The following is a 57,671-nucleotide window of genomic DNA, read 5'->3' on the forward strand; positions in this document are numbered from 1 at the left end:
TGTGCTCATGGTAAGACAAAGATATTACATACGTTGCAAATAATCTTCTTTATTTTTGAGAATTTACAAAGAAAAGTAGCTCTTTTATTGGGCTTTTTTAATAAAAGGACTGTTGAAGCGATTTAGCACAGTTATTTAATTGATTCCTGACGTTGGATGTTCAAAACTAATCGTTCTGATTTGTCGTTATATCTTTACCTTTGCGCTCACAAAAATGTTGGCTGGCCCTCATTTCATCATTTGCTCATAGAAGGTTTCATATAGAAGATAAGCATCATGTCAAGACAAAGAAGATTGGTTTTATTATCACTTTTTACGGGAATAGGTTTGATGATTGTGAAGTTTTTTGCCTACTTTTTAACGGACTCCAGTGCAATCTTTACAGATGCGGCAGAGAGTATCGTTAATGTGATTGCTTCGGGTTTTGCATTTTATAGTATTTATCTTTCGGCGCAGCCTAAGGATGAGAATCATCCTTACGGGCATGGTAAAGTGGAGTTCTTTTCGGTGTTTTTGGAAGGTGGACTTATTTTTATCGCCGGCGCCATTATCTTAGCCAAGGCTTGTTACAATCTTTTCTTTCCTGCAGCGTTAACACACCTTGAACAAGGGATTTATCTGATCGGTATTACATCTGTGATAAATTTTGCAGTAGGATTCTATATCATGAAGCGTGGACGTGCATTGGGCTCCATTACCTTGGTGGCGGACGGAAAACATCTGCAGGTAGATGCCTATAGTACGGTCGGATTGATACTGGGTTTATTATTGATGAGACTGACAGGTTTCCAATGGATCGATGTGGTCATTTCAATTGTACTGGGGCTTTTTATCCTCTTCAATGGTTATAAGCTACTTCGCCAATCGATCGGTGGATTGATGGATGAATCGGATACAGCGCTCGTACAGGATGTCGTCGAAATCTTGGAGCGCAATCGGAAAGATGAATGGATTGATGTTCATAATCTTCGTGTACAGCGCTATGGGAACGAACTCCATGTGGATTGCCATCTCACACTACCCCGTTACCTTGACCTGATCCAGGTGCATGATGAAATTTCTGCTGTGGATAAGATTGTCAATAAGGAGATGTCGGTACGGACCGAATTTTTTGTTCATGCGGATCCTTGTCTTCCACAGTGCTGCCAATATTGTCAGGTCGATAATTGCCCAATTCGTTCGGAGCAATTTCGGGGACGAATTTCTTGGGACACAGACAATGTTACACGAAATCAGAAGCATTTTTTATATGCTATTGCTGAATAGCGAATGCAGTTTCTTTCGTTCTTAATAGGAATAGTGTCTGGTCTGATTTCTTCGCGTATAGTAAACTAAAAAAAAGCTAGTTTATATAAATATATATAAAAAAAGGTATCTTTGCCTTTTAGCAAAAGAGTTTAAAAATCCTATATGAAGCACATTCGTAATTTCTGTATTATTGCGCATATTGACCATGGCAAAAGTACTTTGGCAGACCGCCTTTTAGAGTATACCAATACCATCAGTCAGCGTGAGGCACAGGCACAATTACTTGATAATATGGATTTGGAACGTGAACGTGGTATTACGATCAAGAGTCACGCCATCCAAATGAATTATAAAAGAGATGGTCAGGAATATATCTTGAACCTGATTGATACCCCGGGGCACGTAGATTTTTCTTATGAGGTGTCGCGTTCAATTGCTGCCTGCGAGGGCGCTTTACTGATCGTTGATGCATCTCAAGGTATACAGGCGCAAACGATTTCAAATTTATATCTAGCGTTGGAACATGATTTGGAAATTATCCCGATCCTCAACAAAATGGATCTTCCTGGTGCTATGCCGGAAGAAGTAAAAGATCAGATTGTGGATTTGATCGGTGGTGACCGTGATGCGATTATTCCTGCATCTGGTAAAACAGGTCTTGGTGTTCCGGATATTTTGGAAGCTATTGTGGACCGTATTCCGCATCCAGTGGGTAATTCTGATGGACCTTTGCAAGCCTTGATTTTTGACTCTGTTTTCAACTCATTCCGTGGTATCATGGCTTATTTTAAAGTTGAAAATGGTGAAATCCGTAAAGGTGATCGCGTGAAATTTGTTGCTACTGGGAAAGAATATTTTGCCGATGAAATTGGTACGTTGAAGTTGAATCAAGTACCCAAAGAAGTTATTAAGACCGGTGATGTAGGTTATATTATCTCTGGTATCAAGGAGGCACGTGAAGTGAAAGTAGGGGATACCATTACGCATAAGGATCGTCCTTGTTCTGAGGCTATCCAAGGTTTTGAAGAGGTGAAACCGATGGTCTTTGCGGGTATTTATCCTGTAGATACGGAGGATTACGAAGAGCTGCGTGAATCGATGCACCGTTTGCAGCTGAACGATGCTTCTTTGGTGTTTGAACCAGAGTCGTCGGCAGCCTTGGGCTTCGGTTTCCGTTGTGGTTTCTTGGGTATGCTTCACATGGAGATTATTCAAGAGCGCCTAGAGCGCGAGTTTGATATGACGGTTATCACGACAGTTCCCAACGTATCCTATAAGGCCTATATGACCAAAGATAAAGAGGAAGTGATCGTACATAATCCTTCTGATCTACCAGATCCAAGTAAATTGGATTCAATCGAAGAGCCATATATCAAAGCTAATATTATTACGAAATCGGATTTCGTAGGACCAATTATGTCGCTTTGTATCCAGAAACGCGGTACGATCATGAACCAGCATTATTTGACTTCGGATCGTGTTGAATTGGTTTTTGAAATGCCAATGGGAGAAATTGTATTTGACTTTTATGATAAGTTGAAAACAATCTCTAAAGGTTATGCTTCATTTGATTACCACCAGATTGGTTATCGCAAGTCAGATTTGGTAAAATTGGATATTCGATTGAACGATGAACCAGTAGATGCCTTATCATCGTTGATACATCGGAGCAACGCGTATGATTTTGGTAAAAAGATCTGTGAAAAACTAAAAGAACTGTTACCACGTCAACAATTTGAAATTCGTATCCAAGCGTCAATCGGTGCAAAGATCATTGCCCGGGAGACGATCTCAGCTTTGCGTAAAGATGTTACGGCAAAATGTTATGGTGGTGATATCTCACGGAAGCGTAAGCTTTTGGAAAAACAAAAGAAAGGTAAGAAACGCATGCGTCAGGTTGGGAACGTAGAGATTCCGCAATCTGCATTTATGGCGGTATTGAAATTAGATTAATCAAAATAACACAATAATAAAGGAGCTCTTGGGCTCCTTTTAAATACAATAAAATCTCCTAAACATGAATCTATTAGATGGTAAACTAGTTTCCGAAAAAATTAAAGAGCAAATTGCGTTAGATGCGGCTGAATTTACTACACAGACTGGCCGTAAGCCTCATCTGGTTGCTATCCTTGTGGGGAATGATGGTGGTAGCGAAACCTATGTAGCCAGCAAAATGCGCAACTGTCAACTGGTCGGCTTTGAATCAACAAACATTCGTTATGATGAAAACATAACAGAGGATGAATTGATCGCTAAGGTCAAAGAAATCAATCAGGATGAGTCTATCGATGGTTTGATTGTTCAGTTGCCTTTACCAAAACATATTGATCCGGATAAAGTTACCGAAGCAATTGATTACCGCAAAGATGTGGATGGTTTCCATCCGATCAACCTCGGACGTATGCAACGTAATCTTCCTTGTTTTATTCCAGCTACGCCATATGGTATTATGTTGATGTTGGATTATTATAAGATCGATACAGCAGGCAAGCACGCCGTAGTGGTTGGAAGAAGCAACATCGTAGGATCGCCAATGAGTATCTTACTGGCTCGTAATTCCAATCCAGGTAATTGTACTGTGACATTAACACATAGTCGCACAAAAGACCTTAAAACAGAGGTTTTGCGGGGTGATATCGTTGTTGCAGCAATCGGGAAGAAAAATTTTGTTACAGCAGACATGGTTAAAGATGGGGCGGTAGTAATTGATGTCGGTATTAATAGAGAAACTTCTACAGCAACGAAATCTGGTTTTAAGCTATATGGGGATGTTGATTTTGAAAATGTTGCTCCTAAAGCATCCTGGATTACACCTGTACCGGGAGGGGTTGGTTTAATGACGATCGTCGGTTTGTTGAAAAATACATTGGAAGCTGCGAAAGGAACGATCTATCCGAAGCAATAATTTTGTCTATTTGGCATAGAAGTTGTAAATTGATGTATGCGTGCTCTGATGGGCCGTTGAAAACTACACTCATAAATCAATTTATAATGAAGAAAATTGCACTTTTAGCAGTCGTAGCAGGAGCATTGGTAATGTCTTCTTGCAACAATTCGGAGAAAAAAGACACTACAGCGACAGATTCGGCAAAAACAGTCGGTGAGCATGTAGATGCCGCAATCGCAGATTTAAAAAATGCGGAAGAAAATGCTCGTTTAAAAGCAGAACAAGCGAAAAAGGATTTGGATGAAGCTATCGCAAAAGGTGATAAAGCCGCTGAAGAAAAAGCTCGCGTTGCCTCTGAAGAAGCCAATACTGCCTGGGAAAAAACGAAAGATGCATTGCGTAATGCCGGGGAGGATGTAAAAGAGGGATTGAAAGATGCAAAAGATGCGACTGTGGATGCGACAAACACGGCTGTTGATAAAACAAAAGATGCCGCAAAAAATGTCGCTGAAGGTACGAAGAAAGTTGCAAATGATGTTGCTACTGGAACCAAAGAGGCTGCTAAAGATGTAAAAGATGCTTCCAAAAAAGTAGGTGACGATATTAGTCGGAAAGCTAAAAATGTAGGTGAAGCGTTGAAAAATTAGTTGACGTATTTCATTTGAACTATAGGGAAGGGGAGCACTTTTTTGAGTGCCCCCCTTTTTTTTATATAACATATTTATAACATTGACTTAAATAGGCTTATTGGTAATAATCCCATAACAATTTGGAAAGCTTACGGGTAAGTACCTCCGCTTCATTTGTTTTTCCCCAGCTTTTATCTGTATTGTTCTTGGTGAAAATACTGAAAACGTAATCTCCCTTCGGCGCATTGACCAAAATGACCTCATTGCGTACGTCATCTAAAGAACCTGTTTTTGAAGCTGTTTTGACAGTGGATGGGATTTGCGATAACCCTCTTTCATCATAGAACATGTTGCCCATAAAACGATACATCTGATCGGAAGATTTTGGGGATAAAACTTTGCCTTGTCGGATTAGTGTGACCAAGTCGGCCATCTCTTTCGGTGTAGTCTGGCCCCAACCATATCTTTCCCAATCTGGTTTCCGTCCCTCTGTCTGTGAGTTGACACGTGTGTGGGCCAGTTGAAGATCGCTCATTAATTTATTGATCGCGACACCTCCTCCTGCAAGCTTTTGATTCCAAATGCTGGTTACATTATCACTATAAGAGAGCATAAGTGCAACCAAGGTTTTCAAGTCAACTTGTGTACTGTCCTTAAAAAACTGCATCAGCCCTGAGCCGCCATATTGTTGACTAGCACGGTAGAGCAGTTGCTGATCAAGTTGTAGTTCACCTTTTTCAATTTTATCAAAGATACCGACTAAAATGGGGATTTTGACAATGCTTGCTGTAGGGAAAATACTGTCGCCCTGGATGTTGACTTCTTTGTTTTTTTTGAGATGGTGTACATAAATGCCAACATCGCCTTGAAAACCCTGAATAAGCTGTTTTATCTGTGATTCGAGTTTTCTATCGGTAGCGGCTTTTTGCCCAAAGGACAGTAATGATAAGAATAGTAACGTAAATGATAGAAATATTTTGTGCATTGTGAAGATATAATATATGTTAAATGTGGTGGATAATAGTTATTTTTATTTTTTACAGGGCTTAAGTTATGAAATATCCATGATTCGTACGCACAGACATCGATGAAAAATAAACTGGATATTCTAGCAAGGACATTGAAAGACTGATTTTTGACTATGAAATTATTTATGATTTTGATCGGTTGTAAGCCGAAAAATAGACGGACAGAACAGCATGACATTTTCTTTGGTATTGGTAATGAGCTCAAGGACTTTGTCGATCCCATTAAAGATTTTTGGCCCGAGGCTGATGGTAAAATTCACATTGATGCGTACCGTGTTGTCCATAAGATTGGGGAATATGAAATTAAGGTTACTGAAAGGGGGAATGAACAGGCTATTGATTCGGAATTGAAGTTGTTTTTTGTCAATTTAGGTGGCTACAAACCGAATGAATTTGACGAGTTCCATTACAAAGAACTTATTGTTGCATCCAGTTTGGCCAAGGCGACTGAAAAGGCAAAACGTACTGTTTTTTGGAAGCATCACAGTTCGGCGCATATCGATGATAAGTATGGTTTGGATGTTGATGATATTTATGAGATAGAAGATTTGCTATTACCTCATGATAAAGAGCAGTATAGTATTCAAATTACGCCAAAGATCGGTCTAGAAGAGGATACCATTGCGAATGGATATTTTAAACTGAGTGCGCTATAATAAGAATGTGCTATTGGATTTCTTAACCATAAAAAAGGCTTCTTTATAAAGAAGCCTTTTTTATGGTTAACCAACCTTTTTTATGTTTAACCAACCTTTTGTTGGTTCTGATGTTGTTTTCTAATGACACTATGTTTTTTACCATATACAAAGTAAATCAATAAGCCTATAGCAAGCCAGACGGCTAAACGCTCCCAGCTTTCAATTGGCAATGAAGCCATCATTAAAATACAGACCAAGATACCCATTATTGGAACGAAAGGAACCAATGGTGTTTTAAATGGGCGCTCCAAATTAGGGTCTGTTTTACGTAGTACTAAAATACCTACACATACAAGGGTGAAGGCAAATAGGGTGCCAATACTTACCATATGGCCAAGGTCAGAAACTGGAACGAAACCTGCGAATATACTTACGAATATCATGAAAATAGCATTTGTTTTCCAAGGAGTCTGTCTTTTGGATAGGTCCGAAAATATCTTTGGAAGCAAACCATCTTTACTCATCGAATAAAATACGCGGCTCTGACCAAGTAACATCACGAGAATAACTGAAGTGTATCCTGCAATAATCGTAATAATCAACGCTGTATTTAAGAAATGATATCCAGTTTTTGCAAAAGCTGTCGCAACAGGTTTTGCGTCACCTTTGAACATCGTATAATTTTCGATACCTGTCATTACATACGAGAACAAAACATACAAAACTGTACAGATTATTAATGAACCGATGATACCTATTGGCATACCCTTTTTCGGGTTTTTTGCTTCTTGGGCAGCTGTACTTACCGCATCAAAACCGATGAATGCAAAAAAGACAACCCCTGCAGCGCGCAATACACCACTGATACCAAAGTGACCGAAGTCATCACTCTTTAAAAATGACCAAAAGCTTTGTTGTCCACTTTTTACAAGCTCTTCACCTGCATTTACAGGGATAAATGGATCGTGGTTTGCAGGATTGATAAAGCTCCATCCCAAGGCGATAAAAATCAATACAACACTGACTTTTAGGATAACCAATATATTGTTTACACGGGATGATTCCTGTGTGCCACGCATCAGCAATAGCGATAGTAAACAAACAATAATGATAGCAGGTAAGTTGACCACTCCACCTTCCCAAGGGCCTTTGAGTAGGGTGTCAGGGAGCTGGATATGGAATATCATCAGAAGCTGGTTGAAATATTGGGACCAGCTAACGGCTACTGTAGCTCCTGCTAGTGCATATTCTAGGACGAGATCCCAGCCGATAATCCAGGCAACAAATTCACCCATTGTGGCGTAGGAATATGTATAAGCACTTCCTGCAACAGGGATCATAGAGGCAAATTCGGCATAACAAAGACCTGCGAAGCCACAGCCTACTGCTGCGATAATGAAAGATAGGATAACAGCTGGCCCTGCATTTTCAGCAGCGGCAATCCCTGTTAGGGAGAAAAGTCCTGCTCCAATGATGGCCCCAACACCGAGGGCGATAAGGCCCGAGCTGGACAGTGTCCTCTTTAGCGTGTGTTCACCATTTTCATTTGCTTCAGCAATGAGTTGAGGAATCGATTTTTTAAATAGCATAGGATTAATTCTTTACGATTATTTAGCTTTTTAATTGTTTAATTAATGTCAAATATAAATGATCTCAATGAAAAAAGGGAAGATTGCTCCTCCCTTTTGTAATAAAATCTGAATCAAATGCTTGTTTGGGTACTAATACGCCGCTGTAAAGCGTTTATTGAGGAATTGTTCGTTCTCAATTTCGTCTACTATTGCTACAGCAAGATCCTCTACTGATAATCTAGAACGACCTTCTTGATCAAATACAGGAGCATCAAGACCTGTACGGTATTTTCCTGTACGGGTTCCTCCTGCATGGGAATTCATTTCTATAGCAGGACTAAACATGGTCCAGGTAAGTTGATCTTCTTTCTGGATGGTATTCAGATAATCTGCTGCAGCTAATGCCCCAGCTTTAATTTCTTTGGGAAAATCCGGTGAATCGACCAGTCTATTTCCATCAATCAATAAACTTCCTGCACCACCAATAACGATGAAACGATTGATACCGGCATCTTTAACAGCTTGTTGGATTGCCAATGCACCCTTTGTAAAATCCTCATAAAGATTAGGGTTTGTCCATCCGGCATTGAAAGCCGAAACAACAACATCAACACCTTTTAGAGCAGAAACCAATTGATTATTATCATTGATATCTACTTGGAGCTTGGTTACTTTTTCACTCGATGGAATATTTTCGAGGTGGCGGGCGATGGCGACTACGTCATAGTTACGGTCTACCAATTCTTTTACGAGATGAGATCCTACATATCCTGTGGATCCAATTACTGCTACTTTCATGCTTCCTTTAATTAAATGTTTTGCTAAAATCAGCTAAGGTTATCTTTTCCAAACGCTGTACAATATCAGTGTCGACTTCCTGATACAGATCCTGGAGTTTGGAGTTGATATTTTTGCCAACAACACAGGCTGGATTGGGACTGTTAAATTTCCCGCCGAAATCGGTTTGCTTGGTGCTGATATAAATATCAGCCAAGGTAATCGTTGGATTCTCGGGATTTATGCGAATACCGCCGCCCTTACCTTCTTTACTCGTTAGTAAAGATGCTGTTTTAAGAGATGCAATTTCTTTGCGAACCACACTTGCATTGACCTGGATGCTTGACGCAATATATTCAGAAGAAAGCCATTGATTTGACTCTTCTAGCTGTGCCAGAACCATAATGTGTAATGCTGTTGCGAACCTCAAGTTGTGTAACATCCTCTGCTGATTTTTCTAAATTATAACACAAAGTAACAGAAAAGGTTTTAAACTGAAATAAAAATTATTACAGTTTAAAACCTTCTGACAATCACGTGATAAAAGTGTTTGTTTTTTATTTTTTCTCGTTAAATTTTTTATAGCTATCCATGATATAGACCTTCAGAGTTTCTTGGCTGCTGTTTTGAATAAATTTATAGGAAGGTCTAAATCTTTCCTTAAACAGGGCTAGATCCGAACCATTGAGCGGAGTCAATTCTTTGATCAGATTTTCAGTGAATTTTCGATCAACTGCTCTTTTCTCGCGTTCTGCGATCAGAAGTTTGTAATTTGAACGGGCTTGTTTTCCCTCTTTGCTAAATATGCGGCTTGGAGAAATCCGTACTCCGCCGCGGTTTTGACTCGCGTCAGAATACTTTCCTAAAGTCTTCTCGCGTTGGATTTCAGCAGCAAGTCTGCTGTCTGTCATCCGTTCTACGACAACTTCACTGAGTTCGATAACATTATTCATTCTGTTCAAATAGACTCTGCGTAAGCTGGTATCATAAATGAAGACAGTATCTTGTTCATATCCCACAGCCTTGATTAACAAGAGGTCGTTAATATTGGCGTCAATTGCAAAGGAGCCATCTCTATTGGTCTGTACTTCAGCCTTGGTTCTTAAATTTTGAATTTGTGCAGCCTCAATTTTCTCACCGCTGACAAGTTCCATAATAATCCCCTTGGTTTTTTCCTGTGCAACCAGATGTCCACTCATTAGCGTAATAAGTAAGCAGCTTAGAATCGTTTGTAAGATTTTCATGTGAATAAATATAGTTATGTATTTTCAATCTATGAATGAACAGGGTATTTGCCGTTTTGTTTACGCCGTACCTTCATGATTGTTCTCTAGCCAAAAATAACGAATAGATTTTGAAAATCTGCTAATTTGCTTTCCACGAATTATTGTCTGGGTTCTTGTCCGGCATGACCATGTCCGGATCTAACTGTACAGATTGCAGTGGCTCTGTGGTCGGTATTTTAAATTGCCATACGTCGTTTCTTTCCCAGATTTCCACTGGTAGTTTTTTTCGAATCTTCTTGCCCGATACGGTTGTAGCTTCAACAATAACTGGCATCGGTAATTTTTCAAGGTTTTCTACGGTGACAAGTGCGCCAAATTTTGGCTCGTTGTTGACATAGGATACCGATTTTATACCTTGGTCCATTTGCCAGTTGTTGACAAACCACCCGCGCCAGAACCAGTTTAGGTTTTCTCCAGCACCATTTTCAATAGCTTTGAAGAAATCCTCCGGAGTAGGGTGTTTGTAAGCCCATTCTTGGATATACTTTTTAAAGGCGTAATCGAAGCGCTCAGGACCGATGATTTCGTTTCGCAATAATTTCAGTCCATAAGCGGGCTTATAGTAGACCAAAGCACCAATATTACGCTCTTTCATGTTTTGCGGTGTACTCATGATCGGTTCAAGATTACGTGCAGTAAAGATGTAGGATCTGCTCGCCTGATTACGATAATATTCGCCATTGTTGAATTCCTTTGTTGCGAGTTCGTTAATAAATGTATTGAACCCTTCATCCATCCATCCATGTTCACGTTCGTTGGATGCGACAATCATTGGGAACCAATTGTGACCAAACTCGTGGTTGGTAACACCCCAAAGTGAGCCTGCTTTGGCCTGATTGCCACAGAACGACAAGGCTGGATATTCCATTCCACCGACATTGGAGGCTACATTCACTGCTACAGGGTAAGGATATTCAAACCAGCTTTTTGAATAGATTTCAATTGCAGCTTTCGTATATTCTGTCGAGCGTTCCCAGGCATTGTTACTGTTACTTTCAATTGGATAGGCTGACAAAGCGAGGGATTTTTTTCCACTCGGTAGATTGATCTTCGCGCCATCTAATATAAATGCCGTAGAGGACGCCCAGGCAATGTCTTGCGCATTATTAAGTTGATATTTCCAGGTTAAGGTTTTCTTGTCAGGCCTGGAGTTTTTTGCGTTAACTTCTTCGGCGGAGCGGATGATCACGGTTTCGTCGCTGCGCTGTGCCTGTTGATATCGCTTGAGTTGTTCAGCTGTAAATACTTCTTGTGGGTTTAACAATTCGCCACCCAATACAACCATGTGGTTTGCCGGGGTAGTGATCTCAACCTGATAATTTCCGAATTCACGATAGAACTCTCCCGGTCCTGTATAGGGAAGCGTATTCCAACCTCTAATGTCGTCATAGACACACAGTCTTGGGAACCATTGTGCAATGGCATAGATTTTTCCGTTTTTTGTGTCAAGTATACCTGTACGGTCCGCACCGTATTTAGGAACGGTGTATTGGTATTTAATCTTAAAAGTTATTTTTCCGCCCTTGCTCTTTAACGCCGCAGGAAGTCGAAGCTGCATGCGGGTATCGTCAATAATATGTTCGATCGTATTTCCGTTTACATCCGTAACAGATTGTATCTGATATCCACCATCAAAAGTTGAGTTGCCATCACCGTAACGGCTGTTGGTTAAGGGGGAGATCAATTGACCGCGGCCATGTTGTGAAAACATATTTTGATCTAATTGTAACCACAGATAGTTCATATTGTCTGGACTATTGTTGCTATAGGTAATCTCGACAGATCCTGTAATTTGATCATTTTGATCGTTCAGGGAAGCCTGAATTTTATAGTCGGCTGCATTTTGCCAGTAGGCAGGGCCCGGTTTTCCCGCTGCGGAACGATATTCATTGCCATTATTTTTAAAAAACAAGGGTGCAAAGGCCTCTGTATAGCTGTAATTGGATGTTTTCTCCTGTGCAAAGGCCGGATAAGCATAGCTCAACGCAACAAGGCTTAAAGAAGCCAGTGCAATTCTTTTCATCATACGTCTACTTAAATTATGTTTATTTGCTCCAATATACAATGAAAAGTACATTGAGCCAAAAAAAACGCAAACGACGTTTCATAATATAAGGGATAAAAAGGGGCCTTAAAGGTTTATTTAAGATAATTGGAGGCTTTTTAGAACCTCCATTCCGGGAAGCTTTGTGGAACTATTTTAAATTTGTTACGTACTCTGCTTCATTAAAACCGAGTAATATACCTTTGTTGTATTCAATAACAGGACGTTTAATCATGCTTGTATTTTCCTGAAGTACTTTATTGGCACTATCACTGTCAATGACTTGCTCTTGAGTTTCTGGAGATAACTTTTTCCATGTGGTTCCCTTTTTATTCACTAGAGCCTGCCAGTCTACCTGTGTTTCCCATTCTTTTAATTTATCTACACTGACGCCTTCTTTTTTGAAGTCATGAAATTGAAAGGGAACATTATTGTCTTCCAACCATGTAAGTGCTTTTTTTACTGTGTTACAATTTTTGATACCGTATACCTGTAGCATAATAGTGACAATTTGGTGAATCCAAATTTAATCAATCCCGATACAATTTTTAAAATAATTCATATTTCTGAATATTTCTATGGTGTCTTTTCTGTGATTTAAGGACAATTGTGGATATTTTGTTATCAATGCCATTGAAAAAGGAGTAATCGGAAAGTTCCTATTCAATTGAACAGTCGGGGTTTTATGATTTGTTAAAATTCTATATCCCATGTGAAATGATAGTGTATTTAGTACACTGTAAAAATTAGGAAGTAATAATAATTTTTAATAATTTAGTAGCTTCAAGTTTAATGAAAGATTAAAATAAATCAATAACAGAAATATGAGCCTAAAAGATTTTAAAGGTGTATTGACAGGAGATCAAGTACAAGAGTTGTTTGAGGTTGCGAAGAAACATAAGTTTGCTTTGCCTGCGGTAAACATTATCGGAACAAACTCTATCAATGCGGTTATGGAAACTGCGAAAGCAGTAAATTCTCCTGTAATTATTCAATTGTCAAATGGTGGAGCGCAATTCTACGCTGGTAAAACCTTAAACAACGATAATTTACAAGCTTGCGTATTGGGAGCGGTATCTGCAGCACAACATGTTCATTTATTAGCTGAGCATTATGGTGTAGCAGTTATTCTGCATACAGATCACGCAGCTAAGAAACTTTTACCTTGGATCGACGGTTTGTTGGACGCTGGCGAGAAATTCTTTGCGCAACACGGAAAACCATTGTTCTCTTCTCACATGTTGGATTTATCGGAAGAGCCAATTGAAGAAAATATTGAAATTTCAGCTAAATACTTAGCGCGTATGAAACCACTTGGTATGACTGTGGAGATCGAGCTGGGTGTTACAGGTGGTGAAGAAGACGGTGTTGACAACTCGGATGTAGATAGTTCAAAACTGTATACCCAACCGGAAGAAGTTGCCTATGCTTTTGAAGAATTGTCTAAAGTATCTGACAAATTTACAGTGGCAGCTGCATTTGGTAATGTTCATGGTGTTTACAAACCAGGTAATGTGAAATTGCAACCAGTTATATTACATAATTCACAAGAATATATTCGTGAGAAATATAATCTTACTGCTGAAAAGCCAGTAAACTTCGTATTCCACGGTGGTTCTGGTTCTTCTCCGGAAGAAATTGCAGAAGCGATTTCATATGGCGCGATCAAAATGAACATTGATACGGATATGCAATGGGCGTTCTGGGATGGTGTAAGAGCTTATGAAGCGAAAAACCATGATTATTTGCAAGGTCAAATCGGTAACCCAGAAGGAACTGATTCTCCAAATAAAAAATATTACGATCCACGCGTTTGGTTACGTAAAGGTGAAGAAACATTTGTTGCTCGTCTGAAAGAAGCGTTCGCTGATTTGAATGCAGTAGACGTTAATAGCAAACTATAAGCATAGGCTGAAAAAATAGATCATAAAGGCGCCCTTAGATAGGGCGCCTTTTTTATGTCAAAATAGGTTAAAAATATTGTTCTTAATAGGAATTGGCTTATTTTTTGACGAACAACAATAAAAAGTCAAGTAAATATGAAATTTTTAGGAGTCAGTGTAATTCTTTTATTAATTGCCCAAATGGGGTTTGGGCAGGTGAAGCAAAATGTTGGCGATTTTTCTTCGGTTGTAGCGACGGACAAGATTCAGGTGGAGTTGATTAAGTCGGACGAGTCCTTAGTGACGTTTGAAGGACAGAATCACGAGAATGTTAAGGTGGTCAACACAAATGGATCCTTGGTTTTGAAAATGAATACGTTGAATATGCTGCAGGGGGGGGATATCTCTGTGAAGGTATATTACAAGAGTTTAAACAATGTGGAAGCAAAAAAAGGAGCTAAGGTATTTGCAACTACAAATAATCCAGTTGCTGTTGACCACTTAAAAGTATATGCTTCAGAAGGCGGTCTGGTCGATCTCTATACAGCGGTAAAAACAGCTGAAATAAAAGTGACCTCAGGTGCCACAATCGCTTTGTATGGAAAAGCAAATAGACAGGAGATCATTTCGAATTTTGGTGGAAAATATGAAGGTAAAGACTTTAAGACAGCCACAACGGTAGTTACTGTCAATGGCGGGGGAAAAGCGGATGTTTTTGCAACTGATTCCATCGAAACCAAAACACGTGGTGGCGGTGTGATTGATGTTTATGGAAAACCAGAACAACGTGTAGAAAAGAAAATGGCCGGTGGAACAGTCAACTTTAAATAAGCAAACTGTCTTGGATTTGTCAATTTTCTCGTGCTGAGATTTTAGTTGATTAAAGCGAAAAAGAGTGAAATTTAGGGTAATAGATGCAATAAAAAGGGTTTAGCTTAATTAGGGTAATGATTGTTGTTTAACCTTTTTATTAAAAAGGTCAGTTATTTTGTTTTTCTCATCACAAACCTTCTTCATTTGTGCTTAAAATACTTATTTTTGTGAGGGAATAATAAAAATAGTATTATGGCAAAGCGTAATTATGTTTCAAATTCTACGGAATCTACGCGCATGTTCAACAATGACTTTTTAGAGTCTTTGACGAAAGTGCATTGGAGTGTACCTTTGATTTTCTATGTACCCGTGGTTGTTTTCTTTTCGTATAAAGCGCTAGTTTGGGGAGAGATTTCCTTTTTAACATACATTGGGTATTTTATTTTTGGTTTAGCTTTTTGGACTGCTTTTGAATATGCATTACATCGTTGGGTATTTCATTTTCACCCGACAACGGAATGGGGAAAGCGCATTGCTTTTATTTTCCATGGTGTGCATCATGATTACCCAAGAGACCGTATGCGTTTGGTGATGCCGTTGTCAGCGAGTATTCCACTAGCTCTGTTGGTGTATCTTGGTTTTACATTGTTTTTTTCGAATGAGTTTATCTTAGCCTGTTTTTTCTCAGGTTTTATGGTGGGGTATTTGATCTATGACGAATGTCATTACGCGATGCACCATGCTAATTTTAAAAGCGGTATTTTCAAACGGATCAAGCAGCACCATATGTTGCACCATTATTCTGATCCAGAAAAAGGTTTTGGAGTAAGTTCTTCCTTATGGGATGAAATTTTACGCTCAGGTTTCGAAGAAAAGGAACCCAAAAAAGATTCTACTTCCTTAAAAGAAGAAAAAGCATAAATTGAATCACATCAACTAAAAAAGCCCTGGAAGTTTTCAAGGGCTTTTTTTATGGAATAATTTTTCTTTTTATTTAACAATGCCATCAAGTAGGCTTTGTAGGCTAACTTTAGATCAATGGTTTCTTGTTGGGGTTGGCGTGCAGGTATTCCAGTTTGAACTGAAACATTTGTGCCATTTTCTGCGCACGCCATTTGGCTTCTTCAGCCTTTTGTCCACTGTATAGGCCATCTACTGTTGCTTCGAATAATTTGAGCCATTGACCAAAATGTTGTGCATCAATGGGTAAATTAATATGAGGTGGAAAGGGGCTGCCAAAATAACGATGTTCATCCGTTAGGATAGTCTGCCAGAAACTATACATCTTTTCAAGATGGATCGCCCAATTGTCTTGGATTCTTTCTTTAAAAATAGGTCCGAGCAAAGTATCGTTACGTATCGTCGTATAAAATTGATCTACTAATACTTTAATGTCATCGAGTGTTTGAATATCTTGTTTCATCGGCGTATGATCTAAGCTCATGAATAAAGACCTATAGCTGGATCAAAAGCTTCTTCATGATGTTTATCTAGATTAAATGTAGTGACATTTATAGAGAATCGCATCACTTGGATGTAAAGATGTCTCGTTGAAATATTGTAATTCTCTTTTATTGTCAGTAAATTGACTCAATACTAAGGGAAAAACATATGGGAAAATACGTTCTTTTAATCCTATTATCGATGGGATTTTATGCTGCTGAGGCGCAGGTTACAACAATTTCGATCAATAAGGAAAATTTTCAATCTTCTGGTTTTCCATTTAAAGGGAAGCGTGTGTTGCAAGTGGAACGCATTCAAACTCCAAAAGAAGATAATTATATTGTGTTTTCAAAAGAGGAACGGGGTGCCGACCCCGACAAACTTTATGTACAACAATTTCAGCAGATCGATGGAATGTGGCAGCTTGTGGCTGATGAATTGATATCCGAAGAAGGGATCGTTACGTCGGTTTGGGAATCTCGGAAGGCATTTTTTGATGCCGATAGGGACGGTAAATTGGATGCATTATTTATCTATTCAAGGCATCCAAAGGATGACCTAAAAAAGCAGCTTAGCTGTATTGGTTTAGTTCTTTATAAGAATAAGTTTTATCGTCTCCGCGCGGAGGAAGCAGATGGTTATAGTCAAACAACGTTTTCAGACAATTATGCGTCCCTACCGGTTGAGGTAAAAGAAAATGTGGAACGTTATTGGAACAATCTGGATAAAAGATAATTTACCGTACTGGGCTGGAATCTACCGAAAGATCGATCATACGACCTTTCGGTAAACTTGTTATTGTCTATTTTATCAGATAGAAATCATTCCCATGTTTTTTGTTGACATTAATTGATTTTACCTATCAAAGGCTCGTTCATAGGTTGACTCAATGCATGGATAGGATATCGATCAAATCAATGTTACTGGAGTGCAGCGAGCAATTGCTTTTCTTCTTCGATTTGCGTTTTACTGATCACATAGCGTGCAATATGCTGGTCCTTCAATTGATCTATCGTATGAATAACATCTTTTGTGCGCGCTTCTTTGCTAGGCTTGATCAATACAATCATGTCCTTTGTATTGGGTATGGTGCTTATCTTAGCTTTTAACTGTGCAATAACGGCTGAGAGCCCTTTCTCGATATCTACCGGTACTTTTGAAGAGCTGATCGGTTTTTTGAAATCCCCATGATACCACATGAATTTTCCTTCGCCAAGAATGAGGGTCGCCGTGCGGTTTTCATCAATAAGAACCGAACTTTCTACATCTGATTTAATTTTGTCTGGCATGGCGATATCCATTGCAGATGGTTTATTTAATGTTGTGGTCAACATAAAGAATGTAATGAGAAGAAATGCGAGGTCTACCATGGCTGTTAAATCTACTTTAGGAGCCATTTTTCTGCTTCTTATTTTTTTCTTTCCCGTTTCTTGCGTTTTTTGGTTTAATTCTGCCATGATCGTCATCTTTAGGTTAACACGTTGTTGTTACTCACTATTATGATGTCAGAGAAGAACGGATTCCACAGTATTTTTTTTAAAAACTGGGGTTTTTCTCAAGTACTTTCTGTGTTTTTTTCTTAATTGTTGATAATCAGTTTTTTTATGCTATGTTTTAGTTTGTTCGTTGTTGATCCGATTTGACCAATTCTCTTGTCATTTTGTCCTTTCAATCAATTTAGGGCGCTTGCTAGGCTGTCGAAATTTTTCTAGTGTTTTGCAAAAAAGCCCTTCTATGCTGAAAGGCTTTTCTTGCGGAGTGGTGGGTAAGTTACTTAGCAACCGCCTTGGTTAGGGATGCGTTTATAAATTATTTTGTTATCTCTTTGTACATAGTCGCCCGCTACTATTGGATACGAATACTTAGGCGCGTACATGACACTACGACCCCTTATCGTTATTTTGTCGTTTACTTTCAGACTTTTCAATTGTTGAAATTCATTAGAATTTTCCAGACCAAAACTTAGAATATAGTCTTCACGATTAATCCTAACCATCACTCCAAAACCTAACTGTGCACCAAGAGGAAGATAAAGAGAAGTTACAACCGCCTCTATGTTGGCAGAATTCTTTATTTCATTCTTTATTTTCGCAGCATTGTCAAGTACTTTTGTACCTTCGGGAGATTCTTTCCATTTTTTGAACTTTATACCATTGGGGCTCGCTTCCCATTTATTCCTTTCGGCGGTCATTTCGGTAGGAGTGCGTGAATTCGGCGCCGTTTTGTTTAAGGTTTCATTTTTGATTTCGCGATTGGCAAAGGCTAAGCCGCTTCCTATAGCGAGCGGTAAAACCAATACGTAGATAATTTTTTTCATATTTTTAAAAGTTTAATGAACATTAGATTTATCCCAGTAAATTAGATCCGTTCAAACTTTTTTTCTCGCATCTGTTTTAGAGTGATGTAACAAAATTACTTTGATGATACTTATATAGAGGGATTTAGATTGTAAATAGTGATGTAATCTTTGTAAATAAATTGTAAATCGTATGTCTGAAAGCCGAAATATTTTCTCAGGGAACCGCAAGTACTTGTATGGCGGCATAATGCTCTTGTTTATTGTGATGGCCTTTGTTGCTTTTGATATGACTGGCACAGACGATTTTGATAGCGCTAGGAGGGAAGTTTTGCTTAGGAGGATAGGAGATGAACTGCTTACGCAGTCTGGAGACAGTAGATCAAGGTTACTTCCGATAGAAAAGATTCAAGAAAATGAATATCAGATCAGGTTTGAGAATGAAATCACCTTTAAACCAGACTCACTGGTGAGTGCTATTCAGCGCCTGTTGGTCAATGATCCTCTTGCCCGTGATTATGTCGTTAACGTTCTCAACTGTGGCAATTCGAGTGTAGCTTATGGATATGCTATTTCCCATAATAAAAAAGATGATATTATTGCTTGTAGAGGTAGAGTGCAACCTAAAGGTTGTTACATGATCAATATTAAATTTAAACCTAGCGGGATAAATACAGCAGCGAATAGCTATTTTCTTGGTATCCTGTTGTTTTTAGCATTTGCTGGATTCTTTTTTTTGAAATCGGATCGGAGGCGAAGCACTGTGTTAGACGATCAAAATAACAGTATTTTAACCTTTGGGGCCGTTTTGTTTAATCCGCAGGAGCGAGAAATGGTCATTAATGAAAACACCATAGGTCTCACTGGAACGGAAACTCGTTTGTTACATATTTTCGCCTTGTCTCCTAACCAAACGATAGCGCGAACACGGCTGCAAAAAGAAATTTGGGAAGATGAGGGAATTATTGTTGGACGCAGTTTAGATATGTTTATATCAAAACTTAGAAAAAAATTGGAGTTTGATCCGAATATCAAAATAACGGTTATACGTGGTAAAGGATATAAACTTGAGGTAAGTTCTTAAGAAGAGTAAGGGGATAAATTGGGCTAAAATGCAAAAAGCCTTTCATTTCTGAAAGGCTTTTTCTGCGGAGAGTGAGGGATTCGAACCCCCGAACCTGTGACAGTTAACGGTTTTCAAGACCGCCGCATTCGACCACTCTGCCAACTCTCCGCGACAAAAGTAGAAATTTTGGGTAGAATTACAAAACTTATTTTACATTTTTCTTTGTTTAAAAGCAGTTTTAGCACTCTTAAATAGAAATGTAGCTGAATACCAGTTGGTTATTTTTAGTGGTTGACCACCTTCCGATGTCATATTGGAGATAGCGGACTCTGCTTTGGACGATATGTCCGCTTTTAGATGGGATCATAATCTTGTTTTAAGGTTATTTATTGCAATTAAAAATGTAATCATGAATGTATTTTTTAGGAGCAAATATCATCCGATTTTTCAATTCCCGAACTGTCGTTCTAACTCCTGTAATTCAAAAATAACTTCGTTGATTGATCGATCAATTTTAGCGAGTTGTCTTTTGCCTAGATAAAAGTAGGAAAATAGAATCCAGCTATAGGTTGGAAGGTAAGTCAATAAATAATAGTGGAAACTAGCTCCCGCTAGGATTTCCCGAAAATAGATCGAGATCGCTATACCGAGAAGTAGATGATAAATCGGCATATTCCAATGAATTCTTTTCTTTCGAAAGGAGTCAAACTCTTGCCACTGTTGTAAATGCTCGGTAGGTAAAGCTACTTCGTTGATCTGTTTGACTTTACGTGCAGTAGTCAACATTAAGTATGCCTGTATAAAACAAAGGAAGGATACGATAAACATCGATGTGTACAATGCGAGCGTTTTATGCCTAAAATCAAGAAAATATGCCAGAGCAAGAATAATTAAACCTGTTACAAGCAATAAAACAGCACCGGCTATTTCTTTCCTTATTAATTCTTGACGAAAGTTTTTGACCTTATTCAGGTGTTTTGGGGGCAAGATATTTTGTTTGCTATCCTGTTTCCAAAGATGTTGTAAATCGTTAAAGTCTTGCATATTTATGGAAAATTTCGGTTAATTCTTTTTTAATTCTATGGATTTTTACACGGAGATTATTCTCTGTAATTCCCGTAATTTCTGCTATTTGCTCATAAGGTTTTTCATCTAATACCAATGTGATCAGTACTCTATCAGCTTCTTTCAGCTTGCTGATACATTTGTACAGCAGATCAATCTGCTGTATTTTTTCATTCGATGAATCCTCTGGTATATCGATGCAGCTTGTGTCGGTCATTTTTTTAAAATGCTGATGTTTTTTTCGCATACTCGTCAAGCAATTATTGATCGCTATTCTGTAGATCCAAGTGCTTAATTTGGCATCGTTGCGAAAACTGTCGAGTTTTTTCCATACAGTAATGAAGGTCTCTTGGATTAAATCTTCTGCATTATCTCGGTCTCCGGTATAACTGAGGCATAACTTGCGGATGGCCGGCGCATATTCTTTGTAAATAATCTCAAAGTTTTCTTTGTTGGTCATCGGGTTATTTTAAAAATGTGTCTAGTTCTTTAAAAAACCATATTGGCTGATCATACATAATAAAATGCTTACTGTTCGTGTTGTGTAAAGTTAGCTTTTTTACATACTTATATTGCTCGGAAAGAATCTGCTGTGATTTTTCTAGCGTTTCGTACTTACTACCCAGTACCAAAACGGGTATGGTAATTTTAGCAAGATCCTGGCGGATATCCGTCGTCATCATTTCATAAAAAGCAGACGCTAATGTAACTCTATCGCTCTGTACTTGCCATTCGGCTATTGTTTTGGCTTTTATAGAATCAGTTACCAGCTGTCGTGCTATATTTTCAGCATACACACTAAGTTGTTGGTCTCCCATCGAAGTAAACTGTGCGATAAGTGCATCTTTATCGACAAACTTTTTCACTTCCTCTACACTTGTATTTGGGTTCTGCATGCCCGGGTAGAACGGTACTCCGTCCACAACGATAACTTTTTGAAATAGCGAAGGTGCGGTGCTTGCGATCCAGAGGCTCAAAAAACCTCCTAAACTATGGCCTAGAAGAATCGGATTTTGCAATTTTTTTGCCTCTGTATATGCTATGATTTCATTGCGTATAGTCTCAAGCAATGCTTCTTTAATAGCTGCTTGTCCTGCGAAGCCAGGAAGTGTAAGCACGTGACATTCGTATTTATCTTTTAAGTGATTTACAGTTTCTGTCCATACGGTTCCACTACAACTATATCCTGGAATAAGAATGATCGGTGTTCCTGTTCCATAGATACTGACCTGAAAATCATATTTTTTTTGTGCAAATGCCGATCCGTAAATCATAAGTAAAAGTATTGAAATACCGACTTTGGTGGAATGGCAAAAATAGTTCGGTAGATCTTTATTGATACGAAGAACAATCGTTTTCATAAGAATTGAATTTAAAATTAGTAATTATGGTTTTCTAAAATATTCTGCCTATTAGATGTTATGAATTACAGATTATTACATAAAAGAATGAAAAAAGTGAAAAAGAGTGCATGTGGCCAGGAAGAGTTGTGTGAAATGTTGTTTTCTTGTAGGTAACGCTCTGATAATTCGAATGGAATGGTACTATAAGAAAATTGATCTTTTGATGGGGGAGAATAAAGGGGCAAAAGCAAAAAGCCTTTCATTTCTGAAAGGCTTTTTCTGCGGAGAGTGAGGGATTCGAACCCCCGAACCTGTGACAGTTAACGGTTTTCAAGACCGCCGCATTCGACCACTCTGCCAACTCTCCGCGACAAAAGTAGAAATTTCGAATAGATTTACAAAACTTATTTTCTATAGCTAGTCTTAGCGTTTGAAAATGAGCTAGATTGTTTTTAAAAAAGTCTATGCAGGGATAATCTCATGGCAGTGTTTCCTGATGTTGGCCGCAATTTTGTCGATCGGTAAATCGTCCTGGTCGATACCAAATGGCTCTTCAATGGACTCACCAATTAATTCAAGAGATGCTAAAACATATAAGATGAATGGTACAGCAATCACAACAAAGTAACCGATGGAAAAAACGTAACCTACTGGAAGGGTCATGGTATAGAAGATAATGAACTTCTTGATAAATGCACTATATGCTAATGGTATTGGGGTATTTTTAATACGCTCACAAGCTCCACAAACATGTGTCATGGTAATAATTTCCTCATTAAGGATAATAAGCTGATCGCCGCTTATCGTTTTAGTCTTATAAAGATCGTTGATTTTTTGGAAGATCATATTGGACACTTGGTTTGGTCCATGTTTTTTATTATCCAAAGCCTTTAACTCAGGGTGTTCGTTTTCGTCGAGCATAAACTTGGTGTAATCCGATCTTAAAAAATCGTATAGTGTTTCTGCAAATAGGGGGATTGCCTTTCTGAAAAAACTACGATTCACTTTGTCATCTACATCCAGCATGGCATTTAGTTTGTACGAAAAGGCTCTACTAACATTAGTCAATGTACCCCATTGTTTTCTGGCTTCCCACCAGCGGTCATAGGCCGTGTTTGTTCGGAATACCAGTAAAAGCGATATAACAAAACCGAGTAGGTTGTGGACAATGGTAATGTTTTTGACCCAGCTCTTTTCATTTAGTTTGAGGTATTCCAATTCTAGAAAGGCAATCATCCAGGAATAAAACGCTATCAAAACAAGAAATGGCAGTAACTTTTTGAAGGTATCTGATTTATGCAACTTGAAAGTTGCCGAAAGCCAGTCTTTGGGGTTGTATACGATCATACACAAAAATATAAATTGTTGCGAAAATTTTGCGAGTTAATTGCTATTGCCGTAACTTCATCGTGCTATGGCACAACAGCGATCAAAAAGAAAGAAAACAAGTACAAAAGGAAGTCAGGTTCGTGGAACAAAGTGGATTTGGATGATAGCAGGAATGCTGGTGTTTTTCCTCTGTCTTGTTGTGTGGCATTATCGGGCTGGAATTATATACTATTTTCGCGTGGCTACCTCCAAAAACAAGTCTCTGACGAAGGAAGCTAAATATGATATTCGTAATATTGAGATTATGAGCAAGCACGATGATAAGGTGTTTGGCATAGACGTGTCTACCTATCAGGAAGAAATAGATTGGCAAAAGGTAAGCACAATCAATGATCATTTTCCGATAGATTTTGTGTTTATCAGGGCGACAATGGGTGAAAAAGGAATTGATGATAAGTTTAGTCGAAATTGGAGTAAAACGGAAAATAGGGCAGTTTTGAGAGGCGCCTACCATTATTTTAGACCCAATGAGAACTCGGTCAAGCAAGCGAAGAATTTTATTCGGAAGGTTAAACTACAGTCTGGCGATCTTCCACCGGTCTTGGATATTGAGGAGCATCCAAAACAACAATCGATGGATAGCTTGAAAGTCGGGCTAAAACGTTGGCTTGAAGAAGTCGAAGCCCACTACAAAGTAAAACCCATTCTTTACTCCGGAGATAAGTTTTATAGTGACTTTTTGGAAAAGGAATTTGCAGCTTATACCTTGTGGATTGCAAATTATAACTTTTGGGTTGAGAACCCCAAAGAGCATTGGGCTTTTTGGCAATTTTCTGAAAAAGGTACTGTTAGAGGGATTCAGGGCAATGTGGACTTAAATATATACAATGGTAAAATTGAGGAATTGGAAAAGCTGCTTATTCCTTTTAAATAGTAAAATATATGCATAGAGTTTTTATCACATTATGTGGGGTTTGTTTAGCACTGTTTAATGGTCAAATGCAATTACATGCGGAATCGAAGAGTCATCAGGTCGAGATGTCGCAACCCGCTTCAGATTTACCACGATTAACATTGAAAGAATTTAAAAAATTGCGTCGTGAAACAGCTATCCAAGTTCTTGATACGCGACCTGGCGATATATTCCTACAAGGATTTGTACCTAAATCTATAAATATAGGCTTTAAAGGTCCTTTTGATCACTTTTTGACGCAAGTGTTTCCCAATAAAGCCCAAAAGCTTTTATTGATTACAGACGGAGATAGTCAAGATACGGTTTATCATCATTTATTAAAGCTGGGTTATACCCATGTTATTGGGGGGTTGGAAGGCGGCATTGAAACTTGGAAAGCTAGCGAAGATGTAGTCTCGTTGCGTAATATCAGTGCAGGAGAATTCAGGAAAAGATCAGATCAAGGTCATATTGTGGATGTAAGAACAGATAAAGAATTTGGTAATGGACATATTGACAATGCAATGAATATTCCATTAACAGATTTCGTTAATTTTGGTTCTACGCTTAAAAAAGGCAATCAACAGCTGTATGTACACTGTCAATCAGGTTATAGGAGTGCAGTTGCTGTATCTATTTTGAGTGCTAAAGGATTTAAACATATATGCAATATCCAAGGTGGGTATAAGGCATTGCAAGAAGAAGTAAAGGAGAATCAATAATGGCTACTTTTGACCAGATTATTCAATCAAATTCGCTGGTTTTGGTGGATTTTTTTGCGACGTGGTGCGGTCCCTGCCAGACTATGGCGCCGATTTTACAGGATGTAAAGGAATTTTATCAAGATGATTTGTCTATCATTAAGATTGACGTGGATAAGAATCCAAAAATTGCTTCGATTTATAAGGTAAGTGGCGTGCCTACTTTCGTGTTGTTCAAAAATGGCCAACAGGTATGGCGACAAAGCGGCATGATTCCCAAGATGGAATTACATAAATTGATCGATCAAGTAAAGTAAAAAATCAAGTAAAGTAAAAAATAAGGCGTTCAATTTGATTGAACGCCTTATTTTTTAATGATACTCTGGTGTTTTAATAGGTAGTGTTATATCGCACTAAAATATTAAAATTCATCGTCATCATCGAAGTCATCCAATCCTCCAATCGAGTCGATTTCAGGTAAATCGAAATCATCATCGAAATCATCATCATCGTCATCAGGACCGTTGAAAGATGCGAATTTTACTTCTTCAAGATCTTCGTTAGCTAAAGTTGCCGTGTTCATAAAATAATACTTTATTGTTTCTTATTCAATGTTGTAAAATTAGAGAAGAAAACTATTTTTTAAAACTTTTTTTTAAAAAAATATTAAGCTTTATTTTTCTGTTAATCAGTATGTTGAATTGTATTTTGAAAATAAAAATTTATTTTATTTTATTTATTCATTTGTTTCGCCAATCGCATTGTCCTCGGTAACGATGTCTTTCAACTGAGGGAGATCTCTCACACCATTGATTCCGAAGTGATCCATGAACTGCTGGCTTGTTGCATAAAGTAATGGTTTTCCGATACTATCTGCTTTTCCTGCAATTTTGATCAACTTCTTTTCCAGTAACCGTTGAATAGAGTAATCACAGCTTACACCTCTAATCTGCTCCACTTCTAATTTTGTTATCGGTTGTCTGTAGGCAATGATTGCGAGTGTTTCTAGTGCTGATTGACTTAGTTTTCGCTTGTTATTGTGATTTTGGAGCTGTTGTATCGATTCATGATAAACAGCTTTTGTCAAAAACTGATATGCGTTGTTGATATAGCGTAATTCGAGTACATAGTCTTCATCCTGGTACTTCGTTTCAATTTTTTTAATCAAGTCACGTAGCTCTTCCCTGGATACTTCGATGGCTAAGGCTTCCTGCAAAATCTGTTTGATATCGGCAAGATCTATTCCTTCCGCAGAAGCAAATATAATTGCTTCAATATTTCTTATGACGTCTTTCAATGTATCGTATTAATAGTTAATGACCTGTTCGACCATATGGGCTGGTAGTTCGCGGAACTCATACTTTTGAGTTCGTAGTTGCGGGCTGAATCCAGCTTCCAAAATAGCTTCCTGTATAGATTTTGACGTAAATCGATGTGGTGCACCAGCTGCCGAAACGACATTTTCTTCGATCATAATTGAGCCGAAGTCGTTTGCTCCAGCGTGCAGACATAATTGCGCTGTGCGCTTTCCGACGGTGAGCCAGGAAGCTTGTATATTTTTAATATTAGGAAGCATAATGCGGCTTAAGGCAATCATGCGAATATATTCTTCGCTCGTTACATTATTGGTAATACCGCGCAGTCTTTTCAATAAGGTACCATCATCTTGGAAAGGCCAAGGGATAAACGCTATAAATCCATGGGATTCCTGAGGTTTTTCATCCTGTACTTCGCGAATCCATACCAAATGTTCAAAACGTTCTTCTATCGTTTCGATATGACCAAACATCATGGTGGCAGAAGTTGGTAAATTAATTTTATGGGCTGCCCGCATAACATCTAGCCATTCTTTACCACCGCATTTTCCTTTTGATATAAGACGTCTCACACGATCATTGAGAATTTCAGCTCCCGCTCCAGGTAGCGAGTCTAGTCCTGCTTCTTTCAATTGCGTCAAAACTTCAATATGACTCATGTTCTCCAATTTGGAAATATGCGCAATTTCAGGCGGACCGAGAGAATGTAGTTTTAGCGTAGGATAAAGTTCCTTTAATTGCTTGTAAAGGTTTTTGTAAAACTCAATACCCAAATCCGGGTGATGGCCACCTTGCAGCAGCAGTTGATCTCCACCGTATTTAAAAGTTTCCTCTATCTTTTGTTTGTAGCTTTCAATATCGGTAATGTAGCTATCTTCATGACCAGGGCGACGGAAAAAATTGCAAAATTTGCAATTTGCAATACACACATTGGTGGTATTGACATTTCTGTCGATCTGCCAGGTTACTTTACCATGTGGCACTTGTATCTTACGCAATTCATTGGCTACGAAAGTCAAATCAGCTGTAGGTGCGTTTTGATATAAAAAAACACCCTCTTCCTTGGATAGGAACTCAAATCGGAGCGCCCGTTCTAATAAATTACTTACATTCATCAACAACAAATATAAGGAGCTTTTAACTTATTTGGACCTATTTGCGGAATATTTGACAATGGACATTGAATTTTGGGAAACGTTCCGGATATAAAAAACAAAAGGATGTGCTTGTGTAACAATAGTATTGCATCGTAACTTAGTGTATAAAATACAATAACTTGATTTATAGCGCTTTGTGAATTAATTAAGATTTTTCTTTTTTTTTTACATTTATTATTCTTTACATTTATTTAACAGATTTTAACATTTCTGGAAAAATAACCAAATTAGAAAAAAATGAATAACCAAGGGGCCTGAATCTGCCAATAATATAGCATTGTTGTCGTCAGACCTAAAAAAATGACCAAAAACTTAAATAATAACCAATATCAACTAAAACAACTAAAGCATAAACATAAATTTTTTTAAACCACCTATTTAGTAAAATTATGATGAAAAAAACGGACAAAAATTGCTGTTTTGATCTCATATTGGGCCAAAAGTTCAATAAGAGGTTTCTGATTATGAGTTCTCTTCTCATTGGGGGAGGAATGACCACTCATGGATTTGCCAGTGGATTAACTAGCCATGGCAAAGTTGAAGTCGTTTCATTAATCAAAACAAGGAGCATACAACAGACACCTATCAAGGGGGTCGTGAAGGATGCTGCTACAGGTCAAGGTATTACTGGTGTATCTGTGAAAGTCAAGGGGAGCAGTAACGGGACGTCAACCGGCGAGAATGGTGCATTTACCATTCAAGCAAAAGTGGGTGATGTGTTGATTATCAGTTATATTGGGTACAAAAGTACTGAAGTTGCTGTTTCTTCGAAAGCTGATCTTGCAATTCCCTTAAGCGGTTCAGAAGATGCCTTGGAAGAGGTTGTTGTCACAGGTTATTCGGCACAGCGTAAAAAAGATTTAACTGGTGCTGTTGCCGTTGTCAATGTGAAGGAATTGAAAACTACCCCGGCTGCGAGTGCTGTTGAGGCGTTGCAAGGGCGGGCAACAGGTGTTCAGATCGTAGTCGATGGTGCCCCTGGTTCTACACCACAGATCAAAATTCGTGGTTACAGTACGATCAACAACAACGAGCCGCTTTACATTATTGATGGAGTGCCTTATGAAGGAAAGTTAAGCTGGTTGAATCAAAATGATATTGAGACGATGCAGGTCTTAAAAGATGCATCAGCAGCTTCAATTTACGGTTCACGTGCAAATAATGGTGTTGTCATCATTACCACAAAAATCGGTAAAAGTGGAAAACCTCAATTTAGCCTTGACTCTTATTATGGTGTGCAGGTTCCAAACAGTGGGCGTTTTCCAAAAATGTTATCTCCACAACAAACATTGGATATTGAAAACAGATTGGACGGTACAAACAATGTGATGCCAGATTACCTTATTGCTGGACCTAAAGTGGGCGGGAAAGATGTGATTACAGCCGCAGACGTGGATATGTCAAAATATAAGTACGATGCGAGTAGCCGAAGCGATTTTTATCAAATTACCAAAGCAAATAAGGCCGGAACCAACTGGTTTGATGCTTTATCCCAAAATGCGCCTACTCAGTCGCACCAACTTAGCGTTTTAGGAGGTGGTGAAGATGCTTCCTATGCGATTTCGGGCGGTTATCTGAAACAAAAAGGAACGATTATTCATACCGGTTTTGAAAAATATAATCTTCGTTCAAACACACGCTTCTCTGCCTTTAATAATAAACTACGTTTCGGCGAAAATATGCAATATAGTTTTACGGAAGGATTTGGTATGGGGGTAAATACCAATACTGCCGGGGACTATATCGGTGAAGGTAGTGCTTTAGGTTTTGCGTATCGTATTCATAATATCATTCCTGTATATGATGAGGGCGGAAATTTTGCAGGATCTGTTGGCGGACAGTATGGTAATGGAGAAAATCCTGTTGCTATCGCCTATCGTGCCAAGGATAATAAAAATAAGAGCAATATGTTTTTCGGGAATGTCTTTGGAGAATTTGATATTGTCTCAGGATTAACCTTCCGTAGCAGTTTTGGTATGAAGTATGAAAACTACAATGGTGTATCTTATACCTATCCAAACCCTGAGTTTACAGAAGGAAGTTTTAACAACGGAATTAATGAATTTTTTGGACTGAATAAAGAATGGACTTGGACAAATACTTTAAATTATAAAAAAACATTTAATGAGGCGCATACGTTGAGCATTCTCGCTGGTACGGAAGCTATTCAGAATAGAAATAGGCAGATAAGGGGGAAAGGAAATGGCTTTTTTACAATGTCATCGCTTGATTACCTTTACTTGGATGCCGCTTCAACTGGTCGCGTCAGTGAAGGTAGCGGTTCTGTAGGTTCCTTGTTTTCGGTGTTTGGAAAGGTGGATTATTCCTACAAAGATCGGTATATCTTAAGTGCAACAGTGCGTCGTGACGGTTCTTCTAATTTTGGGCCGAACAATAAATATGGAACATTCCCTGGAGCGAGTGCTGCCTGGCGCTTGTCGGAGGAAGAATTCATGAAAGGTGTTTCATGGATCTCGGACCTAAAAATCAGAGCTGGTTATGGTGTGACGGGGAACCAACGTATTCCAGCCAATCAATATCTGAATCGCTATCAGGTCGCTATTAATTCATCTTCATATCCTATTGACGGAAGCTTGACTTCCGGTATGTGGCACAATGCCTATAGTAATCCGGACGTGAAATGGGAACAAGTATCTGCATTAAATATTGGGGTGGATTTTACCCTCGCACAAGGTGATTTTGATGGATCTTTCGATTGGTACAATAAAAAGACGAAAGACATGCTGTACCTGTTGCCTTTACCTGCTGTTGCCGCAGGCCGGGCCGGATCGCCTTATGTAAATATTGGTGATATGCAAAATAAAGGTATCGAATTTTCATTGAATTATCATTACGGTAGACGTCAAGAAAGTGCATTTAAATTGGATCTGTCCGCTACTATTTCACGTAACGTGAACAAGATTGTTTCTTTGGCACCATCAGTAACCCAACAAGTGTACGGTAGTTTTAGAAGTATGGAAACCTCCATCTTAAAACCTGGAGAACCTCTTGGTGCTTTCTATGGCTATAAAGTAATTGGTATTTATTCGGAAGCGGATATCAACAATGCGAGTGTCGCTAAATATGAGGATGGAAAGTCGAGAGCTGGTGGACTTAAATTTGAGGATGTCAATGGTGATGGCAAAATTGATGCAAGTGACCGTACCGTTATAGGTAGCCCACATCCTGATTTTGTGTATTCATTCAATATCAATGCGGCTTATAAAAACTTTGATTTTATGGCCTACTTCTATGGCTCAAAGGGTAATCAAAACTATGAAGCTACGCGGTATTTTACAGATTTTGGTGTGTTTAGAGGTCAAAAAAGTACGCGCGTATTGGATGAATGGAGTCCAACGAATAGCGGTAGCATGATCCCTTCCCAAGTGAGAAATGCTTCACCCTATGAGTATGCTTCTTCGAGCTATTATGTACAGGATGCAAGTTTCTTGAAATTGAAAAATCTTCAAGTTGGCTATAACTTCGATACCAGTCGTGTTTTTGGTAATAATACCGGTATCAAGAAACTCCGTGCTTATGTGGGGGTAACAAATCTGTTTACGATTACTAAATATGAAGGGCTTGATCCAGAAGTTACGGCTACTCCGTCGACTTACCCAGCCTTGGGTGTAGACTTTGGTGTGTATCCACAGGCTCGTCAATATATGTTGGGTGTTAGTCTAGGATTTTAAGGGTTTAGTGATTTAAGTTAAAATTTGATTGAAATGAAAAAAAGAAATATAATTACAGTTTTAGGTATATCATTGACTTTATTAGCCTCTTGTGGAAAATCTTTTTTGGAGCGTGATCCGCAAGCTGAATTGCCTGAGTCTCAGATTGTAAATTCAAAAGGTATAGAGGCCTCTCTTATCGGGACGTATGGTATATTAAACGGCAATGTCAACGGTACCTGGGGGAATTACTCTTCGGCGCCTAGTCAATGGTTGTTTGGTGAAGTTGCTGGAGATAATGCACATAAAGGATCTGAGGCAACCGATCAACCGAACATGAATATGATCGAATTTCATACGCCAAATAGTTCGAACGACAACCTGAGTCAAATGTGGGAAGTTTATTATGAGGGCGTATTAAGGGCAAATAATACGTTGCGTATTCTGAAGGCTGACCAAGCAGGTGGAAAAACGGTAACGGCTGCACGTGCGAAGGAAATAGAAGGTGAAGCCCGAGTGTTGCGAGCACACTATTATTTTTATTTATGGCGTGTTTTCAAAAATCTAGCGTATGTTGATGAGAATACAACAGATGATGAGGCTAAAACGAAACCGAATAAGGATGATGTACTTCCGAAGATTATTGACGATTTAAAAGCTGGAATAGCTAATTTGCCAGCGACAAAAATCAATAGCCAGGCCGGACGTATGGATCAGAATATCGCGAAAGCTTATCTGGGTAAAGTTTACCTCTATCAGAAAAAATATGCGGATGCGTTAGTTTTGTTTAAGGAAGTTATAGGTGCAAAGGATCTACGTACGATGCCGTACCAAAATAACTTTGATGTACTTACAAAAGACGGCCCAGAAGCATTACTGGTATCGAAGCATGTGATTAATCCAGATGGATCTGGTGATAATGCCAATGTTGGTGATATGTTGTCTGGATTAAATGGAAGTAATCCTGTAGGTTGCTGTGGTTTCTATCAACCGACCATTGATTTGGTTAATGCGTATAAAGTCGATGCAAATGGATTACCATTGTTAGATGGTTCTTATCGAAATAACCCATATAAATCAGATTTCGGTTTGTCCGATGACGCAAAGAAAACATATAAACTTGATGTTACGCTTCGTTTTGACCCACGTTTAGATTATACGGTTGGCCGTAGAGGTGTGAATTTCTATGATTATGGTGTTATGCCAGGTGATGCATGGATTCGTGAGGTGAGCTCGGGTGGACCATTTGTTGGTATAAAAACAATGATTCCGAAGAGTTTGCATGCAACACATACTGCGTCAGGAGCGGCATATATTACTGACTTGGATGTTAATATTATTCGTTTAGCTGATGTTGTTTTAATGGCAGCTGAATGTCAGGTTGAATTAGGCGATTTAGGTGCAGCAATGAATCTGGTAAATGCAGTTCGTGAGCGTGCCGCAAAATTACCTCCTAAAACGACTGGCGATAATGTAGCAGCGGCAGTATATGTTGTTAAACCTTATACTTCTTTCCCAGACCAAAATTATGCGCGCAAAGCTGTTCGTTTTGAACGTCGTTTAGAATTAGCGATGGAAGGACATCGTTTCTATGACCTTGTGCGTTGGGGTGAGGCGAAAACTGTACTGGAAAGCTACGCTACGTTTGAAGGTGGTTTTATGGCCCGCTATAAAGGCTTAAACTATAAACCACAAAATGATTACTTCCCAATTCCACAATCGCAGATTGACAGAAGTGGTGGAGCTCTGACACAAAATACAGGATATTAATTTTTGATAGTTTTAAAAAGGAAAGGGGGAGGCAATGTCTTCCCCTTTCCTTTTTAAAGGATTTGTATCTGAATTTTGGCAATAGACGAAAGGGAGTTCTTGCAGTTTTTTGTATGTTTGAACTGATGAAAAAAATTTTAAGTGCATTGTTGCTGCTTTGGTTTGTGCCGGCGGCTACTTTTGTAGCGAAGGCTCAGAGCTTTGAGGATGTTTATCAGCTATTTCAAGAATCTAAAATATTAAATGATCATTTTGTTGGTTTTTCTTTGTATGACCTAAATGCCAATAAATATGTGATGGACATAAACGGCAATAAGCATTTTACACCGGCTTCCAATACAAAAATGTATACCACCTATGCTGCTCTAGCACTGTTGGGGGATTCAATACCAGGTTTGGAGTATGTGGAACGCGGAGACTCGCTGCTTATCTGGGGGACAGGTGATCCGACGTTTCTGCATAATCGGTTAGATACCCGGGTGGTGTATAACTTTTTGAAAAATACGAATAAACGCATTTTTGTTGTACCAGGGACAATGAAGAATAAGTTCTTTGCACATGGTTGGGCGATGGAAGATTTTGAAGCTTATTATCAGCCTGAAATCAGTACATTTCCTATTTATGGCAATGTGGTCACTTTTCGACAAAAAGGTTATAATTATTTATCGACCTCTCCAGCTAGTTTTCAAAATTCACTGGATTTTTTGCCGGAACCTAAGGTAGGTGATTTTGAACTTTCCCGCTCATTTCGTGCAAATTCCTTTTGGATGTCCAAACGTCCCGTTCCGAACGGTTATGTCAATGAAGTTCCATTTATCTATTCTGATAGCTTATTTGTTAAGTTACTGTCGGATAGTCTCGGTAAATCCGTGACCTTATTGTCTTACCAAAAACCAAGCAATACCAAGATACTCTATTCCGGCAGTACCAAAAATTTAATCCGTGAAATGATGTTGCCAAGTGATAATTTTATTGCTGAACAGTTTTTAATGATGTGTTCGTGGAAACAATTCGGCCAATTTGATACTTACTTGGTGCGGGATTGGATGAAGAATAACGTTTATAAATACTTTTCAGCTGAGGTTGCCATTTTTGATGGATCGGGCTTGTCGTCCTATAACAAGGTGACTCCACAAAATAATGTCGATCTATTGGTCGTCTTGAAAAATAAGTTGCCGGATGAGAAGGAACGTTTTCGTCTTTTTCCGGCTGGAGGCGTAGATGGTACCTTGAAACGTACCTATAGCAAAGATCTCGGAGAACCGTTTGTTTTTGCTAAAACGGGAACGATTACATCTGTCTACAATCAAAGTGGTTATTTGATCACACGGACAGGAAGGCGCTTGGCATTTTCTTTTATGAACAATAATTATATAGATGATCGAGCAAGTGCAATTCGTAAAGAAATGGCTAAAATAATTACTTATATTCGTCAAACTTATTAAGCCAATTTAAATGGAAGCAATTGTAAAAAACAATAAAAAATTGATTCGTTCTTGGGCCATGTTCGATTGGGCCAATTCTGCTTACAACCTTGTTATTACTTCCACGATATTCCCTGTTTACTATACCGCAATTACTACAACAAAAGAGCATGGTGATGTTGTTAGTTTCTTTGGGATTGAAGTTGTCAATACCGCACTTTCCAATTTTTCTTTGGCCTTTGCCTATCTGTTGATGTCTTTTTCTTTGCCCTTTATTTCTTCGTACGCTGATGCAAAAGGAAAAAAGAAACAGATTATGAAATTCTTCACTTATGTTGGAGCAGTTGCATGTATGTGCTTATTTTTCTTCAAGCTTGAAACTTTGGAAATTGGTATCATCTGTTTTGTGCTTGCAGCGATGGGGTATATTGGCGGTGTTTTGTTTAATAATTCCTATTTGCCGCTTTTGGCGACAGTCGATCAACAAGATAAGGTGAGTGCGCAAGGTTTTGCTTATGGTTATATTGGATGTGTTACTTTACAGATTCTTTGTTTTATAGTGGTGCTTAAACCTGAATGGTTTGGTATTACAGATGCTTCACTACCGGCTCGTATATCGTTTCTAATGGTCGGATTGTGGTGGCTTGGGTTTTCAATGATTCCTTTTAAATACCTGCCTAAAATCGATGCAACCGAGAATAACACAGGTAAGAGTTTCGTTCAGAATGTACGGGATGAATTCGGCCATGTTATCCAAAAAATCAAAGGTATTCCTGAAATAAAGCAGTTTTTGCCGGCTTTTTTCTTCTATGCAATTGGTGTTCAGACTTTGATGATTGTAGCCTCCTCTTTTGGGGAGAAAATTTTGCATTTAGGCGCAGAAAGGTTGATTGCTACAATTCTTCTCATTCAGCTCGTAGCTATCTTAGGTGCATTTTTAATGTCTTATTTATCTACGCTTTTTGGGAATATTAAGGTGTTGATCGTTGTGGTGATGATCTGGATCGGCATCTGTATTTCGGCCTTTTATTTATCTACTCCACTTCAGTTTTATATTATTGCTGCACTGGTCGGTTTAGTTATGGGCGGGATTCAATCCTTATCGCGTTCAACCTATTCTAAATTAATTCCGACGGATATCAAAGATACGACTGCTTTCTTCTCTTTTTATGACGTCACAGAAAAAGTTGCTATAGTTATAGGATTATTCTCATTCGGGTTTATAGAACAGGTTACACATAATATACGATATTCGGCATTGGTTCTTTCTTTATTTTTTGTAATTGGATTGTTACTTTTGATCCGGATATTAGTATCCAATAAATCTTAATTTTATTGATTGAATTGCATATGAAAGTAGAACTTTTTGTTCCTTGTTTTATAGATCAGCTTTACCCTGAGACCGCTTTTAATACGGTTCGTTTATTAGAAAAGGTCGGCTGCGAGGTTGTCTATAATCCTGAGCAGACATGCTGTGGCCAGCCTGCCTATAATGCTGGATTTTGGGATGATGCAAAACAGGTCGGACGGAAGTTTTTAGGTGATTTCTCAGGAGATCATGTGATTATTTCTCCTTCGGCGTCTTGTACTGGTATGGTACGACATGCTTATAATGATTTATTCGCAAATTCGGCAGATTCCCATCAATGCCATAAAATACAGCAACAGGTTATGGAAATCTCTGATTTTTTAGTAAACGTGCTAAAAAAAGAGTATTTTGGAGCTGAGCTTGAGGGTGTTGCGGTGTACCACGATTCTTGTTCGGCTTTGCGAGAGTGCAAGATTAAAGAGGAACCACGGAAATTATTGAGTAAGGTCTTAGGTTTGGAGATGGTGGAGGTGAAAGATAGCGAGACATGTTGTGGGTTTGGGGGTAGTTTTGCCGTTAAATTCGAAGGAATATCTGCAGCAATGGCTGAGCAAAAAGTGCGCAATGCACTTGATCTGAATGCGGATTATATTATTTCCACTGATTCATCTTGTTTGCTACAGCTTCAATCTTATATCGATAAACATAAATTACCCATTCAGACGATGCACCTCGTTGATGTGTTGACTACTGGCTGGGGAAATATTTAAATAACACATTAAATCTAAACACATGAATTCAAGAAGAGATTTTCTTAAAAACCTTGCGCTAGCATCTGCTGGTATAGCATTAGCTCCCTCTTTGGAGAGTTTTGCGGCAGCAAAGAAAGATTGGTTTGACATTTCCTTGGCTGAATGGTCATTGCATAAATCCTTGTTCAAGGGAGATTTGAACAATTTGGATTTTCCGGTATTAGCTGCCAAAAAATACGGTATCTACGGGGTGGAATATGTGAATCAGTTTTTTAAGGATAAGGCTAATGATAATAACTACCTTACTGAGCTAAATATGCGTGCAAAAGATAATGGTGTACGTAATGTACTCATTATGATTGATGGTGAGGGAAATCTCGGTGATGAAGATGAAACAAAACGAAAACAAGCCGTGCAAAACCATTATAAGTGGATTTCTGCAGCTAATTTCTTAGGTTGTCATGCAATCCGTGTCAATGCGGCTGGAAAAGGGACTCCTGAGGAAGTGAGTAAACGTGTTGTTGAAAGTTTAACAACGCTATCTGATATTGGTAAAAAAGCGGGGATTAGCATTATTGTAGAAAACCATGGTGGTATCTCTTCACATGGTGACTGGTTGGCCAATACATTAAAAGCAGTGGGTAGTAAGTATTGTGGAAGTTTACCTGATCTTGGTAATTTCTATGAGTATGATCGTTATCAAGGTGTAACAGATCTAATGCCTTATGCGCATGGTGTGAGTGCCAAAACACATGATTTTGATGCCAATGGAAATGAAACGCAAATTGACTATGAGCGTATGTTGAAGATTGTTAAAAAAGCAAAATTCAAAGGTTATGTGGGGATTGAATATGAGGGAAGTAAGTTGAGCGAAGAAGAGGGTATTTTTGCTACTAAAAAATTACTGGAACGTTTGCGCCCTTTGATCTAATATTTAACTAGTCGAGTTCTTTTCAGGAAATGGAAGGAACTCGGCTAGTTAAATAGGTTTTAATTGAAGTGTTGCTCGGATGCAACAACGAAAAAAACTGCAGTCCATTCGTTAGAAACCTATTAAAATCTTCACTATCTTGCTTGAGTATATGAAGACGAGTGAACAACCTCTTTCTTTGTGTAGAGGATCATCGGATTTTTCCGTTTACCGATGGTATATTTTATAAATGGAAATCGCACTACCTTATTTTGAAAAATAACGACTAAAAAAAACATGAATTTTGAAAAAAATGCTGTTCTTGAAACCCATTTGCAAAAAGTAGGGGCGGAACATGTATTGGTACAAGGGCATCCTGCCGGCTTGTTTGTATTATTCTTCACAGAGATGTGGGAGCGTTTTAGCTATTATGGTATGCGGGCGCTGTTGGTAAATTTTCTGGTTTCTACCATTGCCCAACAAGGATGGGGTTGGACCAACTCCGAGGCCATGAAGCTTTATGGTTTGTACACCGGGATGGTGTTTTTAACGCCACTGTTCGGCGGGATTATAGCCGATCGCCTAACAGGATATAAAAAATCCATTATGGTCGGAGCTATAATTATGACGCTGGGACATATCGCTATGGCTTTAGAGGGATTTAATAAAAGCTTCTTTTTGGCGGGTTTGGTGCTGATTGTTTTGGGAAATGGTTTGTTCAAACCCAATATTTCTTCGATGGTAGGGAAATTATATCCGGATAAAGGAGGTAAAAAGGATGCGGGTTATACCATCTTTTATATGGGAATCAACGGGGGAGCGTTTTTAGGAATGATGCTGTGCGGTTATATTGGTGAGAAAATCGGCTGGCATTATGGTTTTGGGCTTGCCGGAGTATTTATGTTTTTGGGAATGTTGCAGTTCTATTTTGCGCAGCCCATCTTCGGAAAAATTGGAAATACACCCCAGAAACAAGAAGAGTTAACCGATATTGCAGCCGGTCAAGAAGAAAATCCAAAGCATATTGTTCGTGATCGTTTGCTGGTAATAGCCATTTTTATGTTGTCAAGTATTGTTTTCCATTTAGCTTTTGAGCAAGCAGGTGGTTCGATGACGATCTTTGCAAAAAATTATACACAACGGGTATTGAGTGGTGAAGTGGCGGTTTTATTTAAATGGTTGGACGCTGCATTGACGGTTTTGCCGATTGTGGTAATTACTGGCGTACTGTTTGTTTTAGCGAAGAAAATCATACGAAAATACCCTATGATTATACTTTTTTCGAGTATTTCTTTTGTGATCATTTGGTCTTTGTGTCTTTGGAAAGTTTATCGGGAATATTATGGTATGAATTCAGAAGTTACTGTATCCTGGTTTCCGATGTTAAATTCTTTCTTTATCATTACCCTGGCCACATCATTTAGTAAGATATGGGAGAAAGTGTGGAATCCTTCTGGTCCAATTAAGTTTGCAATGGGGCTGACATTGGTTGGAGTCGGTTTTGCAGCTTTATCTATTGGAAGCTCTGAGATTCCTACCGGTGCAAAGACGGCCTCTGTTAGTATGATCTGGCTGGTATTGGCGTACTTTTTTCATACAGTGGGCGAATTATGTATTGGTCCGGTCGGACTTTCTTATGTCAGTAAACTATCGCCAAAAAAATTCCTGGGGTTATTGTTTGGTTTTTGGTTTTGTGCCAATGCCATAGCTAATTTTATAGGGGGCTTTATTGGGTCATATATTGATAAGATTACAGAATCTCATTCCATGTCATATTTCTTTGCTGTATTTACAGTAATTCCTATGGTGGCTGCTGTATTTCTTATTCTGGCCAACAAAAAAATAAAAAAGATGATGCATGGGATTGATTAATTCATAGAAAAATAGTGTATCTTCAAGCGATTTTTATCAAAATAAAAACAAAACCTGAGTTATAAAACAATTATTGAAATTATATGAATCAAGAAAAAGATCAAGTTCTTGTAGCACATCTTGCTAAGCAGGGGATCGATGACAAGATGGTAAATGGGCATCCTGCCGGATTATTTGTGCTATTCTTTACAGAGATGTGGGAGCGGTTTAGTTACTACGGTATGCGGGCATTGTTGACCTTATTTTTAATAAGTTCCCTTGCTGATGGGGGATGGGAATGGAGTAACGAACGTGCCATGAAACTTTACGGTTTGTATACTGGTTTTGTCTATTTAACACCATTGATCGGTGGAATGATTGCGGATAAGCTAACCGGTTTTAAGAAGGCGATTTTGATAGGCGCTTTGGTAATGACACTAGGGCACCTGTCTATGGCATTTGAGGGCGTGAATTCCAATTTCTTTTATCTCGGTCTTGTGTTAATGATTTTGGGTAATGGGATGTTTAAACCTAATATTTCTTCTATGGTGGGAAATCTTTATCCAGATCAAAGTCCTAAAAAAGATGCGGGGTATACCATATTCTATATGGGCATCAATGCCGGGTCATTTTTGGGAATGCTTCTATGTGGGTATATCGGCGAAAAAATTGGTTGGCATTATGGTTTCGGGCTTGCTGGAGTATTTATGTTCTTTGGTATGTTGCAATTCTATTTTGGACAAAAGATATTTGGAATTATCGGAGATTCACCCAAAGAACTTCAGGCTTACCATGAGAAAAAGATCAAAAATCACGAAGAGGAGGAAGAGGTCATTCCTGCACATGTTGTCCGTGATAGGTTAATAGTTGTCACCATATTTATGTTGGCTAGTGTGGTTTTCTTTCTGTCTTTTGAACAGGCGGGCGGATCCATGTCCATCTTTGCAAAGGACTATACACAAAGGGTCCTGTCTGGAAGTTCGGCAGTGACATTTAAATGGATTGATACTATTTTGACTATTGTGCCTATCGTTATTGTGACGATCGTTTTAACAGCATTGGCTAGAAAAATATATAAACAGTATCCATTGACTATTTTATTTACTGCTGTCTCATTTGGTATTATTTGGTGCTTAGGCTTATGGAAAGTATTTCGAGAAATTGGAATAACCGGATCGGAAGTTGGGGCCTCATGGTTTCAAATATTGAATGCATTTTTTATTATTTCACTTGCATCGTCATTTAGCAAATTCTGGGAGAAGGTCTGGAATCCTTCCGGACCAGTTAAGTTTGCGCTAGGTTTAATATTGGTGGGAATTGGATTTGCAGCATTAGCTTATGGGGCGAGCGAGATTCCTCAAGGAGCAAAGACAGCTTCTGTTAGTATGATTTGGTTGGTGATCGCCTATTTCTTCCATTCAGCAGGGGAGCTTTGTCTTTCACCTGTTGGCTTGTCTTATGTTAGTAAGCTTTCCCCAAAGAAATTTTTAGGGCTTCTTTTCGGTTGCTGGTTCTGTGCTTCGGCAATTGCCAATTTTATCGGTGGATTTTTAGGCTCATACATTGATCGCATTACAGAAGAGCATTCGATGTCCTATTTCTTTATGATATTTGCAATAGTTCCTGGGGTTACGGCATTGCTATTAATTGTCTTGAATCCAATATTGAAAAAAATGATGCATGGTATCAACTAATCAGGATCGATAGCGTCATAAAAATAAGGGCTGATCAGTGTATGATTAGCCCTTATTTTTTATCTCTTTTTACTTTACTGTTGATGCTTATTTATGTTTATTCTTCCACTTTTAAAAGCAGTTTATCGATGCGGTGTCCATCCATATCGAGCACCTCAAAAATTAGGTTTTTAAATCGCACGCGTTCACCTTCTTCGGGTACGTGATCTAATCTTAGGAACACGAGGCCTCCTACGGTGGTTACATTGTTGATCTCATCTTCATCTTCTTCAGAAAGACCGATTTCAAATTCATCCAAAAGGTCCTCGATCTGATATTGTCCGTCGACAACATAATCGCCGTTTTCCAATTGACGTATTGTCGGACGTGCACTTAGGTCACTTTCTGTAATGTTGCCCACCAGATCGCCAACAATATCCCGTAACGTAATAATTCCCTGTGGTGAGCCATACTCATCAATGACAACCGCCTGATGGATACTGGAGGTACGTAAGGTATTCATAATGCTATAAGATGAACTGAATTCGTTAACAAACTTGATCGGTAACATAAGTGTTCTTAGATCAAATGCTTCGTTCTGGAGGCATTGACGAAGTAATGATTTTACATGAACAACACCTTTAATATTGTCGAGGCCACCTTCACAAACTGGGTAGATGGAATGATCGTTGTCCAAAATGATCTTTCTGTTTTCTTCAAAGGAATCTTCCAGATCCAAGAATACAATGCTTTTGCGGTGAGTCATTAGGTTGACCGCTTTTTTGTCACCTAAACTCAACAAACGGTCGACGATATCGTGCTCAATACCTTCGATGACGCCACTGTCGACACCTTCGTCTACTAACGCTTTAATTTCTTCTTCTGTGACACTATTGCCGCTACTCTTGATATTGAGTATTTTGACAATAAACTCTGTCGACATACTGAGTAGCCATACAAATGGCCGAACGATTTTGCTGAGCAGGTTCATCGGGTAAGCGATCAGCATGGCGTACTTCTCCGGAATAGCCATACCGATACGTTTGGGGACCAGTTCACCAAGCACCAACGAAAAGTAGGTGATGATAAAGACGACAATGATGACGGCGAGCTGTTCACTATAGGGGGCTATGATACTGGATTTATTAAAGATCTCTACGAGGTAAGATGAAATACTGCCGCCAGAAAAGAATCCTGTTAGGATGCCAATAAGGGTAATACCTATTTGTACAGTGGATAGAAAGCTGTTGGGCGATTCTTTTAGGTTTAGCGCTATTTTGGCAGCGGCATTGTTTTTATCGCTTTCAGCCTGTAGCCTTGCCTTTCTGCTGGATACGATGGATATTTCTGATGCCGATAGTATTCCGTTTAGAATAATCAGGGCTAAAATAATAATTGCTTCGGTAAGCATAATGAGTTGAAAAAGTTATTTGCTAGGGCTAATTTACGGAAAAGACCAGCCAAATAGTAGGATTATTATGATTATGTCAAGTATTCATAAAAAAAGCCGTATATCTTTCAATACGGCTTTTATGATAATAGGCATGTTTTTTCAATTACATTCCACTGTCATCTAACATAAAGGTGTTTTTCTTGGTTTTCCATTTTCCTTTTGTGAAATCAGGGAATTCCAACGTTTTATTTCCTTTTGCAATAGACTCGGTAGATAATGGGAATACGGCACTCATGGTTACCGAATCATACACGTCAATTGGAGTCTGTACCTTTTGTTTTACAGCCTGAATAAACGCATTGAATACAAACCAGTCCATGCCGCCATGACCAGAACCGTTTGCTACCTCTTCATATTTTTGCCAGATTGGGTGATCGTATTTCTTTACCCATTCGTCTGCAGAATCCCAAGTGTGTGGTTTGGATTTACCCTCGATGTGAATACCTTTGGCAACATCCATCCAAATACCGTCTGTTCCCTGTACGCGGAAACCGATAGAGTAAGGTCTTGGTAAGTGTGTATCATGCGTTAATAACATGGTTTCTCCATTCGCACACTGTAACATCGTTTGAGTGATATCACCATTTTTGTAATTGATCTTACCATTAGGATGTCCTGGGGAAACTTTATTGACATAGGCTGCCAATCCACGGGCTTTACTTGAGTACGAAGTGATATGAGTGAATCTGTTGCCCTTGTTGATATCTGCAAATTGCATAATTGGACCTAAACCGTGTGTAGGGTATAGATCACCATCTTGGTCGATATTGAACTGTGTACGCCATTGAGCCTCAGAAATCGCTTTCGGACCATATTCAACGCCATGGCCATAATAGGCTTTTCCGTCATTGAATAATACCTCGCGTAAATCGTGTTGATAACCGCCTTCCAGGTGCAACAATTCACCAAATAGTCCTTGTCTGTGCATGTTCAATACAGCAAGTACATCACGACGGAATGCAACATTTTCTAGGGTCATGTAAGGCTTTCCAGTTTCTTCGGATACTTTCACAATATCCCAGTGATCTTGTAGCGTTAAACCTGCAATAACCTCGCAACCCACGTATAGACCAGCTTTCATTACATCGATAGCTTGGTTTTTGTGGAATTGCCAAGGCGTTGCAATAATGACAGCATCTAATTTTTCATTGCTTAACATCTTTTTGTAAGCATCAACTCCACCAGTATACTCTTTTGGAAGTTTGGTGCCTTTTGCATTGAATTGTTTACGGCATTGTGCTAGAGATTCTTCCTGGGTGTCACAGACAGCCACAATTTCTAGATCATCTCTGTTTAGGGCAATTTGAACGTGATTACGTCCTCTAAGGCCTACGCCAATAAAACCGATTTTTATTTTCCCATTTGATTGAGCAAATAATTCTGTACTTGAAAGGACACCGATTCCAGCTGTAGTGATGGCAGTCGATTTTATGAAATTTCTTCTATCCATTGTTTTGAGATATAAGGAGTTTGTATATTAGTTATTTACTTGTTTGAAAACAGTCCTTAAGACTGGCTACTATTAACAAATATATTATTTCATTTGGGATAAATGAAAGTGCAAACGTTTGCTTAATTTTATTAAATTTCATGCAAACGTTTGATTGAAATAAAAATTATCATTTATTAATTCAATTTGTGATATTGCAAGCACATTGATGATTTAAAAAACATAGTTTAATGTCTGATTTTAACCAATTAGTAGTAGAGAGCGCAGCAAAACAATTCACATTAGAAGGAGATATCATTTCAGTGCAACCGTTTGGTTCTGGTCATATCAATGATACTTATCGTGTAGTTACTACTGTAGATAGCGGTATATCGCATTTATTACAACGTATTAACCACCATGTTTTTCCGAACGTGGATGGATTAATGCATAATATTGAGATTGTCACCAAGCATCTTAGTAAGAAAGTTAAAGTCGCTGAAGGAAAAAGAATCAGCGATCATGTATTGACAATTGTTCCTACAAAAGATGGGAAATTATATATAAAAGATAGTCAGGATAATTATTGGCGCATGTTTATCCTCATAGAGGATACCAAAAGCTATGATATTGTAGAGACTGAGGTACAAGCCGCTGAGGGTGGTCGTGCTTTTGGTTTGTTTCAAAAGCAGCTCTCGGATTTAGATGCTTCATCGATCGTTGAGGTACTTCCTAACTTTCATAATATAGAGTTTAGACTCGAAAATCTTCGAAAAGCGATCGCTAAAGATGTCTGTCAACGCGTAGCGTCGGTGAAAGACAAATTGGATTTTATCTTTAGTCGTGAAGATCGAATGAAAACCATTCTTGAACTTGGTAGTAAGGGGGAGCTTCCGCTGCGTATTACACATAATGATACAAAGTTTAATAATGTGCTCTTAGATCGCCACGATAAGATGCAATGTGTCATCGATTTAGATACTGTCATGCCGGGCTATGTGGCATATGACTTTGGGGATGCTATTCGGACGATTATTAATCCCGTTGCCGAGGATGAGAAGGATGTTTCGAAAATTCTGCTAAATCTTGCTTTATATAAGGCATATGCCGAAGGTTATTTGGAGGAAGCTAATGACTTCTTGACAACTTTGGAGAAAGAAACATTAGTAGATGGAGCCTTCTTATTGCCATATATGCAAGGAGTACGTTTCTTAACGGACTATTTGGAAGGAGATCATTACTACAAGACTAAATATGAGGACCATAATCTGGTGCGTACAAATACGCAACTGAAATTGGTTGAAGAGATGGAAAAGAATGAAGCATTTATGCGAAAGGTAGTTTTTGATTGCATTTAACAATTTTATACCTTTAATCATATTGAGAAGCTTCCATCGCGTAGATGAAGCTTCTTTTTTCTGTAAAAAAAATATTCGAATGAAAAAACTAACCATTTTGCCTATCGCAGCGGAGCTGACCAATACACTAGATTATCATACTTTGTCGAAGCTCTTGAGCAATCTTGAATCGCATTCTTTGGAGTTTAATAATTGGAGCGAATCTTTCCCGTATAAACCTGAGGTACAATTTAAGATTGGCTACACCCGGGAGTATCTAGTGTTGCAGTACGATGTCGTCGAAGAACAACTTCGGGGTAATTATTCCGAAACAAATCAAAATGTATGGGAAGATAGTTGTGTGGAGTTCTTTATTTCATTTGATGGACGTAAACATTATTATAACCTGGAATTTAATCTAATTGGAACGGGCTTGATCGGTTATGGCCCGGCTGAAAAGGCGAGTCGAAATCGGTTGGATATTACAACGATAGAACAGGTGCGTACTTACTCTTTAATTGAGCGCAATGGTTCCGATAAGCGATGGAGTATGATTGAGGTAATTCCACTTGCTGTATTTCAGTTTGACGATGTTGTAGACCTGAAAGGTAAACTGATACATGGAAATTTTTATAAATGTGGTGATCATCTCAAACAACCACATTTTATATCTTGGAATAAAATAGAAAACCCAACTCCTAACTTCCATCTCCCCGAGTTTTTTGGAGAAATGGTCTTTGGTTAGGAGTTGAGTAAAAAAGTTGATGCTTATTGGTAAACAGATTCTTTTTTGAATTTCTTTGCCAATAAAGCATATACTAATACACGGTATTTATTTTTATTGGATTTGCCAATAGCGGTAATCACTTCCTCTAGTGCCTTGTCTAAATCCGGCCCATCTTTTAGGCCTAATTTTTTGATCAAAAAATTTTGTTTGACACGGTTCAGTTCTTCGGGATCTGATGCAGCGACGGTTTCGGAGTCTGCATTGTAAATGGAAGGTCCTATTCCTTTTGTTACTTTTGCAATAAATGCTTCATCTAATGATAAGCCTAGCTTTTTTGATTCTGCAACATATGCAGCAATTTTTTCATCTAATTTGCTCATAATTATGTAAGTGATTTAATTGTAGTGAGTTAAGTTAGGTAAAAAAGTCGATAAACAAAATTATTCTTTGGGTTAGGATAAAGATTGTTACATTTGTACCCTTGATAAGTGCTGTTAACTAAAATGTGGAAAATTTCAACTAATTATTCTTCGTAATTGTTGTAAGTTACATTTTTATAAGTTATCTTTGCACCTCAATAATTGAATATACGTAATCATAATAATAATGAAAAAAGATTTGCATCCTTCAAATTACAGATTAGTTGTATTTAAAGATATGTCAAATGACTATGCTTTTATTACAAAATCTTGTGTTGATACTAAAGAAACTATCACATGGGAAGATGGTAATGAGTATCCAGTTGTAAAACTAGAGATCTCTCATACATCACACCCTTTCTATACAGGTAAAATGAAATTGGTTGATACTGCTGGTCGTATCGACAAATTCCGTAATCGTTACAACAAAAAATAATTGTAGCAGATCTGTATATTACAATATTAAGAACTCGATAAATATAATTTGTCGAGTTTTTTTTGTTATTTTTAATTTGTGAAAATCTTCTTTACAGATTGCTTTGATTCGATCCAATTGTTGGATAAGCTTAGCTCCCCATTAACTACTTTTGATAGAAAGAGTCTTTATCCATTTACTTTCGTGAAATCTTGTTTGGACCTTCGGGTTGGTATACTGACTTTACGGGAGAAATGGCAAAAATTAGCTTTAGAATTTGATGTACACTATATTACCGCTCGCTCGAACGAGGAGGGGGTTATTTGGCTATCTGAGAACGTTATCCCGTCAGTAGTATTATTGCAGGCTATACAGCGCTTGGGCGCAGGAGAGGTCCTTGTATGGGGCGGATACGTTGTAGCTTGTTGTTATACCCATATGGGCTCTTATCGTGTACAAGAGTTTGATACGTCAGTGGATCTACTAAAAGGGGTAGAAGATCTGTTTTTGCTTACAGGAACTGAAATAACACGTGATTTCAATCTTCTGGTACAAGGTGTTCAGTCGTTCGATATATCTGTGACAAATCAATTGTTAGGTAATGACCTTTATGTAGCCGCTCGTGTTAGCATGGAATGTGCTACCCTCAATACCCTACAAGGTCCCATATATATCGATGAAGATGTTACAATTATGGAGGGAGCGCATTTGCGTGGTCCATTATACCTTGGTAAAGGAGCCGTTGTAAAAATGGGCGCTACGATTTATGGCAATGTTTCGATAGGGAAGCAGAGTGTCATTGGGGGAGAGATCGGAAATTCCGTCATTGGTGATTTTTCGGCCAAGGGGCATCATGGTTATCTAGGTTGCTCGGTGATAGGGGATTGGTGTAACTTAGGGGCTGGTACCTCTAATTCCAATTTGAAGAATAACTTAAAGACCGTTTCAATTTACGATTATGCATTGGATGGTGTTCGGGATACAGGTCTGTTAAAATGCGGAACCTTTATTGGAGACTATACGCGTCTTGGTATCAATTCGGCTTTAAATACAGGGACGGTAATTGGAATTGCAAGCATGCTAGCAGATACAAGTTTTTATGCTAAATTTGTACCGTCATTTGCTTGGGTGTTTGACGGAGGTGCGCAGACTTATGAATTTGATAAGTTTATGGCATATTTGGAGACGCTGTATGCATCAAAAGGGGAGGAGCTCTCGGAGCAGATTAAAGATAAATTGAATCAACTTAACAAAAAATATAATTAAATCGTAAAATCATGCGTAAAAAAATCGTAGCTGGTAATTGGAAAATGAATTTAGACTATCAATCAGGATTGAGCTTGTTTTCTGAAATTATCAATATGGCCAAAGATGAAGTGATTGGAAACCAAGAATTGGTTGTTTGTAGCCCATTTATTCATTTGTCAAGTCTTGGACAATTGTCGAAAAATGTTGCAAATGTAAATATCGGTGCACAGAATATTCACCAAGCTGAGTCCGGAGCCTATACAGGTGAGATTTCGGCTTCACAAGTAAAATCAGTAGGTGCTTCACATGTTATTTTGGGGCACTCTGAAAGACGTGCTTATTTTGGGGAGACTGATGCATTGTTGGCATCTAAAGTGGATATTGCATTAAAGCATGATTTAACACCAATATTCTGTATTGGAGAAACAAGAGAAGAACGCGAATCTGGAGCTTTCTTTGATGTGATCAAAACACAATTGACAGATGGATTGTTCCACTTGTCTAAAGAAGCTTTTGCATCTGTGGTATTAGCATATGAGCCAGTTTGGGCAATTGGTACTGGTTTGACAGCTAGCCCTGAGCAAGCACAGGAGGTTCATAAATTTATCCGCGAGGTGCTAGCTGACCAATATGGTCAAGAGATTGCTGATAATACAAGTATTCTTTATGGAGGGTCTTGTAATCCAGGTAATGCAAAAGATTTGTTTGCTCAAGCCGACATCGATGGTGGTTTGATAGGAGGGGCTTCTTTAAAATCGAGAGATTTTATTGATATCGCTAAAGTATTTAACGGCTAATTTTTAGAAATGAAATACGTAGAGGTTATCTTTCAAATGCGATCAGGTGAAGAATGGCAAAAGGATTTGTTGATATCTGATTTGGCTGATATTGGCTTTGATACTTTTGAGGATACCGAATCTGGATTTGCAGCTTATATTTCAGCTGCAAATCTTGACTTGCAAGCATTAGAAACTTTGATGCTTCAACCTTATGAAGGCCTAGAGGTCGATTATAAGATACAGGAAATAGAAAACCAGAATTGGAATAAATTGTGGGAAAGTAATTTCAACCCAATTGAGGTGGGGGGGCAATGCTATGTGCGTGCAACTTTTCATGAGGCAAAACCGGAGTTTCCCTATGAAATCATTATAGATCCGAAGATGTCTTTTGGCACTGGCCATCATCAAACAACTTCGATGATGCTTCAGTATATTTTGGAGAATGATTTTAATGGCAAGCAGGTTTTAGACATGGGCTGCGGTACAGGTATTTTGGCCATTTTGGCATCAAAAAAAGGAGCGAATTCTGTGTTGGCTGTGGATTATGATGAAATATGTGTTGAAAGTGTGATCGAAAATAGGGTACTCAATCATGTTGAGGATATTGAAGCGCTCTGCGGATCTTACGAAGTATTAACAGATCGGGTCTTTGATGTGATTTTGGCAAATATTAATCGTAACATTCTTTTAGAACAATTACCTCAGTATGCATTGAGCATTCGTACAGGGGGTGAGCTGTACCTAAGTGGTTTCTATGAGCAGGAAGATTTAGCAATCTTAAGCGATGCGGCGACGTCATTAGGTTTTGAGTTTATCTCCAATAAAGTTTTAAATAATTGGTGTGCAGCCAAGTTTGTGAAGCGATAATTTAGCTATGCGGATTCATTTTATAGCAATAGGTGGTAGTGTGATGCATAACCTTGCTATTTCATTGGCAAAACAAGGGCATCAAGTGACAGGTTCTGACGATCAGATCGTAGAGCCTTCCCGTTCCCATTTGATTGAAGCAGGCTTGCTTCCTAATCAATTGGGCTGGTTTGAGGAAAAAGTGACGGAGGATATTGATGCTGTGATCTTGGGTGCTCATGCCCAGGCGGATAATCCTGAATTAAAGCGGGCGCAAGAATTAGGTCTTAAAATTTATTCTTTTCCAGAATTTATACAAGAGCTTTCACAGGATAAAATCCGGGTGGTTATCGCTGGAAGTTACGGTAAGACAACCATAACGAGTATGGTGATGCACGTTATGCGATTTCTAGGAAAAGAATTTGACTATTTGGTAGGAGCTCAATTAAGGGGCTTTGATAAGTTGGTTGATATTACTAAGCATAATAAGATTATTATTATCGAAGGAGATGAATATGTTTCATCCAAGATTGATCCGAAGTCTAAGTTTTTGTATTATAAACCGAATATAGCCTTAATTTCGGGTATTGTATGGAATGAGTTTAACTCGAAAATATCACAAGAGGAATATATTAAACAATTTGAAGATTTTATTGACTCAATTCCACATAAAGGTACCTTAATTTATAATAAGGAAGATGTTGTGTTACAGAAGGTTCTTCAAGATACGAAAGATTGTAAGATCAATAGACATGGCTATAAGATTCCTGATTATACAATTAATAAGGGAGTAACTTATATCAGCACACCGGATGGTGATGTTCCTTTGCAAGTGTTTGGTAAGCACAACCTATCCAATATTGCTGGGGCATATACGATCTGCGAATGGTTGGGGATCAAAAAGAAAGAGTTCTTTGAGGCTATAAAAAGTTTTAATACTTCGATCCGTTATTTGGAGTTTGTTGCAAGCTCGGAAGGATCTGTGGTTTATCAGGATTATGCCTGTAATGCGGATAAAGTGAAGTCAAGTATTCACGCCGTGAAAGAGCAATTTCCTAATCAGAAATTGGTCACAATTATTGAATTAAACTCGTATGATAGTTTAGATTCTTCCTTTTTGTTACAATATGCAAACTCGATGAAAGAGTCGGATGTATCTGTGGTCTACGTGAATATAAATTCTTGTAAAGAACTTAATAAAGATATCGAAAGTGTTCCAAATAATATTAAGGATAATTTTAATAATCCTGATTTAGAGGTTGTTGTGAGTTTAGACGGACTCTATTCATTTTTAGATGGTGTCAAATCAAAGGGCTACAATTTACTTCTTATGAGTTTAAATAATTATAATGGGGTTAATTTGTCCGTGCTGGCTGATCGGTTTTTTAGAGATTTTTAGAGAAAAAATTATAATTTAATGTAAATTAAATTATAATTTATTATTTTTGTTTAAAATATCTACCAGATGAATGCATTAGGAAAAAAAATCAGATTACTTAGACACCAAAAGGGGTGGAGTCAAGAGGATGTTGCAAAACGATTGGATATCTCAATCCCAGCATTTTCTAAAATTGAAACAGGGATTACAGATGTGAATTTGTCTCGCCTGAATCAAATCTCAAAATTATTCAATTTGACAGTTGTTCAACTTTTATCTACTTCTGATTCTGAAGAAGACAAAGAGTATGTAAATGAGGTGAATGCTTTGACGCAAAAATTACAACTACGCGATAGCGAAGTAATTGAATTGCAGAAAAAGGTTATTGACCTTTATGAGCAATTGCACAAAAGATAAGGCATATTAAAATTGTTACCGAAAAGGCAATCCAAAGGGTTGCCTTTTTTTGTTTATGCAACTTTATTTTGGTCAAAAGTGATTTTGTTTTTGTTTCTTTGTAAGTATTTTATCAAAAAAATAAAGGTTGATTATTTATGGGGAGATTAAACGGGGATATTACGACTAGCCCGTCGACTGATTTTTTTAAGTCAAATGTATTGGGACAGCGTTCAGGGCTCTTTGTCCTTTTCTTTACTGAAATGTGGGAACGTTTTTCGTTCTACGGGATGCGTGTACTCTTAATGCAGTTTTTAACTGCTGCAGTTATTCAAGGTAGTCCTTTCTCGGGATGGTCCTGGACTGCACAACAAGCTGGAGCACTTTATGGGACCTATGCCATGATGCTCTATTTAACTCCTATTATAGGAGGGATTATAGCGGATAAATATATTGGATCACGTAAAGCTGTGATTATCGGTTCGGCGATTATGACGCTTGGCCATGCTGCCATGGCCTTTGATACTTCGATTATGTTTTTCCTTGGTTTAGTGTGTCTAGTTATCGGAACGGGTTTCTTCAAGCCTAACATGCCATCTATCTTAGGTGAGATGTATAAAGATTTGCCAGAAAAAAAGGACGGAGCTTATACCATATTCTATATGGGGGTCAATGCCGGCGCTTTCTTTGGTATGATGCTCTGCGGATATATTGCCGAAACTTACGGCTGGCATTGGGGATTCGGTTTGGCTGGTATCTTTATGCTTTTGGGAACACTGCAGTTTGTTTTCGCAAAACCACTCATGGGAAATCTTGGTGTTTTAAATAAGTCCACCTCTGGGGAGCATAAAGTTATCGCTGAGGATACGGATACAAGAAATCCATTTACCATACGTGATTATGTATTGATAGCGATAGTTTCTATTATTGGTTTTGTATACGCTTTTAATGACCCTTTATCTAAGAATGGTATTGTTGATGTATTTTCTCGTTTGGATACGCCGTTTCTAAGAGGGCAGTATATAATGGTCATTGTGGCGTTAATTCTCTTCATATATCTTATTGTTACACGGATTATGCGTTATGATAAGGTTGTAAGGGATCGGATGTTCGCAGTTGTGCTATTGGCTTTTTTCTTGGTCTTCTTTTTTATGAGCTTTGAGCAGGGGGCAACTTCATTAGTTCTTGTGGCTAGAGATAATATTGATAGATCACTTACTGGTGCTGCATTGACAACCTTTAATGTGGTAAATGGTTTATTGACGATTGTGCCGCTTTCGATTATCTCTTGGGTTCTGATTAAATTGGCAAAAGTAACCTGGGACAAAATTGCCATTTCAAATATCGTATTGTTTATCTGTTTTGGGTTGATTTGGGGAGCAGTAATCTGGATGTTGTACAATGAGTTCAATAAAGAAGCATCAGAAATCAAAGTTTCTTGGTTCTCTATCTTAAACTCATTTTTTATTATTGCACTTGCCTCTTCGGTATCCAAAATTTGGGAGTCGAAGTATAATCCATCAGCAGCCTTTAAATATGGCTTTGGTCTGATCTTGGTTGCGATAGGATTTTTCATTATTGGATTAGGATCAATAGGAATAAGTCAGGGTGCTAAAATCTCGATGGTATTTTTGGTGCTGACCTATTTGTTCCATACATTGGGTGAATTATTTATTTCACCGGTAGGACTCTCTTACGTATCGAAATTGGTGCCGGCTCGCATGCTTGCATTTATGTTTGGAATCTGGTATTTGGCGATTGCTATTGCACAGAAGGTTGCAGCGGTATTGGGAGGACAAGTGGAAACCATTCAAGAGGAACACTCCTTGAGTTACTTCTTCTTCTTATTTACAGCAATTCCTGCCTTAGCAGGCCTGTTAGTAATGCTGTTTAATCCATTGATTAAACGATTGATGCACGGAATTAAATAACAAATATATAAGCTTCTTTTACGAAAGAAGCTTTTTTGATTAATATAAATTAGTATGGAGGTTAGTACAAGGGAATCGCTAGAAGAGATTCAAAATTTTGACGGAAAGTACCCAAAGCAAATCTGGAGTTTGTTTTTTTCCGAGATGTGGGAAAGATTCTGTTTCTATGGTATGCGCGGTATGTTGGTGTTCTTTATGATCACACAACTAAACTTTGCTGAAAAGGATGCCAATTTACAGTATGGAGCGACACAGGCATTTGTTTATGCGTTTACATTCATAGGTGGGCTGTTTGCAGACAAAATTCTTGGTTTTAGAAAGTCTTTATTCTGGGGTGGCTTATTGATGATCGTAGGGAGCTTATTTCTTGCAGCAGATCCGCATAAGTATTTCTTTTTTGGTTTATCATTTATCATTATAGGTACCGGTTTTTTTAAACCCAACATATCAACGATGGTAGGCGAGCTGTATAAAAAAGGTGATGTTCGTCGTGATGGTGGTTTTTCATTGTTTTATGCGGGAATAAATTTAGGGGCATTCTTAGGCGGATATATCTGTGTTGCGATCGGTAAAGGATATATGCTGACGTCAATTATTTCTGAGGGACATCGTTGGAATGTCGCTTTTGGTTTGGCGGCGGTAGGAATGTTGGTTAGTTTAGTGAATTTTCACTTTACCAAAAGGCATTTAGGACCAATAGGACTTCAACCAGGGGATCCTGAGGCCATAGTAAAGACGAAGGCATTACCGAAATGGGTAGAATATGCTGTATATATTGCCACGTTGATTTTTATCCCTATTATTCAGATCATGGTGTCAAAAACGCAGTATACAGACTATTTTATGTACACAATTGGCCCATTGACGCTGTTGTATCTTTTCTATGAGATGTCTAAAGTGACTGCTGAAGAGCGGAAGAAATTAATTGCAGCCCTGGTGTTTATTCTTTTCTCGATTATTTTTTGGGGAATATATGAGCAAAGTGGCGGCTCCTTAAGCATCTTTGCTGCTAAGCATTTGAATGATTCTTTATTGGGCGTTATGACGCTCGATCCAAATGGTGTTAACAATTCAGGTGGAGCATTATTTATTATTGCATTAGCACCTCTTTTTGGTCTTTTTTGGATTTGGTTGGGCAAACGTAAACTTGAGCCAAATACCATTATTAAGTTTGGTCTTGGTTTTGTTTTCTTGGGATTAGGTTATTATGTTCTATTTGCTACGCGTTTATTCGCTCACGACGGTATGACCTCATTGGATGTCTTTACCCTTGCGCTGCTTGTTATTACCGTTGGGGAGCTTTGTCTATCACCAATTGGTCTTTCCATTATGACGAAATTGTCTCCGGCGAGATTACAAGGTATCATGATGGGAATGTGGTTCTTGGCGAGTGCTTATGGTCAATATGTAGCAGGTTTGATCGGTGCTAGTATGGCCGAAGCTAAGGAAGGAAGTTCATTGGCGGATAAATTGGTGACTTATACGGAGAGTTATAAACAATTAGGCTTATATTCTTTGATTGCTGGTGTGGTGCTTATAGCCTTGTCGCCCGTTGTGCGTAAATTGATGGGTAACGTGAAATAAGCGTTAATAATTTTGACACAGTAAAGTTATTCTTTCAACATAAAAAAAGCTTGATTATTAAATCAAGCTTTTTTTTATATCAATAAATCCATTTGAATTTATAATCTTTTTCTGGAACCTTCATCCGATCAGCCAGTCTAGCCAAACGATCTGGTAGTTTCAGTAGATAATCTCTCGCTTTCTCACCTTTATCATTCAGGCCGGTAACTTGATCTATTTTCCACTCACTATTCAGCTCTTTTAAGATATCCACGTAGTCCAAAGCAGTATATACTCCCAATCGTTGGGCCGCGTCTGAGAAATGTGCAAACGCTTCTCCTTGGGGCTCGCCTGCTTCTCTTAAGAACTGGGCTGGCATAACGATTTTTTTACGCATCATATCCTCAAATGCAATCATGACTTCACTCGCGTCTACTGTGATTGCTTTTGAAATAAAAGACATATAGGCTTTGGCATGGCGTGCTTCATCAGATGCGATGACACCACACATTTTTGCCAAAAGTTTATCACCGCTTTTTTTGGAAAGCCCAGATACACGACGGTGGGAAACGTTGGTTGCCAATTCCTGAAATGAAGTATAAATAAAATTCCGGTAAGGGTCTGCACCAGTACCGATATCAAAACCGTCTTGAATAAGATATTGCGTAGACATTTCAAATTGACGCATGTCTATTCTACCCGACAAATAAAGGTATTTGTTCAACAGGTCACCGTGGCGGTTTTCTTCAGCCGTCCAAGCGCGTACCCATTTCATCCATCCACCTTGCTCGTTTTTGTCAACGTCTTCTACCATGGTCAACCATGATTCGTACGTTGGAAGGGCCTCTTCGGTGATGGTGTCTCCAACTAATACTGCGACCAAATCATAAGAGAGTTCTTTTGCACTTTCCTGCAACTCTTTTACTTCCTCAAAAAAACTGTCCCTAGAAGAATCTGGAAGAAAATCGGCAGGTTGCCACATTTCTTCAACAGGCTTCAGGTATTCGCTCATCTCATTGAGCATGAACGGTTCCAAATAGGCCATCACTTCTTTACGTGAGCCTTCTGGTAAATTTAGAGGTAATTCTTGCATATCATTACAAAGGTAACTAAATAGCATCAATAAATTATAAAAGCTAACTATAATTGTTTAAAATGCCAAAAAATCCTTTTTTGGCTGAGGATACCTTCGAAAACCGACATTGATAATGACATAAAAAACAGATTGGCCAGCCCGTATTCGATAAAATACTATTAACTTTGTATAAATTATTTAGACGACGTTGGAAAAATTTAATATAGATAAAATACGTGCCGATTTTCCGATTCTCAAGAGAGAAGTAAATGGTAAACCATTGGTTTATTTGGATAACGGCGCGACAACACAGAAGCCGAGTTCTGTTATCGATTCGATTGTACATTATTATACAGATATGAATAGTAATGTGCATCGTGGCGTACATTATCTTAGTCAGATATCGACGGACGCTTTTGAGGTGACTCGGAAAAAAGTTCAGGCTTTCATCAATGCCGCTGAAGATAAGGAAATCATTATCACCAAAGGAACAACAGATGGAATTAATCTGATTGCAACTTGTTATGGCAGAGCTTTTATCCATGAAGGTGATGAGATTATTATCTCAGCGATGGAACACCATTCTAATATTGTGCCTTGGCAGATGCTTTGTGATGAAAAGGGCTGTAAAATTCGGGTCATTCCGATGAACGATAAAGGTGAGCTTGATATGGATGCCTACAGCAATTTGTTTAATGAGAAAACCAAATTAGTTGCTGTAACCTATGTTTCAAACTCCCTTGGGACAATCAATCCTGTGAGTGAGATGATTTCAATTGCTCACCGACATGGTGCTGTTGTGTTAGTTGATGCTGCGCAGGCGGTTCAACATATACAGATTGATGTTCAAAAGCTTGATGTAGATTTTCTGGTATTCTCCGGACATAAAATGTACGGCCCTACTGGAGTTGGGGTGTTATACGGTAAAGAGGATTTATTGAACGCGATGCCGCCTTATCAAGGTGGTGGAGATATGATTAAAGAAGTTACTTTTGAAAAAACGACCTATAACGAACTGCCCTTTAAATTTGAGGCCGGTACGCCCAATATTGAGGCCGGTATCTGTTTGAACGAGGCTATAGATTATATCAATTCAATAGGTCTGGAAAATATTGAGGCTTACGAACATGATTTGTTGCAGTACGCTACGGAGAAGTTGGCTGAAATTCCAGGCATGCGGTTTATTGGAACGGCCGAGAAGAAATGTTCCGTTATTTCATTTGTAATTGACGGCACGCATCCTTATGACGTTGGTGTGATCTTGGATAAATTAGGAATCGCTGTGCGTACAGGCCATCATTGTGCCCAGCCTGTCATGGATAGGTTCGGTATCCCGGGAACTATTCGTGCTTCTTTAGCGGTATATAATACAAAAGAGGAAATAGATATTTTGGTCGCCGGTATCCAACGCGCGGTCAATATGTTGATTTAATAAAAAATAGGTATGACCATTAATGAAATACAGGATGAATTAATTGAGGATTTTGCTTTCTTTACGGATTGGATGGAAAAATATGAGTACATCATCCAGCTGGGAAAAGAAGTGCCTCTAATTGATGAACAATACAAAACAGATGAATATATCATCAAAGGATGTCAGTCCAAAGTATGGCTTTTCCCGGAAATAAAAGATGGAAAAGTGTATTTTACGGCAGATAGCGATGCGATTATCACAAAAGGCTTGGTGAGTTTAATGGTCAAAGTGCTATCTGGACATAGCGCCAAGGAGATCGTTGATGCCGATTTATATTTTGTAGATAAAATAGGGTTAAAAGAACATTTGTCACCGACAAGGGCAAATGGCTTGCTATCCATGATTAAGCAAATGAAATTGTACGCATTG

Annotated in this window: 55 protein-coding genes and 2 tRNA genes (2 of these 57 only partly in view); 33 read left to right on the forward strand and 24 right to left on the reverse strand. The window is 38.5% G+C overall.

Annotated elements, in window-relative coordinates; genetic code table 11:
- Nucleotides 1-9: the 5' end (the start) of a pyridoxal phosphate-dependent aminotransferase gene (locus tag A9970_RS27785; protein WP_227550235.1), read on the reverse strand. 1,197 nt of this gene lie to the left of the window's left edge; the window shows 9 of its 1,206 coding nt (coding positions 1-9); its start codon is at nucleotides 7-9; its stop codon lies off the left edge, out of view.
- A gap of 267 nt (nucleotides 10-276) precedes the next feature.
- Here A9970_RS27785 and A9970_RS27790 point away from each other — a divergent pair, with 267 nt between their 5' ends.
- From A9970_RS27790 to A9970_RS27805, 4 genes are all read left to right on the forward strand, one after another.
- Nucleotides 277-1,266: a cation diffusion facilitator family transporter gene (locus A9970_RS27790; RefSeq protein ID WP_153846845.1), complete on the forward strand. Its 990-nt coding sequence runs from the start codon at nucleotides 277-279 to the stop codon at nucleotides 1,264-1,266.
- 144 nt (nucleotides 1,267-1,410) lie between these two features.
- Nucleotides 1,411-3,201, forward strand: coding sequence for a translation elongation factor 4 (gene lepA / locus A9970_RS27795; protein ID WP_153846846.1), 1,791 nt, complete (start codon nucleotides 1,411-1,413; stop codon nucleotides 3,199-3,201).
- Between the two features lie 64 nt (nucleotides 3,202-3,265).
- Nucleotides 3,266-4,153 (forward strand): bifunctional 5,10-methylenetetrahydrofolate dehydrogenase/5,10-methenyltetrahydrofolate cyclohydrolase, encoded by an 888-nt coding sequence (locus A9970_RS27800; RefSeq protein WP_088162834.1) that lies wholly within the window; start codon nucleotides 3,266-3,268, stop codon nucleotides 4,151-4,153.
- 86 nt (nucleotides 4,154-4,239) lie between these two features.
- Complete coding sequence (locus tag A9970_RS27805; protein WP_088162833.1) at nucleotides 4,240-4,782, forward strand: hypothetical protein; 543 nt, start codon at nucleotides 4,240-4,242, stop codon at nucleotides 4,780-4,782.
- Between the two features lie 97 nt (nucleotides 4,783-4,879).
- Here A9970_RS27805 and A9970_RS27810 read toward each other — a convergent pair whose 3' ends face one another.
- On the reverse strand, nucleotides 4,880-5,749 hold the full coding sequence (locus tag A9970_RS27810) for a serine hydrolase (RefSeq protein ID WP_182984443.1): 870 nt from the start codon (nucleotides 5,747-5,749) through the stop codon (nucleotides 4,880-4,882).
- Between the two features lie 156 nt (nucleotides 5,750-5,905).
- On the opposite strand from A9970_RS27810, the gene A9970_RS27815 reads away from it, so the two are divergent.
- A complete protein-coding gene (locus A9970_RS27815; protein ID WP_220801716.1) occupies nucleotides 5,906-6,448 on the forward strand; it encodes a DUF1543 domain-containing protein in 543 nt (180 codons plus the stop codon).
- 86 nt (nucleotides 6,449-6,534) lie between these two features.
- On the opposite strand, the gene A9970_RS27820 is transcribed toward A9970_RS27815, so the two are convergent.
- From A9970_RS27820 to A9970_RS27845, 6 genes are all read right to left on the reverse strand, one after another.
- A complete protein-coding gene (locus A9970_RS27820) occupies nucleotides 6,535-8,019 on the reverse strand; it encodes an amino acid permease (protein WP_159731238.1) in 1,485 nt (494 codons plus the stop codon).
- 132 nt (nucleotides 8,020-8,151) lie between these two features.
- Nucleotides 8,152-8,799 carry an NAD(P)-dependent oxidoreductase gene (locus A9970_RS27825; RefSeq protein WP_182984444.1) on the reverse strand — a complete coding sequence of 216 codons (648 nt, stop codon included), beginning with the start codon at nucleotides 8,797-8,799 and terminating at the stop codon, nucleotides 8,152-8,154.
- Nucleotides 8,800-8,806: 7 nt separating this feature from the next.
- Entirely contained in the window at nucleotides 8,807-9,220 is a 414-nt protein-coding gene (locus A9970_RS27830; RefSeq protein WP_088162831.1) for an Rrf2 family transcriptional regulator, read from the reverse strand.
- 115 nt (nucleotides 9,221-9,335) lie between these two features.
- Nucleotides 9,336-10,022 carry a hypothetical protein gene (locus A9970_RS27835; RefSeq protein WP_153846850.1) on the reverse strand — a complete coding sequence of 229 codons (687 nt, stop codon included), beginning with the start codon at nucleotides 10,020-10,022 and terminating at the stop codon, nucleotides 9,336-9,338.
- A gap of 121 nt (nucleotides 10,023-10,143) precedes the next feature.
- Nucleotides 10,144-12,090, reverse strand: a complete 1,947-nt coding sequence (locus tag A9970_RS27840; protein WP_227550236.1) for a M1 family metallopeptidase — start codon at nucleotides 12,088-12,090, stop codon at nucleotides 10,144-10,146.
- A 169-nt stretch (nucleotides 12,091-12,259) separates the two neighbouring features.
- Complete coding sequence (locus A9970_RS27845) at nucleotides 12,260-12,607, reverse strand: ArsC family reductase (RefSeq protein ID WP_153846852.1); 348 nt, start codon at nucleotides 12,605-12,607, stop codon at nucleotides 12,260-12,262.
- A 325-nt stretch (nucleotides 12,608-12,932) separates the two neighbouring features.
- On the opposite strand from A9970_RS27845, the gene fbaA reads away from it, so the two are divergent.
- From fbaA to A9970_RS27860, 3 genes are all read left to right on the forward strand, one after another.
- Nucleotides 12,933-14,012 carry a class II fructose-bisphosphate aldolase gene (gene fbaA, locus A9970_RS27850; protein ID WP_153846853.1) on the forward strand — a complete coding sequence of 360 codons (1,080 nt, stop codon included), beginning with the start codon at nucleotides 12,933-12,935 and terminating at the stop codon, nucleotides 14,010-14,012.
- A 135-nt stretch (nucleotides 14,013-14,147) separates the two neighbouring features.
- Nucleotides 14,148-14,822, forward strand: coding sequence for a head GIN domain-containing protein (locus A9970_RS27855; protein ID WP_153846854.1), 675 nt, complete (start codon nucleotides 14,148-14,150; stop codon nucleotides 14,820-14,822).
- Nucleotides 14,823-15,056: 234 nt separating this feature from the next.
- Nucleotides 15,057-15,725 (forward strand): sterol desaturase family protein, encoded by a 669-nt coding sequence (locus tag A9970_RS27860; protein ID WP_227550237.1) that lies wholly within the window; start codon nucleotides 15,057-15,059, stop codon nucleotides 15,723-15,725.
- 109 nt (nucleotides 15,726-15,834) lie between these two features.
- Here the strand turns inward: A9970_RS27860 and A9970_RS27865 are convergent, their stop codons facing one another.
- Nucleotides 15,835-16,248 (reverse strand): group III truncated hemoglobin, encoded by a 414-nt coding sequence (locus tag A9970_RS27865; RefSeq protein WP_259655502.1) that lies wholly within the window; start codon nucleotides 16,246-16,248, stop codon nucleotides 15,835-15,837.
- Between the two features lie 167 nt (nucleotides 16,249-16,415).
- Between A9970_RS27865 and A9970_RS27870 the strand changes: the two genes are divergently transcribed.
- Nucleotides 16,416-16,982 carry a hypothetical protein gene (locus A9970_RS27870; protein WP_182984446.1) on the forward strand — a complete coding sequence of 189 codons (567 nt, stop codon included), beginning with the start codon at nucleotides 16,416-16,418 and terminating at the stop codon, nucleotides 16,980-16,982.
- 185 nt (nucleotides 16,983-17,167) lie between these two features.
- Here A9970_RS27870 and A9970_RS27875 read toward each other — a convergent pair whose 3' ends face one another.
- Both A9970_RS27875 and A9970_RS27880 read right to left on the reverse strand, forming a co-directional pair.
- Nucleotides 17,168-17,704, reverse strand: coding sequence for a biopolymer transporter ExbD (locus A9970_RS27875; protein WP_182984447.1), 537 nt, complete (start codon nucleotides 17,702-17,704; stop codon nucleotides 17,168-17,170).
- Between the two features lie 317 nt (nucleotides 17,705-18,021).
- On the reverse strand, nucleotides 18,022-18,564 hold the full coding sequence (locus A9970_RS27880) for a hypothetical protein (RefSeq protein ID WP_182984448.1): 543 nt from the start codon (nucleotides 18,562-18,564) through the stop codon (nucleotides 18,022-18,024).
- Nucleotides 18,565-18,736: 172 nt separating this feature from the next.
- Here A9970_RS27880 and A9970_RS27885 point away from each other — a divergent pair, with 172 nt between their 5' ends.
- The gene (locus tag A9970_RS27885; RefSeq protein ID WP_182984449.1) at nucleotides 18,737-19,627 is read left to right on the forward strand and encodes a winged helix-turn-helix domain-containing protein; all 891 of its coding nucleotides are present in this window, start codon (nucleotides 18,737-18,739) and stop codon (nucleotides 19,625-19,627) included.
- 65 nt (nucleotides 19,628-19,692) lie between these two features.
- Here A9970_RS27885 and A9970_RS27890 read toward each other — a convergent pair.
- The 6 genes from A9970_RS27890 to A9970_RS27915 all read right to left on the reverse strand — a co-directional run bounded on the left by A9970_RS27890 (nucleotide 19,693) and on the right by A9970_RS27915 (nucleotide 23,364).
- Nucleotides 19,693-19,777 (reverse strand) — tRNA-Ser (locus tag A9970_RS27890).
- A 279-nt stretch (nucleotides 19,778-20,056) separates the two neighbouring features.
- Nucleotides 20,057-20,653, reverse strand: coding sequence for a hypothetical protein (locus A9970_RS27895; protein ID WP_182984450.1), 597 nt, complete (start codon nucleotides 20,651-20,653; stop codon nucleotides 20,057-20,059).
- Complete coding sequence (locus A9970_RS27900) at nucleotides 20,640-21,134, reverse strand: RNA polymerase sigma factor (RefSeq protein WP_182984451.1); 495 nt, start codon at nucleotides 21,132-21,134, stop codon at nucleotides 20,640-20,642. Before A9970_RS27900 ends, A9970_RS27895 begins: the two co-directional genes overlap by 14 nt.
- A 4-nt stretch (nucleotides 21,135-21,138) precedes the next feature.
- The gene (locus tag A9970_RS27905) at nucleotides 21,139-22,035 is read right to left on the reverse strand and encodes an alpha/beta fold hydrolase (protein ID WP_182984452.1); all 897 of its coding nucleotides are present in this window, start codon (nucleotides 22,033-22,035) and stop codon (nucleotides 21,139-21,141) included.
- A gap of 264 nt (nucleotides 22,036-22,299) precedes the next feature.
- A tRNA-Ser gene (locus A9970_RS27910) sits at nucleotides 22,300-22,384 on the reverse strand.
- Between the two features lie 95 nt (nucleotides 22,385-22,479).
- Nucleotides 22,480-23,364, reverse strand: a complete 885-nt coding sequence (locus A9970_RS27915) for a bestrophin family protein (RefSeq protein WP_182984453.1) — start codon at nucleotides 23,362-23,364, stop codon at nucleotides 22,480-22,482.
- Nucleotides 23,365-23,431: 67 nt separating this feature from the next.
- Here A9970_RS27915 and A9970_RS27920 point away from each other — a divergent pair, with 67 nt between their 5' ends.
- Genes A9970_RS27920 through trxA form a run of 3 tightly spaced genes read left to right on the forward strand, consistent with a single transcriptional unit; the run spans nucleotide 23,432 to nucleotide 25,316 of the window.
- Nucleotides 23,432-24,280 carry a glycoside hydrolase family 25 protein gene (locus A9970_RS27920; protein ID WP_182984454.1) on the forward strand — a complete coding sequence of 283 codons (849 nt, stop codon included), beginning with the start codon at nucleotides 23,432-23,434 and terminating at the stop codon, nucleotides 24,278-24,280.
- A gap of 8 nt (nucleotides 24,281-24,288) precedes the next feature.
- Entirely contained in the window at nucleotides 24,289-25,020 is a 732-nt protein-coding gene (locus A9970_RS27925) for a rhodanese-like domain-containing protein (protein WP_182984455.1), read from the forward strand.
- Nucleotides 25,020-25,316 (forward strand): thioredoxin, encoded by a 297-nt coding sequence (gene trxA, locus A9970_RS27930; RefSeq protein ID WP_075994036.1) that lies wholly within the window; start codon nucleotides 25,020-25,022, stop codon nucleotides 25,314-25,316. Before A9970_RS27925 ends, trxA begins: the two co-directional genes overlap by 1 nt.
- 104 nt (nucleotides 25,317-25,420) lie before the next feature.
- Here trxA and A9970_RS27935 read toward each other — a convergent pair whose 3' ends face one another.
- The 3 genes from A9970_RS27935 to mqnC all read right to left on the reverse strand — a co-directional run bounded on the left by A9970_RS27935 (nucleotide 25,421) and on the right by mqnC (nucleotide 27,430).
- Nucleotides 25,421-25,582, reverse strand: coding sequence for a hypothetical protein (locus A9970_RS27935; protein ID WP_167450446.1), 162 nt, complete (start codon nucleotides 25,580-25,582; stop codon nucleotides 25,421-25,423).
- A gap of 153 nt (nucleotides 25,583-25,735) precedes the next feature.
- Nucleotides 25,736-26,296, reverse strand: a complete 561-nt coding sequence (gene scpB / locus A9970_RS27940) for an SMC-Scp complex subunit ScpB (RefSeq protein WP_182330793.1) — start codon at nucleotides 26,294-26,296, stop codon at nucleotides 25,736-25,738.
- 9 nt (nucleotides 26,297-26,305) lie between these two features.
- The gene (mqnC, locus tag A9970_RS27945; protein WP_075994034.1) at nucleotides 26,306-27,430 is read right to left on the reverse strand and encodes a cyclic dehypoxanthinyl futalosine synthase; all 1,125 of its coding nucleotides are present in this window, start codon (nucleotides 27,428-27,430) and stop codon (nucleotides 26,306-26,308) included.
- 431 nt (nucleotides 27,431-27,861) lie between these two features.
- Here mqnC and A9970_RS27950 point away from each other — a divergent pair, with 431 nt between their 5' ends.
- The 8 genes from A9970_RS27950 (at nucleotide 27,862) to A9970_RS27985 (ending at nucleotide 40,853) form a co-directional block, all read left to right on the forward strand.
- Complete coding sequence (locus A9970_RS27950; RefSeq protein WP_259655503.1) at nucleotides 27,862-31,164, forward strand: TonB-dependent receptor; 3,303 nt, start codon at nucleotides 27,862-27,864, stop codon at nucleotides 31,162-31,164.
- Nucleotides 31,165-31,197: 33 nt separating this feature from the next.
- Nucleotides 31,198-32,913, forward strand: coding sequence for a RagB/SusD family nutrient uptake outer membrane protein (locus A9970_RS27955; protein WP_182984457.1), 1,716 nt, complete (start codon nucleotides 31,198-31,200; stop codon nucleotides 32,911-32,913).
- Nucleotides 32,914-33,038: 125 nt separating this feature from the next.
- A complete protein-coding gene (locus A9970_RS27960; RefSeq protein ID WP_259655504.1) occupies nucleotides 33,039-34,358 on the forward strand; it encodes a D-alanyl-D-alanine carboxypeptidase in 1,320 nt (439 codons plus the stop codon).
- Between the two features lie 10 nt (nucleotides 34,359-34,368).
- Nucleotides 34,369-35,667 (forward strand): MFS transporter, encoded by a 1,299-nt coding sequence (locus tag A9970_RS27965; RefSeq protein WP_120333333.1) that lies wholly within the window; start codon nucleotides 34,369-34,371, stop codon nucleotides 35,665-35,667.
- Between the two features lie 20 nt (nucleotides 35,668-35,687).
- The gene (locus A9970_RS27970) at nucleotides 35,688-36,416 is read left to right on the forward strand and encodes a (Fe-S)-binding protein (protein ID WP_070566110.1); all 729 of its coding nucleotides are present in this window, start codon (nucleotides 35,688-35,690) and stop codon (nucleotides 36,414-36,416) included.
- Between the two features lie 22 nt (nucleotides 36,417-36,438).
- Nucleotides 36,439-37,329, forward strand: a complete 891-nt coding sequence (locus A9970_RS27975; protein ID WP_046672364.1) for a TIM barrel protein — start codon at nucleotides 36,439-36,441, stop codon at nucleotides 37,327-37,329.
- Between the two features lie 276 nt (nucleotides 37,330-37,605).
- Complete coding sequence (locus A9970_RS27980) at nucleotides 37,606-39,180, forward strand: peptide MFS transporter (RefSeq protein WP_182984459.1); 1,575 nt, start codon at nucleotides 37,606-37,608, stop codon at nucleotides 39,178-39,180.
- Between the two features lie 83 nt (nucleotides 39,181-39,263).
- Nucleotides 39,264-40,853 (forward strand): peptide MFS transporter, encoded by a 1,590-nt coding sequence (locus A9970_RS27985; RefSeq protein WP_182984460.1) that lies wholly within the window; start codon nucleotides 39,264-39,266, stop codon nucleotides 40,851-40,853.
- A gap of 97 nt (nucleotides 40,854-40,950) precedes the next feature.
- Here the strand turns inward: A9970_RS27985 and A9970_RS27990 are convergent, their stop codons facing one another.
- Nucleotides 40,951-42,243, reverse strand: a complete 1,293-nt coding sequence (locus A9970_RS27990; RefSeq protein ID WP_153844760.1) for a hemolysin family protein — start codon at nucleotides 42,241-42,243, stop codon at nucleotides 40,951-40,953.
- Between the two features lie 145 nt (nucleotides 42,244-42,388).
- The gene (locus tag A9970_RS27995) at nucleotides 42,389-43,735 is read right to left on the reverse strand and encodes a Gfo/Idh/MocA family protein (RefSeq protein WP_182984461.1); all 1,347 of its coding nucleotides are present in this window, start codon (nucleotides 43,733-43,735) and stop codon (nucleotides 42,389-42,391) included.
- A 230-nt stretch (nucleotides 43,736-43,965) separates the two neighbouring features.
- On the opposite strand from A9970_RS27995, the gene A9970_RS28000 reads away from it, so the two are divergent.
- Together A9970_RS28000 and A9970_RS28005 are read left to right on the forward strand one after the other, a co-directional pair.
- Nucleotides 43,966-45,072, forward strand: a complete 1,107-nt coding sequence (locus A9970_RS28000) for a phosphotransferase enzyme family protein (RefSeq protein ID WP_088162810.1) — start codon at nucleotides 43,966-43,968, stop codon at nucleotides 45,070-45,072.
- Between the two features lie 79 nt (nucleotides 45,073-45,151).
- Entirely contained in the window at nucleotides 45,152-45,796 is a 645-nt protein-coding gene (locus A9970_RS28005) for a carbohydrate-binding family 9-like protein (protein ID WP_159731265.1), read from the forward strand.
- Between the two features lie 23 nt (nucleotides 45,797-45,819).
- Here the strand turns inward: A9970_RS28005 and A9970_RS28010 are convergent, their stop codons facing one another.
- A complete protein-coding gene (locus tag A9970_RS28010) occupies nucleotides 45,820-46,158 on the reverse strand; it encodes a DUF2853 family protein (protein WP_088162808.1) in 339 nt (112 codons plus the stop codon).
- Between the two features lie 226 nt (nucleotides 46,159-46,384).
- On the opposite strand from A9970_RS28010, the gene A9970_RS28015 reads away from it, so the two are divergent.
- The 8 genes from A9970_RS28015 (at nucleotide 46,385) to A9970_RS28050 (ending at nucleotide 54,774) form a co-directional block, all read left to right on the forward strand.
- Nucleotides 46,385-46,633: a type B 50S ribosomal protein L31 gene (locus tag A9970_RS28015; protein ID WP_046671774.1), complete on the forward strand. Its 249-nt coding sequence runs from the start codon at nucleotides 46,385-46,387 to the stop codon at nucleotides 46,631-46,633.
- A 78-nt stretch (nucleotides 46,634-46,711) separates the two neighbouring features.
- Nucleotides 46,712-47,878 carry a putative sugar nucleotidyl transferase gene (locus tag A9970_RS28020; RefSeq protein ID WP_182984462.1) on the forward strand — a complete coding sequence of 389 codons (1,167 nt, stop codon included), beginning with the start codon at nucleotides 46,712-46,714 and terminating at the stop codon, nucleotides 47,876-47,878.
- An 11-nt stretch (nucleotides 47,879-47,889) separates the two neighbouring features.
- Nucleotides 47,890-48,657, forward strand: coding sequence for a triose-phosphate isomerase (gene tpiA, locus A9970_RS28025; protein ID WP_120333340.1), 768 nt, complete (start codon nucleotides 47,890-47,892; stop codon nucleotides 48,655-48,657).
- 9 nt (nucleotides 48,658-48,666) lie between these two features.
- Complete coding sequence (gene prmA, locus A9970_RS28030; protein ID WP_153844756.1) at nucleotides 48,667-49,506, forward strand: 50S ribosomal protein L11 methyltransferase; 840 nt, start codon at nucleotides 48,667-48,669, stop codon at nucleotides 49,504-49,506.
- Nucleotides 49,507-49,513: 7 nt separating this feature from the next.
- Nucleotides 49,514-50,884: a Mur ligase domain-containing protein gene (locus A9970_RS28035; RefSeq protein ID WP_182984463.1), complete on the forward strand. Its 1,371-nt coding sequence runs from the start codon at nucleotides 49,514-49,516 to the stop codon at nucleotides 50,882-50,884.
- A 66-nt stretch (nucleotides 50,885-50,950) separates the two neighbouring features.
- Nucleotides 50,951-51,280, forward strand: coding sequence for a helix-turn-helix domain-containing protein (locus A9970_RS28040; RefSeq protein WP_153844754.1), 330 nt, complete (start codon nucleotides 50,951-50,953; stop codon nucleotides 51,278-51,280).
- Between the two features lie 137 nt (nucleotides 51,281-51,417).
- Nucleotides 51,418-53,190: a peptide MFS transporter gene (locus A9970_RS28045; protein ID WP_182984464.1), complete on the forward strand. Its 1,773-nt coding sequence runs from the start codon at nucleotides 51,418-51,420 to the stop codon at nucleotides 53,188-53,190.
- A 54-nt stretch (nucleotides 53,191-53,244) separates the two neighbouring features.
- Nucleotides 53,245-54,774 (forward strand): peptide MFS transporter, encoded by a 1,530-nt coding sequence (locus A9970_RS28050; RefSeq protein ID WP_115046804.1) that lies wholly within the window; start codon nucleotides 53,245-53,247, stop codon nucleotides 54,772-54,774.
- A 79-nt stretch (nucleotides 54,775-54,853) separates the two neighbouring features.
- Here A9970_RS28050 and A9970_RS28055 read toward each other — a convergent pair whose 3' ends face one another.
- Nucleotides 54,854-55,846 (reverse strand): acyl-ACP desaturase, encoded by a 993-nt coding sequence (locus tag A9970_RS28055; protein WP_159731273.1) that lies wholly within the window; start codon nucleotides 55,844-55,846, stop codon nucleotides 54,854-54,856.
- 190 nt (nucleotides 55,847-56,036) lie between these two features.
- On the opposite strand from A9970_RS28055, the gene A9970_RS28060 reads away from it, so the two are divergent.
- Complete coding sequence (locus A9970_RS28060) at nucleotides 56,037-57,260, forward strand: cysteine desulfurase (protein ID WP_159731275.1); 1,224 nt, start codon at nucleotides 56,037-56,039, stop codon at nucleotides 57,258-57,260.
- 12 nt (nucleotides 57,261-57,272) lie between these two features.
- On the forward strand, nucleotides 57,273-57,671 hold the 5' portion of the coding sequence (locus tag A9970_RS28065) for a SufE family protein (protein ID WP_153844750.1). Its footprint extends 21 nt past the window's final position; only the first 399 of its 420 coding nucleotides appear in the window; the start codon lies at nucleotides 57,273-57,275; the stop codon falls past the right edge of the window.

This window comes from Sphingobacterium sp. UME9 (assembly GCF_014170215.1).
GTDB lineage: Bacteria > Bacteroidota > Bacteroidia > Sphingobacteriales > Sphingobacteriaceae > Sphingobacterium > Sphingobacterium paramultivorum.

Coding starts and splice junctions, on each gene's coding strand:
- A9970_RS27790 (WP_153846845.1), top strand. CDS start 277: ATGTCAAGACAAAGAAGATTGGTTTTATTATCACTTTTTACGGGAATA.
- lepA (WP_153846846.1), top strand. CDS start 1,411: ATGAAGCACATTCGTAATTTCTGTATTATTGCGCATATTGACCATGGC.
- A9970_RS27800 (WP_088162834.1), top strand. CDS start 3,266: ATGAATCTATTAGATGGTAAACTAGTTTCCGAAAAAATTAAAGAGCAA.
- A9970_RS27805 (WP_088162833.1), top strand. CDS start 4,240: ATGAAGAAAATTGCACTTTTAGCAGTCGTAGCAGGAGCATTGGTAATG.
- A9970_RS27810 (WP_182984443.1), bottom strand. CDS start 5,749: ATGCACAAAATATTTCTATCATTTACGTTACTATTCTTATCATTACTG.
- A9970_RS27815 (WP_220801716.1), top strand. CDS start 5,906: ATGAAATTATTTATGATTTTGATCGGTTGTAAGCCGAAAAATAGACGG.
- A9970_RS27820 (WP_159731238.1), bottom strand. CDS start 8,019: ATGCTATTTAAAAAATCGATTCCTCAACTCATTGCTGAAGCAAATGAA.
- A9970_RS27825 (WP_182984444.1), bottom strand. CDS start 8,799: ATGAAAGTAGCAGTAATTGGATCCACAGGATATGTAGGATCTCATCTC.
- A9970_RS27830 (WP_088162831.1), bottom strand. CDS start 9,220: ATGTTACACAACTTGAGGTTCGCAACAGCATTACACATTATGGTTCTG.
- A9970_RS27835 (WP_153846850.1), bottom strand. CDS start 10,022: ATGAAAATCTTACAAACGATTCTAAGCTGCTTACTTATTACGCTAATG.
- A9970_RS27840 (WP_227550236.1), bottom strand. CDS start 12,090: ATGATGAAAAGAATTGCACTGGCTTCTTTAAGCCTTGTTGCGTTGAGC.
- A9970_RS27845 (WP_153846852.1), bottom strand. CDS start 12,607: ATGCTACAGGTATACGGTATCAAAAATTGTAACACAGTAAAAAAAGCA.
- fbaA (WP_153846853.1), top strand. CDS start 12,933: ATGAGCCTAAAAGATTTTAAAGGTGTATTGACAGGAGATCAAGTACAA.
- A9970_RS27855 (WP_153846854.1), top strand. CDS start 14,148: ATGAAATTTTTAGGAGTCAGTGTAATTCTTTTATTAATTGCCCAAATG.
- A9970_RS27860 (WP_227550237.1), top strand. CDS start 15,057: ATGGCAAAGCGTAATTATGTTTCAAATTCTACGGAATCTACGCGCATG.
- A9970_RS27865 (WP_259655502.1), bottom strand. CDS start 16,248: ATGAGCTTAGATCATACGCCGATGAAACAAGATATTCAAACACTCGAT.
- A9970_RS27870 (WP_182984446.1), top strand. CDS start 16,416: ATGGGAAAATACGTTCTTTTAATCCTATTATCGATGGGATTTTATGCT.
- A9970_RS27875 (WP_182984447.1), bottom strand. CDS start 17,704: ATGGCAGAATTAAACCAAAAAACGCAAGAAACGGGAAAGAAAAAAATA.
- A9970_RS27880 (WP_182984448.1), bottom strand. CDS start 18,564: ATGAAAAAAATTATCTACGTATTGGTTTTACCGCTCGCTATAGGAAGC.
- A9970_RS27885 (WP_182984449.1), top strand. CDS start 18,737: ATGTCTGAAAGCCGAAATATTTTCTCAGGGAACCGCAAGTACTTGTAT.
- A9970_RS27895 (WP_182984450.1), bottom strand. CDS start 20,653: ATGCAAGACTTTAACGATTTACAACATCTTTGGAAACAGGATAGCAAA.
- A9970_RS27900 (WP_182984451.1), bottom strand. CDS start 21,134: ATGACCAACAAAGAAAACTTTGAGATTATTTACAAAGAATATGCGCCG.
- A9970_RS27905 (WP_182984452.1), bottom strand. CDS start 22,035: ATGAAAACGATTGTTCTTCGTATCAATAAAGATCTACCGAACTATTTT.
- A9970_RS27915 (WP_182984453.1), bottom strand. CDS start 23,364: ATGATCGTATACAACCCCAAAGACTGGCTTTCGGCAACTTTCAAGTTG.
- A9970_RS27920 (WP_182984454.1), top strand. CDS start 23,432: ATGGCACAACAGCGATCAAAAAGAAAGAAAACAAGTACAAAAGGAAGT.
- A9970_RS27925 (WP_182984455.1), top strand. CDS start 24,289: ATGCATAGAGTTTTTATCACATTATGTGGGGTTTGTTTAGCACTGTTT.
- trxA (WP_075994036.1), top strand. CDS start 25,020: ATGGCTACTTTTGACCAGATTATTCAATCAAATTCGCTGGTTTTGGTG.
- A9970_RS27935 (WP_167450446.1), bottom strand. CDS start 25,582: ATGAACACGGCAACTTTAGCTAACGAAGATCTTGAAGAAGTAAAATTC.
- mqnC (WP_075994034.1), bottom strand. CDS start 27,430: ATGAATGTAAGTAATTTATTAGAACGGGCGCTCCGATTTGAGTTCCTA.
- A9970_RS27950 (WP_259655503.1), top strand. CDS start 27,862: ATGATGAAAAAAACGGACAAAAATTGCTGTTTTGATCTCATATTGGGC.
- A9970_RS27955 (WP_182984457.1), top strand. CDS start 31,198: ATGAAAAAAAGAAATATAATTACAGTTTTAGGTATATCATTGACTTTA.
- A9970_RS27960 (WP_259655504.1), top strand. CDS start 33,039: ATGAAAAAAATTTTAAGTGCATTGTTGCTGCTTTGGTTTGTGCCGGCG.
- A9970_RS27965 (WP_120333333.1), top strand. CDS start 34,369: ATGGAAGCAATTGTAAAAAACAATAAAAAATTGATTCGTTCTTGGGCC.
- A9970_RS27970 (WP_070566110.1), top strand. CDS start 35,688: ATGAAAGTAGAACTTTTTGTTCCTTGTTTTATAGATCAGCTTTACCCT.
- A9970_RS27975 (WP_046672364.1), top strand. CDS start 36,439: ATGAATTCAAGAAGAGATTTTCTTAAAAACCTTGCGCTAGCATCTGCT.
- A9970_RS27980 (WP_182984459.1), top strand. CDS start 37,606: ATGAATTTTGAAAAAAATGCTGTTCTTGAAACCCATTTGCAAAAAGTA.
- A9970_RS27985 (WP_182984460.1), top strand. CDS start 39,264: ATGAATCAAGAAAAAGATCAAGTTCTTGTAGCACATCTTGCTAAGCAG.
- A9970_RS27990 (WP_153844760.1), bottom strand. CDS start 42,243: ATGCTTACCGAAGCAATTATTATTTTAGCCCTGATTATTCTAAACGGA.
- A9970_RS27995 (WP_182984461.1), bottom strand. CDS start 43,735: ATGGATAGAAGAAATTTCATAAAATCGACTGCCATCACTACAGCTGGA.
- A9970_RS28000 (WP_088162810.1), top strand. CDS start 43,966: ATGTCTGATTTTAACCAATTAGTAGTAGAGAGCGCAGCAAAACAATTC.
- A9970_RS28005 (WP_159731265.1), top strand. CDS start 45,152: ATGAAAAAACTAACCATTTTGCCTATCGCAGCGGAGCTGACCAATACA.
- A9970_RS28010 (WP_088162808.1), bottom strand. CDS start 46,158: ATGAGCAAATTAGATGAAAAAATTGCTGCATATGTTGCAGAATCAAAA.
- A9970_RS28015 (WP_046671774.1), top strand. CDS start 46,385: ATGAAAAAAGATTTGCATCCTTCAAATTACAGATTAGTTGTATTTAAA.
- tpiA (WP_120333340.1), top strand. CDS start 47,890: ATGCGTAAAAAAATCGTAGCTGGTAATTGGAAAATGAATTTAGACTAT.
- prmA (WP_153844756.1), top strand. CDS start 48,667: ATGAAATACGTAGAGGTTATCTTTCAAATGCGATCAGGTGAAGAATGG.
- A9970_RS28035 (WP_182984463.1), top strand. CDS start 49,514: ATGCGGATTCATTTTATAGCAATAGGTGGTAGTGTGATGCATAACCTT.
- A9970_RS28040 (WP_153844754.1), top strand. CDS start 50,951: ATGAATGCATTAGGAAAAAAAATCAGATTACTTAGACACCAAAAGGGG.
- A9970_RS28045 (WP_182984464.1), top strand. CDS start 51,418: ATGGGGAGATTAAACGGGGATATTACGACTAGCCCGTCGACTGATTTT.
- A9970_RS28050 (WP_115046804.1), top strand. CDS start 53,245: ATGGAGGTTAGTACAAGGGAATCGCTAGAAGAGATTCAAAATTTTGAC.
- A9970_RS28055 (WP_159731273.1), bottom strand. CDS start 55,846: ATGCAAGAATTACCTCTAAATTTACCAGAAGGCTCACGTAAAGAAGTG.